Below are 53,166 nucleotides of genomic sequence, written 5' to 3'. Positions count from 1 at the left end.
TTCGACCTCGACAGCCTGCAGGCCGAGTACATCGGCAGCTCGACGGCCATGGAGGTCGCCGTCATCTCCGCGAAGATCTGCGACCGCCTGTACTCGATGAACACGCCGTCGGTCGCGGTGCTCGAGGGGTACGTGACCGCGGGCGGGTTCGAGCTGATGATCTCGTGCGACTTCGCGATCGCCTCCGACGACGCCAAGATCGGCGACTTCCACATGCGCCGCGGTCTCTTCGGCGGCGCGGGCCCGATCTACCGGGTGCCGCGAATGATCGGCATCCGCAAGACCAAGGAGCTGATGCTCACGGGCAAGCTGCTCTCCGGCGTCGAGGCGGCCGACTTCAACCTGATCAACAAGTCCGCTCCCGCGGAGCGGCTCGACGAGACGGTCGACGAGTTCATCGGCCAGCTCACCGACAAGAGCCCGTTCCAGATGCGCATCACCAAGATGACCATCGACCGCAGCCTCGACGCGGACACGCAGTCGCTGATGGTCATGGAGCACCTCGCGGTGGGCGTGACGCTGAACTCCGACGACGCGGCCGAGGGTGTCGCGGCGTTCCTGGAGAAGCGCGAACCCAAGTGGACGGGGCGCTGACCGATGGAACCGACGGGGGTGACCCTGCCCGCCGAGGGCGTGCTGTGGAGCTGGACCGTGCAGCGGTTCGCGCCGAAGTCGCCCCCGTACGTCCCGCCGGCCGCCGGCTTCCGGCCGTTCGCGCTCGGGTACGTCGAGCTGGACGGTGGCCCGCGCGTGGCCGCCGTGCTCGACGTACCCGACCCGGCGGGGGTCCACATCGGAATGCGCTTCCGCGTCGAAGAGACCACCGGCGTGCCGCGTGCCGAGCCGGTCGAGGAGGATTCGTGAGCGACGTCCTGATCTGCGGCGCCGCCCGCACGGCGTTCGGCCGCTCGGAGCGCTCCGGGCGCGCCCACGCCGTCGAAGCGGTGACCGCGGCGCTGGCCGACGCCGGGATCCCGTGGTCGCGGGTCGGCGCGGCGTTCGGCGGCAGCGACGCCGCCGGCCTGGCCGACACCCTGGTCACCGACCTCGGCCGCACCGGCCTGCCGTTCGTCAACGTCAAGAACGGCTGCGCGACCGGCGGGAGCGCGCTGGTCTCGGCGGTCAACGCGATCCGGTCCGGGATGGCGGACGTCGTGCTCGCCGTCGGGTTCGACAAGCACCCGCGCGGCGCGTTCGACCCGCGGCCCGGGGACTGGGGTCTCGACGACGCCTACGGGCGCGACGGGCTGATGGTGACCACCCAGTTCTTCGGCATGAAGATCCGGCGGTACATGCACGACTTCGGGATCACCGAGCGGACCCTGGCGCTGGTCGCGGAAAAGGCGTACCGCAACGGCAGCCTGACGCCGGAAGCGTGGCGGCGCAAGGAGATCAGTGCCGACGAGATCCTCGCGTCCGGCCTGGTCAACGACCCGCTGACCCGCTTCATGTTCTGTTCTCCGGGGGAGGGCGCGGCGGCGCTGGTCCTGTGCTCTCCCTCGGTCCCCACCCGGGACGCCGTCACGCTGCGATCCGCCGTCGTGCGGACCCGCCGGCGCGGCTCGTTCGAGGTCTTCAGCCCGTCGATCGAGGCGGGCGAGCTGACCAGCGTCAGCCGCGACACGGCCGCGGCGGCGTTCGAGCAGGCGGGCCTCGGACCGTCCGATGTGGACGTCGCCCAGCTGCAGGACACCGAGAGCGGCGCCGAGGTCATGCACCTGGCCGAGTGCGGGTTCTGCGCGGACGGCGAGCAGGAGAAGCTGATCGCGTCCGGGGCCATCGAGATCGGCGGCACGCTGCCGGTCAACACCGACGGCGGCTGCATCGCCAACGGCGAGCCGATCGGCGCGTCCGGGCTGCGGCAGGTCTACGAGGTCGTCCAGCAGCTGCGCGGCCGGGCGGGTGCACGGCAGGTGCCGGGCGCGCCGCGGATCGGGTTCACCCACGTCTACGGCGCACCCGGGGTCAGCGCGTGCACGGTGCTGGCCCGATGACCGGCCCGGCGGAGTTCCGCGCCGAGGCCAGGGCCTGGCTGTCCACTGTGGCCGGTCCGCGCACCTCGGCCGGCTGGGGAACCGGTGACGACTCGGTGGCCGTCTTCGAGAACTGGACCGAAGAAGAGGAACGCTCGCACACCGCGCGTGGTCAGGAGTGGGAACGCACCCGGTTCGACGCGGGCTGGGGCGCTCTCGGCCGCGCGCCCGAGTTCGGCGGCCGCGGGCTGCCGGCGTACTACGAGCAGCTCTACCGCACCGAGGAGGCCGCCTTCGACGTCCCCCGGCGGAGCGAGATCTTCCCGGTGACCCAGCACCTCGTGGCCCCCGCGATCGAGATCTGGGGCACCGGCGACCAGAAACGGCGCTGGCTGCGGCCGATGCTGCGGACCGACGAGCTGGCCTGCCAGCTGTTCTCGGAAACCGAAGCAGGCTCCGACCTCGCGGCCGTCCGGACCCGGGCCGTGCGCACCGGCGACGGCTGGGTGCTCGACGGCCACAAGGTGTGGACGTCCGGCGCCCGCGTCGCCACCTGGGGCGTCGCCGTCTGCCGCACCGATCCCGACGTCGCGAAGCACGCCGGCATCACGGTGTTCCTGGTGCGGATGGACGCTCCCGGCGTCACCGTGCGGCCGATCCGGCAGATGACCGGCGGTGCCAGCTTCAACGAGGTCTACCTCGACGGCGTCGTCGTGCCCGACACCGACCGGCTCGGTCCGGTCGGCCAGGGCTGGAAGGTCACGCTCAGCGTTCTGGCCGCCGAACGCCTCGACTCGGGCTCGCTCGGCCTGGACAACGCCGACCGCGCGATCGAGCTGGCGCGGCACAGTGCCCTCACCGACGTCGAGCGGCAGCGGACGGCGGACCTGTTCGTCCGCACGCTCGTCCAGCGGCTCATCGGCCTGCGCGTCACCGCGGCGCTGGCCGCCGGCCGCGAGCCCGGCGCGGAGGCCTCGGTCGGGAAGCTCTACGCGACCGAAACGATGCGGCGGACCAGCGACCTCGTCGTCCAGCTGCTGGGGCCGCGGGTCGTCGCGGACACCGGCGAGTGGGGCACCTTCGCCTGGACCGAGCACCTGCTTGGCGCCCCCGGCTACAGCATCGCCGGCGGCTCCGACGAGATCCAGCGGACCATCCTCGCCGAGCGCGTGCTCGGCCTGCCGAAGGAGCCGTCGCGATGACGCTCGCCGATCAGGTCCGCGACCGCCTCGGCGGCGAGCTGGAAGTGCTGCCCGGCGGCCATTCCGGGCTCACGTACACCGTCAACGGCTCCTACGTCGTCAAGGCCGTCCCGCCGGGGCAGAAACCGGTGGGCCGCAACGACGTCCTGCGGCAGGCGAGGGTCCTGCGCGCGCTGGCCGGATCGGCGGTGCCGGTGCCGCGGGTGATCGCGACGGACGAGACGTGGTTCGCCATGGAGTTCGCCGACGGCGAGGCGATCGAACCCGTCCTCGACGAGCACAGCCTCAGCCCGGACCTCGCTCGCACCCGGATGCTGGAGGCGGCCCGGCTCCTGCGTCTGCTCCACGACGCCGGTCCGGTCCCGGGCGAGCCGCCCGCGTCGGCCGCCGGCGAGCTGGAGCGCTGGACCCGCACGATGCACGCGGTCCCGGCCGAGCTCCGGCCCGGCGCCGAAGACCTGCTGCGGCTCTTGGCCGACGACGTCCCGGCCGACCTGCCGCCGGTGCTCGTGCACGGTGACTTCCGGCTCGGCAACGTCCTGTTCGCCGGGTCCCGGGCCACCGCCGTCGTGGACTGGGAGATCTGGAGCACCGGCGACCCGCGGACCGACCTCGGCTGGTTCCTGCTGTTCGCCGACCACCGCAACTTCCCCGCCCTCGGGACGCCGGTGCCCGGGTTGCCGACCGAGGCCGAACTGCTGGCCGTCTACGGCGGCGCGCTGCCGTCGATGGCGTGGTTCCGGGCGCTGGGCCGGATGAAGATGGCCGCGATCATGGGCCACAACCTGCGCCGGCACCGCGAGGGCAAGCACCACGACCCGGACCAGGAGCGGCTGCCGCCCACGATCGCCGCGATGATCCGGTCCGCCGCCGACATCGTGAGGAGCTGACCATGGATTTCGCGCTTTCCCCGCGGGCCGGAGAACTGCGGGCGCGGGTCGAGTCCTTCATGGACACCCACGTCCTGCCCGCCGAGCCGGTGTACGACCGTCAGCTCGCCGAGGCCGCCGACCCGCACGCCCTGCCGCCGATCATGGTGGAACTCAAGGAGAAGGCCCGCGCCGAAGGGCTGTGGAACCTCTTTCTCACCCACGGCGACCGGGGCGCCGGGCTGACCAACCTCGAATACGCGCCACTGGCCGAGCTGATGGGCCGCTCGATCATCGGCAACGAGGTCTTCAACTGCTCGGCCCCGGACACCGGCAACATGGAGCTGCTCTCGCTGTTCGGCAGCGCCGAGCAGCGGGAACGCTGGCTGGAAGCGCTGCTCGACGCGCGGATCCGCTCGTGCTTCGCGATGACCGAGCCGGACGTCGCGAGTTCCGACGCGCGCAACATCCGCACCCGGATCGTCCGCGACGGCGACCACTACGTCGTCACCGGCCGCAAGTGGTACACCTCCGGCATCCTCGACCCCGACTGCGAGCTCATCATCCTGATGGGTGTCAGCGACCCGGCGGCCCCGGCCTACCGGCAGCAGAGCATGGTCCTGATCCCGCGCCACGCGCCGGGCGTCACCGTGCTGCGCGACCTGCCGATGTTCGGCTACACCGACCGGCTCGGCCACGGCGAGGTCCTGTTCGAAGACGTCCGCGTGCCCGCCGCGAACCTGCTCGGCGGGGAAGGTGAGGGGTTCGCCCTCGCACAGGGGCGGCTCGGCCCGGGCCGCATGCACTACGCGATGCGCGCGGTCGGGTTCGCCGAACGCGCACTCCGGCTGATGTGCGAACGGACGCTCGCCCGCGTCGCGTTCGGCGGTCCGCTCGCCGAGCGTGGCGTGGTGCGCGAGTGGATCGCGCGCAGCCGCATCGAGATCGACCAGCTGCGGCTGCTCGTGCTCAAGTCCGCGTGGCTGATGGACACCGCCGGCAACGCGGGCGCCCGGATGGAGGTCGCGGCCATCAAGGTCGCCGCCCTCGACGTCGCCCACCGCGTCGTCGACCGGGCGGTGCAGGCGCACGGCGCGGCCGGCGTCAGCGACGACACCGTGCTGGCCCGGCTGTTCTCGATCACCCGCGCGCTGAAGATCGCCGACGGCCCCGACGAGGTGCACCTGCGCACCGTCGCGCGGCAGGAACTGGCCAAGTACGAGGAGGCGCGATGAAGGTTCTCGACGGACAGGTCGCCGTGATCACCGGCGGCTCCCGCGGCATCGGGCTCGGGATCGCCAAGGCGTTCCGGGCCGCCGGTGCCGACATCGTGATCGCGGCCCGCAAGGCCGACGGGCTACGGGCCGCCCGCGCCGAGCTGCTCCGCGGGGAAGGGACCGGCGACGTGCTCGACGTCGTCGCCAACGCGGGGGAGCCGGAGCAGGCGGACCGGTGCGTCGCGGACACGATGGTCCACTTCGGACGCGTCGACATCCTGGTCAACAACGCGGCGACCAACCCGTACCTGGGCGACCTCCTGGAGCTGGACCTCCCGCGCGCCGAGAAGACCGTCCGCGTCAACCAGTACGGCATGATCGCGTGGAGCCGGGCGGCCTGGCACGCCTGGATGGCCGAGCACGGCGGCACGATCGTCAACATCGCCTCCGTCGGCGGCCTCATCGTCGACCCGCAGATCGGCTACTACAACGCGACGAAGGCCGCGATGCTGCTGATGACCCGGCAGCTCGCCTACGAGCTCGGCCCGAAGGTCCGCGTCAACGCCATCGCGCCCGGCGTGATCAAGACCGAGCTGGCCAGGGCGGTCTGGGAGGCGCGGGAGCCGATCCTGACCGCGAAGCTGCCGCTGCGCCGGCTCGGGACCCCCGAGGACGTCGCCAACGCGGCCCTGTTCCTGGCGAGCGCGGCGTCGTCGTGGATGACCGGGCAGGCGCTGGTCCTCGACGGCGGTGCGACCGCCCTCCCGATCGCCGTGGACGCGTGATGTTCTCCCTCGAGGGCAAGACGGCGGTCGTGACCGGGGCGTCGTCCGGGCTGGGCGCGCGGTTCGCGACGGTGCTGGCCGCGGCGGGCGCGACGGTGTACGCCGCCGCGCGCCGGGCCGACCGGCTGGCGGCGCTGGGCCCGGACATCCACCCCGTCACCTGCGACGTCTCGGTCGCGGCGGACCGGGTCCGGCTGGCCGAGACCGCCGGCCGCATCGACGTCCTGGTCAACAACGCGGGCGTGCCGGGGGAGCAGCGGGCGGAGAAGGAGAGCGCCGACGACTTCGCCGGCGTGCTCGCGGTGAACCTGGTCGCGCCGTTCCACCTGTCCCGGCTGATGGCCGAAAGCGGCGACGGCGGCAGCATTGTGAATGTCGCCTCGATCCTCGGGCTCGTGTCGGCCGCGCCGCTGGGCGGGGCGGGCTACGCGGCGTCGAAGGCCGGGCTGATCGGGCTGACCCGGGAGCTGGCCGGCCAGTGGGGCGGCGCCGGGGTCCGCGTCAACGCGCTGGCGCCCGGCTGGTTCCGGTCCGAGATGACCGGCGACCTGTTCGACGACGAGCGTTCGCGACGCTGGGTGGAGCGCAACACGATGCTCAACCGCGGCGGCGACCCGGGCGAGCTCGACGGCGCGCTGCTGTTCCTCGCCTCGGACGCGTCGTCGTACTACACGGGCCAAGTCATGGTGGTCGACGGCGGCTGGACCGCTCGATGAGTGGGGACGGCGTCGCCCACGTCCTGCCGACCCGCGGCCGGGCCAACCCGATCGACCCCGCGACGGCGCAGGGCCTCCTGACCGCGCCCCGGCGATGCGGGCCGGGTGTCCGGCCCGCTGTGGTGGTCATCGCGGACGCCCCGCACGACGCACTCCGGATCTGCGCCGGGCTCGACGCTCCGGTGGTCGCCGCCGGCCGGGGTGCTGCCGCGGGGGCCGGGCTCGGGCTCGTCGGACCGCGACCGGCGCTCGACCCGCTGGTGACGAACCGCCGCCTGAGCGCGTCGGAGGACTTGGCCGCGGGCCTGGTCACGAGGATCGCGCCGGCAGCGGCGGGCGAGCCGGCCGCGCAGATCTCGCCATGTTCCCCGGCGAGCGGTTGTGACATGAATTCAAGTGAGGACTACGCTCGGGGCTCGCACGGTGACGCGGACGAGAGGACACGCCATGACGGGGGCGAGGCTGGTGGAGCCGGACGAGGGCCCGCGGTCCAAGCGCGGCGCGATCCTCGCCGCCGCGATCGAGTACTTCGGCGAGACCGGGTACGAGGCCACCAAGTGGTCGGCCGTCGCCGGGCGGGTCGGGATCGGGCAGACCGCGCTGTACCACTACTTCGAGTCGAAGGCCCACTGCCTGCTCACCATCATGCGGCTGGAGCTGCAGCGCTCGCGCGACCAGTTCGTCGAGGCCACGCAGGAGGAGCAGGACCCGGTGGCCGCGCTGCGGGCGGCCGTGCGGGCGGCGTTCGCCGTGTCCGAGAACGAGATCCTCCAGATGCGGATCCTGCAGAACAACATGGTCCTGCTGGCCGGCCCCCGCGCGTCCAAGCGCGAGGAGACCGAGCGCCGCGCGGCGCGCGAGCTGGTGCAGTCCATCGAACGCGACTGGACCCGGCTGCTCACCCAGGGCATGTCCCAGGGCGCGTTCCCGGTCCGCGACGCCCACACCCTGGCGCTCGCCCTGCTGGGCCTGATCATCAGCGTCTGGCGGTGGTACCGCCCGACCGGGTCGACGCCGCTGGCCGAGGTGCGGGAGCTCATCGAGGGCTGCTGCCTGCGCATGGTGACCGAGTAACCCAGCGGTCCACAGAGGACTGCGGTAGCGGTTTTCCCCGCTGCCGCCCGAACCGATAGTTTTCCGCGTCCCTTGTCCACCCTGGGACCGGCAGCTAAAGTCAAACTGAACTGAACTCAGGTTGCTAGGAGCAGTCATGCGCCTCCGCTCGACGCCCGTCAAAGTTGCCAGCGTCGCCGCGACCCTGATTCTCGCCGCCAGTGCCTGTGCGAGCGCGAACTCGGCCGGAGCGAACGACAAAGAGATCACCATCGGGGCCTGGTACCCGCTGTCCGGCGCGGTCAGCGCGTCCGGCGTCCCGCAGCGCGCCGGGGCGGACGCCTACTTCAAGATGATCAACGACCGCGGCGGGATCAACGGCCGCAAGGTGAACTGGATCGTCAAGGACAACGCGTTCGACCCGCAGCAGACCGTCCAGATCGCCCGCGAGCTCATCGGCCAGGACAAGGTCTCCGCCATCGTCGCGGCCAACGGCACGTCGCAGGCCGAAGCCGCGTTCCCGTTCGTGCTGCAGCAGTCCAAGGTGCCCATCCTCAACGAGCTGGGTGGGCTGGACTCCTGGTACACCCCGCCGCGCGCCAACCTCTTCGGCACGCAGACGCTGTACGAAGACCAGGCCGCCGCGCTCGGCGACTGGGTGGCGAAGGACGGCCGGAAGAACGTCGTCGTCGTGCACAGCGACCCCGCCGCGTTCGTCAAGGTCGCCCAGGCCGCGCAGGGTGTCGCGAAGAAGTCCGACCCGGCCATGAACGTGAACCTCTTCCCGGTGAAGTTCCAGTCGACCGACTACAGCCCGGTCGTCAGCCAGGTCAAGGCCAAGGCCCCCGACGCGATCATCCTGATCCTCGCCTCGCCCGAGGCCGCCGCGTTCATGAAGGAGGCCAAGCTGCAGGGCCTCACCGCGCCGGCGTACGGCTACGCGCCGGTCGCGGCGGAATCGACGCTCACCCTGGCCGGCGCCGCCGCCGAGGGCGCCAGGGCCGTGCAGTTCGTCAAGTCCCCGAACGACAGCGATCCCGCCGTCAAGGAGTTCCGGGACGCCATGGCCAAGTACGAGCCGGGCCAGCCCGCGGACTTCATCGCGCTCTGGGGCTGGACCGGCGCGAAGGTCTTCAGCCAGATCGCGCAGACCATCCCGGGCGCGGTCACGTCCGAGTCGCTGGCGAAGGCCTACGAACAGGCGAAGAACATCGACCCGGGCGTCGCTCCCGTGATGAACTTCGGCCCGGACCGGCACATGGGCACGCGTGACGTGCAGAAAGTGGTCGTCAAGAACGGGAAGTGGGTGTCCGAAGGGGACTTCTACACCCCGCCCACCCGCTGAACCACCCGAAGGAGAGTGACCGTGGCGCTGCGAGAGTACCTGTCCGCGATGGACGGCCAGGACCCCGGGAAAGCCCTCGACCTGATGGAACCCGACCTGCGGTTCCTGATCGCCCTGCCCGCGCGGGAGGTGAGCGGGGAGTCCAAAGCGGACTTCGCGGCCTACATCGGCGGACGCAACGCCGTCGACCGCGTCCACGAGGTGCTGCGGTACTGCGCCGACGGCGACACCGAGATGGTCTACGGCGTCGTCACCGAAGCCGGGACGGCCGTCGGCGCGTTCCACTCCGCGGCCGTCGTGTCCCCGCACGGGCTGATCGCGCGGTACCAGTCGTTCTTCAGCACCTCGTTCGCCCTGATCGACTGGCCGGAAGCATGACCGAGACCTTCGACGTCTTCGACACTGTCGTCCTCGGTGCCGGGCTCGCCGGGCTGTCCGCCGGGGTCACCGCCGCCACGGCGGGCGCCCGCACGCTGGTCCTCGAACGCGCGCCGATGATCGGCGGCTCGGCCGCGATCTCCGGCGGCTACGTCTGGGCCATCGAGGACGAGGCCGCGCTGCGGCGCGAGGACCCGGGCCGCCACCAGCGGCACGGCCGGCTGGTCGTCGACGGCTACCACGACGCCATCGCGTGGCTGTCGGGCTTCGCCCCGCCGCTGACCGGCGAAGAGCGGGCACTGGCCGGACGCGGGCACAAGTTCGACCTGCCGCTGGTGCTCGCCCACCTCGCCCGCGCCCTCACCGCGGCCGGCGGCCGGATCGCCGTCGACGCCGTCACCGACGAAGTCACCCGCGACGGCGATGGCTACTCACTCGGCGTGACGACCGCGGAAGGTCCACGCCGGATCACGACCAGGTCGGTGGTCTTCGCGACCGGGGGGCGGCAGGCCGACCCGGCCGTCCGGGCCGGGCTCGTCGGCGGCGGGTTCGTCCCGCCCCTGCGCGGCAACCCCTGGTCGCGTGGCACCGGCGCGGCCCTCGCCACCGCGCTCGGCGCGTCGGTCAACACCGCCAACACCGGGTTCTACGGGCACCTGTTCGCGACCGGCGCCGAGCCGCTCAGCCCGGTCGACTACATCGCGTTCGCGCTCTACCACAGCGAAGCCGGGATCCTGCTCGACCCGGCCGGGCGCCGGTTCGCCGACGAGACCCGCGGTGACCACAACAACGCCATGGCACTGGCCGCCCACGGCGGCCGCGGCCTGCTCCTCTGGTCCGAAGCCGTCCAGCGCGCCGCCGAGGCACCGTTCGTCCCCGGCAGCCCGCACCTCGACCGCTGGGCGTTCACCCGCGACCGCGGCGGCAGCGCCGGCGTCGCGGACGACTTCGCGGCGCTGCCCGGAGGACCGCCCGATCTCGACGCCGACGCCCGCGCCCGCCTGGGCGACGGACGGGTGTACCTCGCCGAGGTCGTCCCGGCGATCACGTTCACGTTCGGTGGCGTCGAAGCCGACGCGACCGGCACCGCCGTGGACGGCGAAGGTCAGCCGATCGAGGGCCTCTACCCGGCCGGCGCCGACCTGTCCGATGTGTATAACGAAGGTTACGGCGGCGGTCTGTGCCTGGCCGTGGTGTCCGGCCGCCGGGCCGGGCGGCTCGCCGCCGCGCACGCCGTCAAGGAGGTCGAACGTGTCTGAGGCACCATTCCTGACGAAGTGGTTCGAGATCATGGACAGCGACACCCCGGCGCGGATCCTGGACCTGATCGACGACGGCTTCACCTTCTCCATCCTCTTCTCGACCGACACCGGCGCGACCGACTTCGCCGGCGGCCGCGAAGCGATGGAGGGCTACCTCGCCCAGCGCGAGAAGAACACGCTCACCCACCACCCGCTGGCCACCGGCGGCACCGGCCGTGACGAGTTCTACCTCGGCGAGGTCCGCCGGGCCGGCGAGGTCGTCGCCAACTTCGTGGCCGCCGGCCAGGTGGGGGCGTCCGGGCGGTTGGAGCGCTTGCTCATCGGCCGCTCGCCCGGCGTCCGGTTCGCGGGAGGTGCCGATGTTTAACCTGGTGCTGCTGGCCGCCAAGCCGCCGGACTGGACCCACGAGCGGTTCATCACCTGGTGGCGGACCGACCACGCCGAGCTCACCTACCGCCTGCCCGGTCTCCGGTCCTGGCGGCACACCGAAGTCGAGGCCCCGCTCGAGCCGCGGTCCGACGGCTGGGACGGCGTGTCGATCCTCGGCTTCGACACCGAGGACGACCTCCGGAAAGCGCTCACCAGCCCCGAGTGGGCCGAGGCGGTCGCCCAGGTCGGTGACATGCGCGGCCGCCGGATCGCGGTCATGGGCACCGAGCGGGAGATGTTCGCCGGATGAGGGAAGCGGTCCAGGACTTCAGGAAACGCGCCGAGCAGGCCGACTTCGTCGCGGTCGTCGACGACGAGGGCGAGCACTCCGCGCGCGAGCTGCTCGCCCGCGCGGAGGCCTTCGCCGAGGTGCTCGGGCACGGGAGCACCGCGCTGGTCCAGGCGGACAACACGTGGCGCACGCTCGTCGCCGCGCTGGCGACCGGCCTGACCGGCGGGGTGCTCGCCGTCGTCAACCGGCACACGACACGAGCCGAGTTCGCCGCGGCGGTCGAGGACATCCGGCCGGACGTGGTCGTGGCCGAGCCGTCCGCGGTGGCCGAATGGGACGTTCCGGCGTCGCGGCCGGCGCTGGACGGGTGGGTCGCTTCGTCCACAGTGGACCGTCGGGATCCGGCGCGGTGGGGCGGCGGCGTGTTCGTCGGCCTCACCTCGGGCTCGACCGGGCGGGCGAAAGGCGTCGTCCAGTCCGAAAGCGCCCTGCGCTACGCGTGCGCACGGACGATCGAGATCAACGGGCTGCGGCCGGGGGAGGCCGTCGCGGCCATCGTCCCGCTCTCGTCGACCGCCGCGTTCTGCTTCGGCGTCTACGCCTCGCTGGTGCTGGGCGGCCCGCTCGTCCTGACCGCGAAGTGGGAGCCCGCCGCGGTGGTCGCGCGGCTCGCGGCGACCGGGGTCCGGTGGACGATGTGCGTGCCGACGATGGTGCTGCAGCTGGCCGCCGCGGCGGAACCCGGCGCGCTTCGGGGCGTCCGGTCGTTCACCGTCGGCGGCGGCCCGATGGACCGCGCCGCGCTCGCCCGGGCCGAACAGACCCTGGGGACGAAGATCCTGCGGGTGTTCGGCATGTCCGAGTGTCTCGGCCACACGTCCCCGCTGCCCGGTGAACCGGAGGAGATCCGGTTGGGCCACGACGGCAGGCCGTTCCCCGGCACGGAGGTCCGCGCCGTCTCGCCCGAGGGCGTCGTGCTCGGGCCGGGCGAGACGGGCCGGGCGCAGGTCCGCGGGCCGTCGCTGTTCCTCGGCTACGCGCGCGACGGCCGGGTCGCGCCGCCGGAGCTGACCACCGACGGGTTCTTCCCGACCGGTGACCTCGTGGTGTCTTCTGTGGACGGCCTGATCACGATCATGGGCCGGGAGAAGGACGTCGTCATCCGCGGTGGCCGCAACATCGACATCGTCGAGATCGAGCGGGCGGTCGCCGGGTACGAGCGCCTCGCCCAGTCCTGCGTGGTGCCGGTCCGCGACGACGTGCTGGGGGAGCGGGTCGCCCTGCTCGTCGTGCCGCGTGACGGCGGCGCGGTGGAGCTCGCGGAGATCACGGCCCACCTCGGCGCCGCGGGGCTGTCCAAGACGAAGTGGCCGGAGTTCGTCTACGTCGTGGCCGACCTGCCCCAGACCAAGGTCGGCAAGCTCGACCGCGTGACCGCGCGCGAGCTCGCCGACGGCCTGCACACCGGAGCCGCCACGTGAGTCTCGACCGCGGGAAGTGGGCGACCGCCGGGCCCGAAACCGTCGCGCCCGGCGTGCACCGCGTCCCGCTGCCGCTGCCCAACGACGGCCTGCGCGCGATCAACGTCTACGTCCTCGAGACGGACGGCGGCCTGGTGCTGATCGACGCGGGCTGGGCGATCCCGGAGTCCCTGGCCGTGCTGGAAGAGGCGCTGCGGGAGCTGGGCCGGCGGCTCGGCGAGATCACCGACGTGTTCGTCACGCACATCCACCGCGACCACTACACGCAGGCGATCGACCTGCGCCGCCGCGTGGGCGCGCGGGTGCACCTCGGCGCGGGGGAGCGGCCGGGGCTGGAGCTGCTCGCGCGGCTGCGCACCGACGTCCCGGTGACGTCGCTGGACGTCCTGCGCCGCGGCGGCGCGGCCGACCTGGCCGACCGGATGGCGTCGGGCTACGGCGAGTTCGACCCGGCCGGCTGGGAGCCGCCCGACCACTGGCTGGAGCCCGGTTTCCTGGCGGACGGCCTGCAGGTCGTGGCCACCCCCGGGCACACCCGCGGGCACGTGGTGTACCTCGACCGGGCCCGCGGGGCGCTGTTCTCCGGCGACCACGTCCTGCCCCACATCACGCCGTCGATCGGCTTCGAGCTGGGCGAGCCGGGCCTGCCGCTCGGCGACTACCTCGACTCGCTCGAGCTGATGACGACGTTCCCGGACACCCGCCTGTTCCCCGCGCACGGCCCGGTCGCGGCCAGCACCCACACGCGCGTCGAGGAACTGCTGGACCACCACGACAAGCGCCTGGCGCAGACGGAGTACGCGCTGGACTCGGGCGCGCGCGAGGGCCACGCGGTGGCGCGGCTGCTGCCGTGGACCAGCCGGTCGATCGCGTTCGACGACCTGAACGACTTCAACCGGATGCTGGCGGTCAACGAGACGGTCGCCCACCTCGACGTCCTGGTCGCCCGCGGCCGGGCCACAGCGTCCGATGTGGACGGTGTGGCCCGGTACCGCCTCGCCCGCTAGCGCGCGGTCCAGCCGCCGTCCACGTAGAGCTCCGAGCCCGTCACGAAGCTCGCGTCCTCGGAGGCCAGGAACGCCACCGCGCCCGCGACCTCGTCGGTGCGGCCGAGGCGGCCCAGCGGGGTTCCGTCGACCATCGCCGCGTGGCGCTTCGTTCCGTGCCACAGCTCGCGCGACAACGGGGTCTCGATGAAGCCGGGGTGCACCGAGTTGACCCGGACGCCGCGCGCGCCCCAGTGCAGGGCGGCGTTCTTGGTCATCAGCCGGACCGCGCCCTTCGCCGCGTGGTAGGAGAAGTGCGTGCCGAACCCGCCGACCGTGCCGAAGATCGACGCGATGTTCACGATCGAACCACCGCCGGCGCGCTCGATCGCCGCCCCGGCGTGCTTCATCCCGAGCCACACCCCGCGCTGGCTGACCGCGATGACCTTGTCCCAGGTCTCCTCGGTCTCGGTCTCCACGGTGCCCGGCTCGCCGATGCCCGCGTTGTTCACCAGCACCGAAAGCCCGTCCAGCCCGGCGACGACCTGCTCCCAGGCGGCCGCGGACGTGACGTCGAGCGCGACGCCGATCGCGTCGGGCAGCTCGGCGGCCAGCGCTTCGCACCGCCGCGCGTCGATGTCGGTGACGACGACGCGAGCGCCTTCCGCCGCCAGCCGCCGGGTGATCGCTTCGCCGATGCCGCCGGTCGCGCCGGTGACCAGCGCGACCTTTCCGGACAGTCGCATGAGTCCTCCCAGGTGAGCAGGTCGAGGCCCAGGACCTCCGTGGCTAATGACTGTTAGCCATAAGAACTCGCCTTCGAAGCACTGTCAAGACAGTGTGGCTAATTTGCGTTAGCCTGACGGTCATGAAGGTGGAGCGACCTCATCAGCCGGCCGGCCCGCCGGCGGCACTGCCCGGCGACCGGGCCGCCGCGATCCGGCTGGCGGCCTTGCGGCTGTTCGCCACCCAGGGCTACCGGACCACCACGATGGCCGACATCGGCGCCGCGGTCGGCATCCGCGGGCCGAGCCTGTACAAGCACGTGTCCGGCAAGCAGGTCCTGCTCGCGGAGATCATGCTGGGCACGATGGACGCCCTGATCGCCCGGCACGCCGAAGCGGTCGGCAGCGCCGCCGACGTCCGCGACCAGCTGCGCCGGGCGGCCGAAGCGCACGTCCGTTACCACGCGCGGCACCAGCTGGAAGCCTTCGTCGGCAACCGCGAGATCGGCAGCCTGGAGCAACCGGACCGCGACCGCGTCCTGCGCCGCCGCGGCACCTACGAGCGCGGCTTCCGCGAGCTCATCGAACGCGGCACGGCCGACGGCGTCTTCGCGCCGGGATCCGCGCGGCTCGCGTCGTACTCGATCTTGGACATGGGCATGGGCGTGTCGAGCTGGTTCCATGACGGCGGCGAGTTCTCCGTCGACCGGCTCGCCTACCACTACGGCGACCTCGCCTTGCGGATCGTCGGGTGCGGCTGAGGCCCGGTACGCTGCCGCAGCCGAGCACACGCACCGACTGGGGACGACGAACCATGGACATCGCTTCCGGCGTGGACCGAGTCCGCGTCCACGAACCCGTGCCGAACCTGCCGTCGGGGGCCGAGCCGCTGTTCGCCGGGTATGTCCGGAAGCTGACCTCGGCGGTCGTCCTGCGGATGGTGCTCAGCGGGGTGATGCTCGCCTACGGCGTCCTGATCGCGCTGAGCGTGCGGGACGGGAGCGCGCTGCCCTACTTCTACTTCGCCGTCTTCGGCGGCACATCGGCGTTGTGGAGCTACGTCCTGAGCCTGTACGCGCGGCTCCGGCGGCTCTTCCCGGAGCCTTACCGCCGGCTGGACATCGCCCCGGACGGCCTGCTCGTCAAGGGATCGCGGGTGTCCGTGCGGCTGCCGGACGGCCGGTGGCTGCGGACCCGGCTCGCCGACGGGCCGCGGGTGCAGCTGGCCGGCGAGCGCCGGTTGTGGGTGCTCGGCGCCGGCCGGCGGGTGTTCGTCCGCCCGCCGGGCGCGATGTGGGTGCGGGCCGGGCGGATCGAGGACACGCCGACGCCGGGGGCGACACCGGCCGAGCCGGTCTCACGCCGTCCGACGCCGCCGCGGCTCGACCCGGTGCTCGCCGCGCACCGCGCGTACCGGGTCCGGCGGACGGTCGTCTCCGGGGTGGTGTTCCTGGCGCTCGGCGCGGCCGGCTTCATCGTCGTGGCGACCGTGCGGTTCGACCCCGGCGGTTTCCTGGGCCCGGCCGCGTTCGGGGGCATCGCCGGCGGCAGCGCGGTGTTCGCGCTGATGGGCCTGCTCGTGGTCGTCGGCGTCCTGCGGGTCCGCCGGCCGATCACCGAGGAGACCTGGGTGGAGCTGCGGGTCGCGCTCGACGCGCCGTTCGAGCCGCGCACCCGCGGGGTGGCCCGGCTGACCGGCTGGGCGCTGCTCCCGGACGGCCGCCAGACGCGGTTCCGGCTCGTCGGCGACGTCTCGCTGGCCGCGAACGTGGCGACGACCGGGCAGCTGTGGCTGCTGGGCCACCCGCTGCCGGGCAAGCAGGCGAAGGCGGGCGTGCCGGGCTACCCCTGCGCCGGCGGCTTCCGCCTGCTCTGAGTCCGGTGTGGTGTGATCGACGGGTGCGTCGCGCCGTGGAGGAGTCCAACCGCCGGATGCTGCGGGCCCGCGACACCATGGACCGGGACTACGCCAAGCCGCTGGACGTGTCCGCCGTGGCCAAGGTCGCGCACGTCTCGCCGACGCACTTCACGCGGACCTTCCGGGCCACGTTCGGCGAGACACCGCACCGCTACCTGCAGCGCCGGCGCGTCGAGCGGGCCATGTTCCTGCTGCGCTCGGGCGACCGGAGCGTCACCGAGATCTGCCTCGAAGTGGGCTTCACGAGCCTCGGGACCTTCAGCCGGACGTTCCGCGACATCGTCGGCGAGTCACCGTCGGCCTACCGGCGGCGCGGGCCGGTCGCCGACGTCCCGACCTGTTTCGCCATGGCTTGGCTGCGGCCGAGGGACTGACCGGCGCGGTCGTTTCGGATAAGCGCCGCCGCGGGTGCGGGCGCTACCGTCGGCCGCATGTTCACCGCACTGACCATTTCCCAGATCTTCGTACTCGACCAGGACGAGGCGCTCGACTTCTACGTCGGCAAGCTCGGCCTGGAGGTCAACACCGACGCCGACCTCGGGTTCATGCGCTGGCTGACGATCAACGTCGCCGGCCACCCCGACCGGGAGATCCTGCTCGAGAAGCCCGGCCCGCCGAGGATGGACGAGTCGACGGCGGACCAGGTCCGGGACCTGCTGACCAAGGGGGCGATGGGCGGGACGCTGTTCTTCACCACCGACGACTGCCGCAAGACCTACGAGACGCTGCTGGCGAAGGACGTCGAGTTCACCGACGAGCCCACCGAGCGTCCGTACGGGATCGACTGCGGCCTTCGCGACCCGTTCGGCAACGCGATCCGGTTCACCCAGCCCCTGTCCGGCGCGTGACGTGATACGTCCGTACCAGCACCGCGGGTGATAGCGTGACGCCGTGGCGGGGAGCCGGATCACGGTGCGGGTCGGCGAGCGGCAGCTGACGCTCTCGAACCTCGAAAAAGTGCTCTACCCCCGTCACGGCTTCACCAAGGGCGAGGTGCTCGACTACTACTCGCGCATCGCGCCGCTGCTGCTGCCGCACATCCGCGACCGGGCCATGACCTTCGTGCGGTTCCCGGACGGCGTCGACGGCGGCTCGTTCTTCGAGAAGGACGTCTCGCGCCACGCGCCCGACTGGGTCCGCACCGCCCGGCTCACCGTCGGCGGGCGCGGCAAGGACCCCGAGGTCATCGCCTACCCGCTGATCAACGACCTGCCCGAGCTGGTCTGGGCGGCCAACCTCGCCGCGCTCGAGCTGCACGTCCACCAGTGGACCGTCGACGCCGACGACGAGCGGAGCACGCCGGACCGGCTGGTGTTCGACCTCGACCCCGGGCCCGGCGCGACCATCGTGGACTGCTGCCGCGTCGCCGAGCGGCTGCACGACGTGCTCACCGCCGACGGGCTCACCCCGGTGGCGAAGACCAGCGGCTCCAAGGGCATGCAGCTCTACGCGGGCGTCGTGACGACCGACGGCGGCGAGACGTCGCAGTACGCGAAGGCCCTCGCCGAGCGGCTCGCCGCCGAGACGCCGGACCTCGTGGTCGCGCGGATGACGAAGACGCTGCGGCCGGGCAAGGTCTTCATCGACTGGAGCCAGAACAACCCGTTCAAGACGACGGTGGCGCCGTACTCGCTGCGCGGGCGCGACGAGCCGACCGTGTCGACCCCGGTCACGTGGGACGAGGTGCGCGCCTGCCGGCACGTCGCGCACCTGCGGTTCACCGCCGGCGAAGTTCTCGAGCGCGTCGATGATCTCGGTGACCTCTTCGCCGGACTGGGCCGGACGCGCGTCCCGATTCCCGCGTTCGGCTGAATTTCGGAATTCGCAATTGCGCGGGGAAACCGCGGCGGTTCCGGAGGTGATGACCGCAGAAATTGCGGAACAAGGGATCGACCAGGCGTTTTCGATCATCCCGTGTGGACTGTTGCACGTGCAGACGGCCGTGTCGGTGCATGACCCGCCGGTCGAGCGTGCTTGCGTTGTGCGGCAAGCTGGACGAACTGGGTACGGTCTACGCGTAAACCACCGTCTTGAGCCGTCGGAGCCGGTCATGAGGATGCAGAAACCGCCGCGGCTTTCGCGGGCCTTCGGCCGTTCTTCGGCGGGTGCGTTGTGCGAGCCGTTCTCGGTCACGACGACGTTCCCCGGTCATCGGAGCACGCTCGTCGCGGTGGTGGGCGACATTGATCTCGCGACCGTCGCCATTCTTGTCGAATGCGCGGAAACCGCGCTGAAGACCGGCGGCCCGGTCGTCGTCGACCTCGGTGAGGTGACGTTCTGCTCCGGGGTCGGGCTTCGCGCCTTGCACCGCGTGCAGAAGCGCGCCGACGACGCGGCCGTCCCGGTCGCGTGGGTGGTGCGCACATCGGCGGTGTGGCGGCTGCTGCAGGGGACCGGCGGTGCCGGCTTCTCCTGCTACCGGGATCGGGCCGACGCGCTGGCGGCGCTCGGCTGATCCGCTTCGACCGGCCGCGCAGGGCGCGCGGCCGGGTTCCGGGAAGAAAGGAAACGGGTGTCCGGCCTGATCGACACCGATCTCGAGTTCTGGTTCCAGCGCGGCCTGCGCGCGTACCTCGGCGAGGTGGCCGAGGCGCTCGGCTTCGGCCTCGAGTCCTGCACCGTGGACGTGGACGTCCCGGTGTCGGCCTACGTCGCGGTGGACTGGCGGCTGCGCCGGTTCCCCGACCGCGACGTGGCGCTGCTGTGGGACGAGGTGCACGGCTGGGCCGCCGCGGTCGAGGCGGCGTGCGGGGAGGAGATGATCGTGCTGGCCTACCTCGGCGGGGCCGACATCCTGCCGCCGACGCGCGCGATCGTGCGGTTCCTGGCCGCGTTGCGGGCCGGCGACCTGGAGCCGGACCGGCCGGGTTCGCCCGTGCTGCGCCGCGCCGGGAGCCACCAGGAGCTCCTGCCGTTGCTGCCGGCGGGGTGACGCGGCCGGGGCCGATCCTCCACACTGGAGCGATGGGGATGGTGCCGGACGCGGTGGCGCCGATGCTGGCCGTCGACGGGTCCCTCCCGGACGACGACCGCCACGGCTACGAGTGGAAGTGGGACGGCTTCCGCGGCTGCGCCCGGGTCGCGGACACCGGCGAGGCCCGGATCACCAGCCGCAGCGGCAGCGACCACACCCACCGCTACCCGGAGCTGCAGGACGTCTTCGCCCCCGCGCTCGGCGGGCACGCGGCGGTGCTCGACGGCGAGGTCGTCGCGCTGAACACGGCCGGCCGCCCGGAGTTCGAGCTGATGCAGCGCCGCGCCATGCACGAGCCGACGGCGAAGCTGCGGGCCGAGGTCCCGGTCGTCTACTTCGCCTTCGACCTGCTGCGGATCGGCTCGGAGTCACTGCTGGACCGGCCGTACGAGCAGCGCCGCGAGCTGCTCGCCGAGCTGGTCCGGCCCGCGGACGGCCGGCTCGTCGTGCCGCCCTGGTACACCCGGGCCGACATCGCGCCGGACCAGCTGCTGGCGACCGCGGCCCAGCACGGCATCGAGGGCGTCGTCGCGAAGCGGCTGGACGCGCCGTACCTGGCCGGTGCCCGGTCGCCGTTGTGGACGAAGCGCGCGCTGACCCAGACGCGCGAAGTGGTCGTCGGCGGCTGGCGGACCGGCGCCGGCCGCCGCGCGGGCACGCTCGGCGCGCTGCTGCTCGGCGGGTACGACGACGACGGCTCGCTGGTTTACATCGGCGACGTCGGCACCGGGTTCACCGACGACGCGCTCGACCACCTGACGGCTGTCCTCGCTCGGCTGGCGCGGGCGGAGTCGCCGTTCGCGACGGAGGTTCCGCGCGACCGCGCCCGCGGCGCGCACTGGGTCGAGCCGGACCTGGTCGGCGAGGTCGTCCACCGCCGCGTCACGCCGGATCTGCGGCTGCGCCACACGTCCTGGCGCGGCCTGCGCCCGGACCGGACGCCCGGCGAGGTGCGGGTGCCGGAGCCGTCATGACTGCGTCCGTGCGCCTGGTCGAGATCACCGGCGAGAACCGCGACGCGGTGCGCGCCCTGCGCGTGCACCCGGGTCAGGAGCGGTTCGTCGCGTCGGTGGCGAAGTCCCTGGAGGACGCCGCGACGACGCCCGAAGCCGAGCCCTGGTACCGGGCCGTGTACCTCGGCGACGAGCCGGTCGGCTTCGTGATGCTCAGCTGGGACGTCCCGCCCGGGCGCCCGGGCATCCTCGGGCCGTACTACCTGTGGCGGCTGCTCGTCGACGGGCGGTACCAGGGCCGCGGGATCGGCCGCGCGGTGCTGGAGGAGATCGTCTCGCTGGTGCGGGCGGACGGCGCGACCGAGCTGCTCACGAGCCACCAGCCGCACGACGACGGTCCGGGCGCGTTCTACCGGAAGTTCGGGTTCGTCCCGACCGGGGAGATCGACGACGGCGAGATCGTGGTGCGGCTCGGACTGTGATCGCGGTCACGGCCGGTCACATCGGTCCGGTGGGCGGAGTCGTGGGGGTGACGGACCCGGAGCCCCGGGGCCCGCGAACCCCGGAGGAGTCCCGATGTCCACCGCCTACCTGATCGTCACCCTCTTCGCCGCCGCCTTCGTCGCCTTCTCGGCCGTTTCGGTCTTCACGCGGGCGAAGTGGGTCGTCGAGCCGATCACCTCCTACGGCGTGCCGGAGGCGTGGTGGCCGTGGCTGGGCGCCGCGAAGGCGGCCGGCGCGCTGGGCCTGGTCGTCGGCCTGTTCGTGCCGCCGATCGGCGTCGCCGCGGCGATCGGGCTGGTGCTGTACTTCCTCGGCGCCGTCGTGACCGTGGCGCGCGCCCGGTCGTACGGGCACCTCGCGTTCCCGGTGCTCTACATGGCACCGGTGGTCGCGTCGCTGGCCTTGCTGTCCTGACCGGCGAGCCAGGTGAGCGCGTCGGCCGCGTGGTCCAGCACGGAGATGTGGCCGTCGCCGGGGGTGAGCCGGAGCTCGGCGCCGGGGATCCGCTTCGCGAGCCACTCGCTGTGGGTCGCGGGGATCATCCGGTCGTCGGTGCCGTGCACCAGCCGGACCGGCGCGGTGATCGCGGCGAGGTCGCAGCCCCAGGGCTTGACGGCGGAGAGGTCGTCGTCGATCAGGCCGACGGCCCCGAGCGCGGGCCGGACGACGTCGTTGAGCCACGACCACGACCCGTTGAGCGCGGCGAAGTCGGCCTCGGTGAAGACGTCGGGATCGAACTCGGCGGTGGCTTCGTACTTTTCCTTGGCAGCACGGCCTTCCACGGCGGCGCGCAGCGAGTCGGCGGTGGCGGCGGCCATGCCGTCGAACCAGCCGTCGGCCCCGAACGGCGCGACCGAGGCGAGCCCGGCGACGGCGACGACACGGCCGGGCAGCAGCGCCGCGGTGGCGAGCGCGTGCGGGCCACCACCGGAGTGCCCCATGACGGCGAAGGTGTCGAGCCCGAGGGCGTCGGCGACCGCGGTGACGCACTCGGCGGCGTTCGCGGTGGTCCGATCCGGGAGGGGCGTGGAGGAGCCGTAGCCGGGCCGGTCGTAGGAAACCCACCGGACCCCGAGCTGTTCGGCGAGCGGAAGCAGGGGCCCGGGCGGCGCCCCGAGGTTGGGCGAGCCGTGGTGCCAGAAAACGGTGAGCCGCGCGGGGCCGCCGGTGTCGTACACGTGCAGGCTGCGCCCGTCCGGCAGGGCGAGATCCGTCTCGGTGACCATGGGCCCGAGCCTAGCCAGGCTTCCGCGGTCGTGAGTGGGAAACAGGGTTAGAACACTGTTTCCCACTCACGACTGGCGGGCCAGCCGCTCGGCCAGCCAGGCCAGCGACAACGGGTACCGGTAGTCGATCGCGGCGTGGCCTGCCTCGAACAGCTCGAAGTGGATCCGGTCCGCCGGCAGCCCCGCCTTGAGGACCTCCGCCCGGAACGCCTCCGCGCCGACGTCGAGGAAGTACTCGTCGCTCGTGCCCGCGTCGATCCAGACCGCTCGCCACGAGCTGACCGCGTCGGTGCGGGCAGGCACCATCCGGACCGGGTCCCAGTCCAGCCAGCGCTGCCACACCTCCGGGCGCAGCACGCCCGTCGCCGGGTCGAACGGCAGCTCCGGTGTTCCGTCCGGGCGGGCCGAGAAACACGCCGACACCCCGAGCAGCTGCAGCAGCGTCGCGTCGACCGCGCTCGAGAACGCCGGGCGGGCGCGGAAGTCCGCCCACCACGCCTGGATGTCCTGGTCGTAGCCGCGCAGGGCGCGGACCGCCTTGCCGAAGTCCGGGACGTAGCACAGCTCGTACAGCGAATCGCCCGCGTGGGTCGCCAGTGCGCCGAACAGGTCCGGGCGCAGCATCGGCGTGATCATCGCGCCGAACCCGCCCGACGACTTGCCCGCGATCGCGCGGGACTCGCGGTCCGGGATCGTCCGGTAGTGCGCGTCGACCCACGGCACGATCTCGTCGCACAGGTACGAGTGGTAGCGGCCCGTTCCCGGCGAGTCGACGAACTGCGAGCCGCCGTACGCGGTCCACGCGTCGACGTACACCACGACGCAGCCCGGCGCGCCGGCGGCGAACACCGCGTCCGCCGTCTCCACGAACGGCTGCCGGAACGGCGTCCGGTTGGCCCACATCGACAGGTGCCCGGTGTAGCCCTGGATCACGTACACGACCGGGTACCGCTCGGTGCCGTCGTCGTAGCCCGGTGGGACGTACACCCACAGGGGTCGCTCGTGCGGGTCGCCGAGCGGGTTGTCCCGCAGCAGCGTGGATTCGACGGTGTGCCGGTCGAGCCGGCCGGCGAGGTCGCCGTCCCAGGGCAGCATGCCGCCAGTCAACCACGGTTCAACCGGTTGCAAGGGCTAAGCGATACCTCTTTTCCCCGGGTAGCGTTGAGCCGTTTCGCCCCGACAATCGTGTTATGGGCACGGTGGTGGGTTAGGGGAATGCGGGGAAGACCATGAGACATCCGGGGCCGTTGTTCACATTGCTCGCGGGCGTGGTGCTCGCCGGCGGGATCGGGGCCGTCACGGCGGCGACGGGGACCGGCGTCGCACCGGTCGCCGGGGCCGCGAACGCGGCGAGCGTGGCGAGTGCGTCGCCGTCCTCGCCACCCCCGACGTCCGCGGCGCCGAAAGCCGAGGCGCCCAAGGCGGACGCGCCCGCACGGGCGGACTACGCGGGGCGCGTCACCGGCGGCGGCGCGTCCGTCGCGGTGTCGGTGCGCGACGGCCACGCGATCGCCTACCTCTGCGACGGCAAGAAGGTCGAAGCCTGGCTGCAGGGCGTGACGGTCGGCGGGAAGCTGGACCTCAAAGGGGCGAAGAACGCCAGCCTCACGGGCAGCTTCGACGCCGCTTCGGTCACCGGGACCGTGACGGCGGCCGGCAAGACCTACCAGTTCAGCGCACCTCCGGCGAAGAAACCCGCCGGGCTCTACCGCGCGGCGCCGAAGGTGAAGGGCCAGCAGGCCAAGGTCGGCTGGATCGTGCAGCCCGACGGCAGCCAGGTCGGCGTCCTCACCACGGGCGAGGACTCGGCGTCGGCTCCCGCGCTCAACTTCGGCACCGGGGCCACGGCGACCGTCGACGGCGCGCCGGTGACGGCCGAGCCGATCAGCGGCCTGGCCGGGAACGGTGACTTCTGATGACCACGGCGGGCAATCGCGCCGGGGCCGCGCTCCTCGTGCCGCTCGCGGTCGGCGCCGTCGTCTCGGTGGTGCTCGGCGTCTACGGCAGCCTGCACACGCCGACCGGCGTCGCGGTGAACGTCGCCGGGTTCTCGAGCCCGATGTCGGTGAAGGCGTGGCTCGCGACGGTCGTCGTCGTGCTGGCCGTCGTCCAGCTGCTCTCGGCGCTGGCGATGTACGGCAAGCTCGGCCGGACGGTACCGGCGTGGGTCGCGCCGGTGCACCGCTGGTCGGGGCGGCTGGCGTTCCTCGTGTCGATCCCGGTGGCGCTGCACTGTCTGTACGCGCTCGGGTTCCAGTCGTTCGACACCCGCGTGCTCCTGCACTCGCTGCTGGGCTGCTTCTTCTACGGCGCGTTCGTCGCGAAGATGCTGCTGCTGCGGAAAGACGGCGCGCCCGGCTGGTCGCTCCCGCTCTTCGGCGGCCTCGTGTTCACCGGCCTCGTCGGGCTGTGGCTGAGCGCGTCGCTGTGGTTCTTCACCCAATCCGGCTTGAAATTCTAGGCGGGGGACGATCGTGCGCAACGACGAACTGGATCCGGCGATCGCCCGCCGGACGGCGCTCGCGGCGGTGGGCGCCGGGCTGGTGGCGGGGTGCAGCACCTACGGCGGCACGACGGGCTCGCCGTCGGCGGCGCCGCAGCAGCCCGCGGCCCCGGGCGGCACAGTGCTGGGCGCGACCGGCGACGTCCCGGTCGGCGGCGGCAAGGTGTTCGCGGACAAGCAGGTCGTGGTGACGCAGCCCGCGGCGGGGACGTTCGCGGCCTTCTCGGCGGTCTGCACGCACCAGGGCTGCACGGTCGACGCCGTGGCGGACGGCACGATCAACTGCCCGTGCCACGGCAGCAAGTTCAAGATCGCCGACGGCTCGGTCGCGAACGGCCCGGCCTCCCAGGCGCTGGAGAAGAAGTCGGTCACCGTCGCGAACGGAAAGATCACGCTGGCCTAGGCGTAGGCCTTCGCGACGGTCTGCCCGTCGATGATCCACAGTGGACCCGACGTGTCCGGCTCGCCGGCGAGGTCGGTGCCGTCGGCGCAGGTGAACCGGGCGCCCGAGGGCGAGTCGTCCGCGACGGCCGTGCACTGCCGGCCGCCCTCCAGGGTGAGGAGGAACGGCTCGGCCGTTCCGCCGGGCTGCGGCGGCGTCGGCAGGGCGCCGGTGTAGGTCAGCAACACCGCCTTCGTCGCCGAGGTCGGGCAGACCACCCGCGTCCCCGTCGTGGCGAAACACGGGTCGTACGTGGTCGTGCCGCTCGTGCAGCGGTAGGCGTCGTGGCGGCCGGACACCGCCGACACCGCGTCGCAGGTGCCGGTCGCGCGGCTCGTCGTGGCGCCGGTCCGCGGCCGGTAGTCGACGGTCTGGGTGAACCGCTGTGCGCGGCTCGTGGTGAGCGCGACGTCGAAGGCGGGGTTCGCCGGCGCCAGCCCGCTCGTCACCGGCCCGATCCCGGCGGTGAGGAACCGGCGCACGACGTCGCCGCCGTCCGGGTGGCACGGTGCGAGCGCGGTCCACGCGGCCACCGCCGCTTCGGCGAATGGCCGGTCCGCGGTCTGGTGCGCGGCGCCGGCGTCCGCGGCGCAGGTCAGCACGCCCGGCGGCGGCTCGGGGGCGCCGGGCATTCCGAACAGCGCGGCCAGGCGGTGCGCGGCCAGCGCCAGCGTCGTGCCGAGACCGGGGCCGGGGTCGGCCTGGCCCTTGAACGTCCCCGGCAGCAGGCCGAAGGGGACGTCGTAGGTGACGCCGGAGCCGGGCCACAGCAGGTCGCGCTGGCGTGGCCGGCCGAACAGCTGCACGGACGACGTCGCCGCCGCGACGGTCCGGGCGGTGGGCTCGGGCCAGCCCGGCGGCGGGACGAGCCGGTAGGGAACGCGCGCGTTCGACGTCAGCGTGACGCCCGCGCGGCCGTCGGCGGCGGTGACGCAGGTGGAGATGAGCGTCGCCGGGTCGGGCCCGCCGAGTCCGACGGTCATGCCGTCGGAGCTGGCCGCCCGCCCGGCGCAGGCCGGTCGCGGCGCCGGAGCCGGGACGACGTCGCGGCCGAGCGCGGTGAAGTCGAACAGCCCGCCCCAGAACGCGCCCGGCTGGGTCAGCTCCGCCACGATGCTGCGGGTCGTGGCGTCGTAGGCCGCCGGGACGAGCCGGGTCGCGGTGATGACGACCGGCGCGAACCCGGCCGGCGGCGCGCTGGGCACGGGGATCCGCACCCGCGGCGCCCGGACGCCGTCGAAAGCGAGGTCGGCCCCACCGCCGAACCGGCGGGTGAAGGACGCCGTGACCGCCGGTTCCGGCGCGGGCCGCACCGAAACGCGCGTCCCGGCGGGCGCGTCGACCTCGATCCCGGCGGCGGCGACCGTCCCCTCCGGACCGGTCGTGAGCCCTTGCCGCACCAGGACTCCGGCACCGCCCAGCAGCAGGACGAGCACGGCAGCCGTCAGGGCGAGCCGGACGGGCCGGTCGTTCGGGGCCATCGGAGCCTCCCAGGACACTTACTCTCCCTAGTCACCGGATCCTTCGTGGTCGTTAGCCGTCGTGGCCCAACCGTGACGGCGGGCGTCCACCCGGGTAATCGGTCGCCGCGGATCGTCCCTTCTGGCACCATCGGACCGGTGAGCCCGGTCGAGATCGCCTGCGACGAGTCGGGCTCGGAGGGCGAAAACCTCGTCGGCGGCGAGACCGACGTCTTCGCCCACGCCGGTGTCGGGCTGACCCCCGAGGCCGCGCGCGGCTGCGTCGAAGAGATCCGTGCCCGCATCGGTTCGCCCGCCGAGGAGTACAAGGCGAACCACCTGCTGCGCGGCAAGCACCGCCCGGTGCTCGAGTGGCTGCTCGACCCCGCGGGCCCGCTCGACGGCCGCGGGCACGTCCACCTGACCGACAAGACGTTCTTCGCCGTACGGGCCGCGGTCACGCTGCTGGCCGAGCACGGCACCGACGCCATGGCGCGCACCCTCCACCGCACCGGCCCGGCCGCGTTCGGCGCCGCCCGCTGGGCGTACTTCCTCGCCGCGTTCACCAGCGTCCTGCGCCTCAACCCCCGGCGCGGCGTCACGACGTCGCCGGCGGAGTTCTTCGCGCTGGCCGGCGAACTCGCGGCGGTCCCCGGCGAAGCCGGCGAGATCATGGCCCGGCTGAGCGGTGGCGCCGACCGCGTGGCCGGCTACCGCGCCCGGCTGGCGAGCGATCCCGGCCTGGTCCCGGTGCTGGACCCGTTGGTGCCCGCGGTGATCCACACCGTCCGGCACTTCAGCGCCGGCGGCACCCCGGTCGCCCTGGTCCACGACGAACAGCTCGCCCTGACCGCCGAGCGCGTGCTGCAGCTCAAGGCGACGCTCGGGCACCGGCTGGCCGGCGTCCGGTTCGTCGACTCGCGGTCCGACGCCCGCGTGCAGGTCGCCGACTTCCTCGCCGGCGTCGCCCGCCGGATCGCCTCCGACGCGCTGAACGGGCGCGGCGACACCGTGCTGACCGGACTGCTGAGGTCCTTTGTGGACGCCGACTCCGTCTGGAACGGGCTCAGCAGCTGACGACCTGCGTGGGCGACGTCGTGTTGTCGAGCCGCTTGACGTACGCGCTGCCGCTGCGCCGCGCGCACGCGGACTCCTTGGCGGCGAACGGCCCGTCGTAGACGGCGTACACGTCGGCGCCGTCGACCTGCTGCCGCAGCGAGCCGCAGCCGGTGCTCGGCGTGTGCAGGTACCGCGCGCCCGGGTGGGCGTCGAGGATCCGCTGGACGTCGGCGCGGTAACGGGCCGGGGTGATCGCGGAGCCGAGGACGACGACGTACGAGCCGTCGCACGCCGGCGTGCTCATCGCGGTCGCCAGGCCGAGGTCGGCGCCGCTCGCGACGGTGGTGGCGACGGTCGTCCGGACGCTCACCTGCGTGGTCGTGACCGGCGCGGGGGTCGTCGGCGGCGCGCTGGACGAGGCGGACGTCGTCGCGGGCGGCGTCGAGCCGGGTGTCGTCCCGGCCTGGAACGAGGGCTTGAGGACGGCGAACCACCCGACGACGGCCACGAGCGCGAGCAGAGCCACGCCGGCGACCAGCCACGGCGCCTTCGACGGCCGCCGCCGGACTTCGGCCGGGGCCGGAGCCGTGGCCGGCGCGACGCGGGTGGCCTGCCGGGTCGGGGGAGCGGCGGCGGTGACCGGGACCGTGCCGCCGAGCGCGGCCCGGGCGGCGGCCGCCAGCTCCGTGACGCTGCCGAAGCGCGCCTCGGGGTCCTTCGCCATGCCGCGCGCGATCACGGCGTCGAAGGCGGCGGGCAGTCCGGACCGCACCGCGCTCGGCAGGGGTGGCGGCTGGTGCAGGTGCGCGCCGATCAGCGACGCGGCCGTCGTCGCCGTGAACGGCTTGCTGCCGGTCAGGCACTGGTGCAGCACGCAGGCCAGCGAATAGACGTCGACGCGGTGGTCGGCCGGCGCGTCCGTGAAGCGTTCGGGCGCCATGTAGTCGAGCGTTCCGACGGCGCCGCCGGTGATGGTCAGCTCGGTGCTGGGGCCGGCCGCGCGGGCGATGCCGAAGTCCACGAGGTAGGCGAACCCGGTCGCGCCGACCAGCACGTTCGACGGCTTGACGTCCCGGTGCACCAGGCCTTCGGCGTGCGCGGCGGCCAGTGCCTGGGCGACCTGCCCGACGACGTCGACCGCCTCGGCCGGAGCGAGCGCCCCGCCCGCGGTCAGCCGGGTGCCGAGGTCGTCGCCGTCGACCAGGCGCATGTCGAGGTAGAGGCGCCCGTCGATCTCGCCGTAGGCGTGGATCGGGATCACGTGCGGCTCGCGCAGCCGCGCCACCGCGTGGGCTTCGCGCCGGAAGCGTTCCTGGAAGTCGTGGTCGGCGGCGAAGTCCGTCGACAGCAGCTTGAGGGCCACGACGCGGTCGTGGCGGCTGTCGTAGGCGCGGTGGACCTCGCCCATGCCCCCGCGGGCGATGAGCGACTCCACGCGGTACGGCCCGAACTGCCAGCTCACGCGCTTCCCTCCGCAGACGCGGAGAATTCTGCCCTACCGCGGAATCTCTGACTATAGTCAGGTAATGGACTCCGACCTCGTCGACGGCGTCCGGCGGTTCAACCGGACGGTCACCCAGCGGATCGGCGCGCTCGACGACGCCTTCCTCGCCCGTGCCCGGCCGCTGGGCGAGGCGCGGGTGCTGTGGGAGATCGGCGCCGCCGGGCGCGACGTCCGTGAGCTGCGGGAACGCCTCGACCTCGACTCCGGCTACCTGAGCCGACTGCTGCGCGGCCTGGAGCGCGACGGCCTGGTGCGCGTCGAGCCGAGCGCCGCCGACGGCCGCGTCCGCACCGCGCGGCTCACCGAGGCCGGGCAGGTCGAACGCGCCGCGCTCGACCGGCTCTCCGACGACGCGGCCACCGCGCTCCTCGCTCCGTTGTCCGGCCGGCAGCGCACCCGGCTCGTCACGGCGATGGCCGAGGTCGAGCGGCTCCTGACGGCGTCGGCGGTCGACGTCGCCCCGTGCCCGCCCGGGCACGCGAACGCCCGGTTCTGCCTGCGCGCCTACTTCGCGGAGCTGGCGGGCCGGTTCGACGACGGCTTCGACCCCGGCCGCAGCATTTCCGCGGCCGACGCCGAGATGACCCCACCGGCCGGCGTCCTGCTGGTGGCCACCCTGCACGGCGAGCCGATCGGCTGCGGAGCGCTGAAGCTCCACGGCGACGCACCCGCCGAGGTCAAGCGGATGTGGGTAGCGCCGTCGGCACGCGGTCTCGGGCTGGGCCGCCGGCTGCTGACCGAGCTGGAGACCCACGCGGCGAGCCTCGGCGTCCGCGCGCTCCGGCTGCAGACGAACCGCGCGCTCGACGAAGCGATCGGCCTGTACCGCGCGGCGGGGTACCGCGAGGTCGCACCGTTCAACGACGAGCACTACGCCGACCACTGGTTCGAGAAGCGGCTCGCCTAGGGGACCGGCGCGAGCGGCGTCAGCACGGCGGTGCGGGCTCATGTGCGTACCCTGGATCCGGTGCGGACCCGCCCCACCCTGACCTGGACGTCCCCGGACGCGCCGCTGCCCCGGACCGCGAGCCTCGACGAGCTCGCCGGCGTCGTCGCGCGCGGGCGCGTCGCCGTGCTCAGCGGGGCCGGGCTGTCCACCGAGTCCGGGATCCCCGACTACCGCGGCGAAACCGGCAGCCTGCGGCGGCACACGCCGATGACCTACGACGAGTTCGTCACCAGCGCCGAGGGCCGGCAGCGGTACTGGGCGCGCAGCCACCTCGGGTGGCGCACCATCGCCCGCGCCGACCCGAACGACGGCCACCGCGCGGTCGCGGCCCTGCGCGACGGCGGGTTCTTCGGCGGCGTCATCACGCAGAACGTCGACGGGCTGCACCAGGCGGCCGGCACCGAGGACGCCGTCGAGCTGCACGGCAGCCTGGACCGCGTGATCTGCCTGGACTGCCGCCGCACCAGCCCGCGCGCCGAGCTGGACCGGCGCCTGCGGGCCGCCAACCCGGACTTCGACGGCGCCGCCACCCGGATCAACCCGGACGGCGACGTCGAGCTGCCCGAGGCCGTCGTGCGCCGGTTCACCCCGGTGCCCTGCGCTTCGTGCGACGGCAAGCTCAAGCCGGACGTCGTGTTCTTCGGCGAGAACGTGCCGAGGTCTCGCGTCGAGCAGTGCTACCGCCTGGTCGACGAGGCCGACGCGCTGCTGGTGCTGGGGTCGTCCCTGACCGTGATGTCGGGCCTGCGCTTCGTCCGCCACGCGGCGGCCGCGGCCAAGCCGGTCGTGATCGTCAACCACGGCGAGACCCGCGGCGACCGCTACGCCTCGGTGCGCGTCGACCGGCCGCTGGGGCAGGCGCTGACCGAGCTGGCCGGCCGGCTGGGCTGCGACCTCAGCGAGGATCGCGGCCGAAGCGCGTGAGCACCCGGTCCTGCCTGGACGTCGTCGGGACGCCCGGCGGCGGATCGGCGAAGACCCGCGAGTTCAGCGCCAGCCCCGCGAAGATGTCGTCGTGGCTCTCGTCGATCCACGCGACGAGTCCCGGGTCGAGGGTGTCGTCGGCGCCGAGAGCGCGGGCGAGGTCCCAGGTGTGGACGGTGCTGTCGGTCGCGCGGACGGCCAGCGCGCGCCGTCCGGTCAACGCGCCCAGCGGGTAGTCGACGACCCGGTCCAGCGCGCCTTCTTCCGCGAAGGCCGCCGCGCACGCCCGGACCGAGGCGGTGAACGCCGTCACCGGGTCGTCGCCGAGCGCGTCGGCGTCGCGGGCGGCCAGGAACTCGTCGCGGGTGGCGCCGCGCAGGAGCCCGACGTAGTTGAGGTTGCCGCGGGTCATGTGGTTCACCAGCGCCCGCACGTCCCATGCGGCGCACGGCGTCGGGGCGGTCCAGCCGTCGGGCGGCACCGCGCGGAGGTGGTGCTCGAAACCCTTGCTCGCGAGCAGGAAGCGGTCGAGGGACATGGCGTCCACTCTGGCCCGGCCGCCGGCGGCGACGCTCGCGGGAATCGGACGTAGTGGGCGAGCCGGTCCGGGCGGGTTGGGGGGAAACGCGCTCGGACCGGCTCTGCGACGGACCTCCACAGCCGGTCGTTGTTCACAAGACGCGGCGGACCCGCCGAGCGTTACACCGGCTGCAACCCGTCCCACGACCAGTGCGGCATCGCGAGCCCCGCGGGCACGTCGCCGGCCGGGCCCGGGTAGGTCAGCACCTCGGCGACCGCCCATTCCATGTAGGACCGCAGCGCGGCCCGGAACTCCGGATCGGCGGGCAGGCCGGCGTCGTCCGCGGCTCGCACGAAGCATTCGACGAACCGGCGGCCGAGGTCGCTCATGTCGCCGTTGCCGGCGTGCATCCGCAGCATCGCGGAGTGGTCGCTGCACTCTTCGGAGAACCGCGGCGGGCCGCCCAGGACCTCGGCCCAGTAGCGGGCCAGCCGGTCGACGTGCTGCGGGTGCTGCCCCGGGTGCGAGAACGGGTGGTTCAGCTCGGGGTCGGCCAGGCAGCGCTCGTGGTGGGCGGCGGCCAGCGCGCGGAACGCGGGGTCGCCGCCGGCGAAGTCGTACAGGGTCGGACGCACCGGCCGAGCCTGGCACGGCCGGGCACCGAACGCCAGGACGTCGGCGCGCCAGGACCCAGGACGTCAGCGCGCCCGGACGGCGGCGCGTTCGGCTTCGGGGGTGAAGCCGCCGAACGCGTCGACCGCCCGCCGGACGTCCTCGGTCACGAGGTCGTGGTTCAGCGCGCCGCCGGCGGCCGCGCCCTGGGCGGCGGCGATGATCACGGTCGCCCGCGCGTCGACGACGTTCCCGGCGGCCCAGACACCCGGCACGTTCGTCTTGCCCATCGCGTCCGTCTCCTCGTAGCCGAGCCGGCGGATGAGCTCGTCGTGCGGGACGGTGTGCGTCCGGACGAACAGCTCCGCGCGCGGCACGAACTGCGCGCCGAGCTCGAGCCCGGTGAGGTGGCCGTTTTCCCGCCGGACGGCGGAGACGAGCCCGTCGACGACCTCGATGCCTCGCGCGCCGAGCCGTTCGCGGTCCTCTTCGGACGGTGGTGCGGTGTGGGCGAAGTAGACGACATCGGGCGACCACTGGCGCACCAGCAGCGCGTGCTCGACGCTCGCGGGTTCGGTGCCGAGGACGCCGAGCGGCTGGTCGCGGACCTCGTAGCCGTGGCAGTACGGGCAGGTCACGGCGTCGGTACCCCAGCTTTCGCGCAGACCGGGGATGGGCGGCAGGTCGTCGTGGACGCCGGTCGCGACCAGCACGCGCCGGGCGGTCAGCTCCCGGCCGCTGCTCGCGAGCCGCGCGGTGAAGCCGGGTTCGAGCGCGCTGACCTGGTCTTGGAGGATCTCGACGCCGTAGCCGGCGAGCTCCTCACGGCCGATCTTGAGCAGTTCGGACGGCGGCAGGCCGTCGCGGGAGAGGAAGCCGTGCATGTGCTCGGCGGGCGCGTTGCGGGGCGAGCCGCCGTCGACGACCACGACGCGTCGCCGCGCGCGGCCGAGCATCAGGGCGGCGCTCAGGCCCGCGGCCCCGCCACCCACCACCAGGACGTCATAGTTGTTTTCGGTCATGCCGCCACCTTGAGCCCGCCTTCGCGATTCCGACAACAAATGTTGCCGTTTCCGGGACGAGCGCGTTTCCTGGAGGGATGACGGACGCCATCACCCACGCACTGGCCGAGGTCGGCCCCCGGCTCAAGAGGGTCCGCACCCAGCGCCGGGTCACGCTGGCCGACCTGTCGACGGCGACGGGCATCTCGAAGAGCACGCTGTCGCGGCTGGAGTCCGGCCAGCGCAAGCCGAGCCTCGAGCTGCTGCTGCCGATCGCCCAGGCCCACCAGGTGCCCCTGGACGAGCTGGTCGGCGCGCCCGAGGTCGGCGACCCCCGCGTCCGCCTGACGGCCCGCCGCTTCCCCCGCGCCAACGGCGCGACGATGACGGTCCTGCCCCTGACCCGCCAGCCGGGCGCGCCCCAGGCGTTCAAGATGATCCTCGAGCCGGAGACGGGCGAGCCGGACCCCCAGGTCCACGAGGGGTACGAGTGGCTGTACGTCCTGTCGGGACGGTTGAGGCTGATCCTGGCCGACCGGGACATGACGCTGGGCCCGGGCGAGGCGGCGGAGTTCGACACGAGGCTGCCCCACTGGTTCGGCGCGGTGGGCCGGCCCGCGGAGATCCTCAGCCTGTTCGGGAAACAGGGGGAGCGGCTCCACCTGAGGGCGAAGTCCCGCTAGAGCCATCGCGGGCACCGGCGAAGATCCGGTTCAGGCGCACGGTGGCCAGCGCGTCCACCAGCCAGCCCAGGCCGAACGCGGTGATCACGGGCCAGCCGGGCGATCGGGTGACCCACAGGAAGATCCCGGTGACCAGGGCTCCGACGACCGCCAGCGCGGCGACGCCCACGAAGGCGAGCCGGGTCGGGTGCACGGCGTTCCAGCCGGTCGAGGTGAACCACCGCCGAGGGGCCGTCACCCGGTCCAGCTCGCGGTCACGCCAGGCTTCCCACTGGAGGTTCCCGGACAACCGCTCGCTCAAGGAGTCCCGGACGTACCGGTGGATCAGCTTGAGGTGGAAGTCGTGCAGGATATAGCGGGCGCCGAGCATGTACGACGTGAGCGGGACCACGAGGAGCAGCGCGGAGTTCGTCGCCGACGCGATCGCCAGGCTGATGATCGCGCCGGCCGAGGCGACCTGCAGGGCGAAGACGTTCCACTGGATCGTCGAGCGGCGCTCCGTTTCGCTTCGGAGCGCCGCGTACTCGGCGAGGAGGGCCGCGGTGGGGTCGTCCACCGGCTCATCTTCGCGCCGCGCGACCTCCGGCGCCACACCCGTTAGAAGCCGATCGCCTCCCTCAGCAGCAACACGGTCGCCCGCCCCGGACGGGGCTCGCCGTTCATGACCAACAGGCGGTTGACCGCACTGGGCCACCCATGCACCTCCTGCGTCCGCACGCTCTCCAGCGGCAGGCAATGCTCCTCGACCCGACGCAGCGCCGTCTCCAGATCCGGCACCACCTTCTGCGCCCCGACCACCCAGATCGCCCGACCGGCGCCGCCCGAATACGCGGGCAGCTGACTCCCGCTGCCCGACGCCGCCACCAATGACCCGGTTTCGGTCACCGCCGCGACGCTGCCCACCACGACGTCCGGGCTCGCGAGCAACCGGCGGATCTCGTCCGCCCCCGTCGCGCGGTCGATCGCCATCGCCAGCGGCTTGACCGCCTGGTAGCGCGACCCGGCGTTGATGTCCGCGTCGATGCCCGACAGGCGCAGCGTCTCGCTCGCCCCGGTGAACACGCTGGCCCCCTCGGAGATGAGCGAGGCGACGCGGGCCCGCGCGGCCGCCGCGTCGTCGAGGATCTCCGTGGCGAACCCGTGGGCGGTCAGCGCGGCGGCCGCCCGCTCCAGACTCCGGGCGGACGCCGCGTCCGCGAAAGGGGTGGTCGGCGACTGGGTGGTCATGGTGGCTCCTGGCGTGGTCGAATCGGTTTCCCGGGTACGACCGCGCAGCCACCCGAAACGTCAGGCCTCACATTCCGCACGGCTGCGCCGTCATAAGAGGGTGGACGTGTTCACGAGCGAGCGGCGCCGGCTGATCAACCTCGCCTACCGGCTCCTGGGCTCCCTGGCCGAGGCCGAGGACGCCGTCCAGGAGGCCTACACCCGGTGGTACGCCCTGACGAAGCCGCAGCAGGACGCCATCGCGTCGCCGGGCGCCTGGCTGACGACCGTCACCGGTCGCATCTGCCTCACCCTGCTCGGCTCGGCGCGGGTCCGTCGCGAAACCTACGTCGGCGAGTGGATCCCCGAGCCGGTGCCCGAAAACCGCGAGGACGACCCGGCCGACCGCGTCACGCTGGACGAGTCGGTCAGCATGGCCTTCCTGGTCGTGCTCGAGTCGATGACCCCGGCCGAGCGCGTCGCGTTCATCCTGCACGACGTCTTCTGCCACTCCTTCGCGGAAGTCGCCGAGATCGTCGGCCGCACGCCGGCCGCGTGCCGCCAGCTGGCCTCCTCGGCCCGGCGCCGGATCCGCGCGTCGCACGATCCCGCGACGCCGCCGGCCCGGCAGGCGGGGATCGTCCGGGAGTTCAAACGCGCGTGGGAAGCCAAGGACATCGACGCCCTGATCGGCCTGCTCGACCCCGGCGCCACCGCGACCGCCGACGGCGGCGGCCTCGCCATCGCCTTCCCGCACCCCATCGAGGGCGGCGAGCGGATCGCGCACGCCTGGATCGAGCTGGCCGGCCGCAAGCCCGCCACGATGGCTTTCGTGGAACGCACGGTCAACGGCCGGCCCGGGCTGGTCGCCCGGCAGGACGGCGTGATCGTGACGGTGTTCGCGTTCGACGTCGCCGGCGACCGGATCAAGCACATCTGGGTCGTCCGCAACCCCGAGAAGCTCCGTCGCTGGACGGACTAGGGGAGCTCCGCCGGCAGGCCGAAGCCCGCGTACATCGCCGGGTCGAGAAAACCGATGATCTCCACGATCCGGTCGCCGCGCAGCGTCAGGACGTTCACGCAGCCGATGCGGAACACGCCGTCGGGGTGACGCTGGTAGCACGCGAACGCGAGCTGACCGCCCGCCCGGATCGGCACCAGCCGCCACGGCGTGGCGAACACGCTGCCGGCCAGGAAGCGGCCGACGTCGTCGCGGCCGTCGAACCACGCGGGCAGCGGCGGCATCGTGAAGCGCGCGTCCTCGGCGAGCAGGTCGAGCAGCGCCGGGACGTCGGCGCGTTCCCAGGCCGCGACGAAGTCCGCCACCAGCGCGCGTTCCGCGTCCTCGCCGAGGCTGCGCAACGTCGCCTGCTGGCTCCGCGACGGCGTCCGCTGCTCGAGGGTCTTGCGGGCCCGTTGCAGCGCGCTGTTCACCGAGGCGACGGACGTGTCGAGCGCTTCGGCGACTTCGGCGGCCGAGAACGCGAGCACGTCTCGCAGGATCAGCACGGCCCGCTGGGTGCCGGGCAGGTGCTGCAACGCGGCAACGAAGGCGAGCTCGACGCTCTCGCGCAGCTCGAAGCGGCGCTGCGGGTCCCAGTCGTCCTCGGGGTAGGGCTCGACGAACGCCTCGCCGTCGACCGGGCCGTCGAGCGCGTCGCCGGGGTTCGCCGCCGGGTGGTGGTCACGCGGCATCAGCCGTCGGGGCCGCTGCTTGATCAGCCGGAGGCAGGCGTTCGTGGCGATCCGGTAGAGCCACGCGCGCACCGAGCTGCGTCCCTCGAACCCGGCCAGCCCGCGCCACGCGCCGAGCAGCGCCTCCTGCAGCGCGTCTTCCGCGTCGTGCAGGGCACCGAGCAGCCGGTAGCAGTGGGCGCGCAGCTCGCTCTGGTAGGGCCGCACGAGCCGGTCGAACGCGCCGCGGTCGTCGCGCCGGGCCGCTTCGAGGAGGTCGGCTTCGGTGTCCATGACCGTATCCTGCCCGACGCCTCAGCCGAGCCCGGGTTGAATCAGAAGAGTGTCGAACCACCGGCCGTGCTTGAACCCAACGTGCCGCAGCCCCCAGCGTCGGTGAACCTGGCCGCGCGGTGCACCTTTGCGACGCGGGGCTGCCGGAGACGACGATGGCGATTGTCTGCCGGGCACCCACGGCGGCGCACCGCTCGAGCAGCTCGTCCAGCAGACTCCGACGGTGATGGTGCTGTCCCGCATCGCCGACAGTCTGGAGTGGTCGTTGTCGTACCTGCTGGCCGGCATGGGAGCGGACGAGGTGATCGTCCGGCGCGCGGAGAGGCACGACCACGTCGCCACGGCGGGCGGCTGGCACCGCACGGCACTGACGCCCGTCATGGTGGGGTCAACCTCGAGTGGATTGGGACGACTTTGCCTGCTCGCTGTGACGCCGGTGATTTCCCGCGCACGCGGCGGGTTCACACGAGTTCGCCGCGGTGGAGCCGGGCACGCTGTGGCTGGCCGGCAGTTCGGCTGAGTACATTCGGGCGGCGTGTGACTCGACCCACTTTAGCTCTGACGCAACGTATTTGTACGCGAACCGCGCCGACGAGCCGTGCGAGTACCGCATGGCGGCGCTCGTGATGCGGCCGCGAGCCGGCCGTATTCAGTAGCCCCGCGGCCGGCTCAGAACGGCGCCGAGTGTCGTTTGGGGGGAGATCCCGCAGGCGTAGTCGACCGAGAGCCGCATGAGGGGGTTGCCCGCGTCCCGGACGTGCAGGTCCAAGCCGACCTGGATGACGGCTTCGGCCCGGTCTTGAGTCGACATCCGCAGGTAATCTTCGCATGTCGATTCTGCTGTGATCGGTGCCGCCAGAATCTGGACGACGAAGAACACCCCGATGGCCAGGCCGATGACCAGCAGCCCGGCACCGAGCCGGATGACCGTGCGATCGGTATCGCGCTCCGGAGCTGGCGTGTAGCGGTGGGTCCAGGCGATCGGAGCGGTGTCCCGCATCGGAACGCTGGCGGCCGGGGCGTCGGCGGCCGGAACCTCGGCGGGTTCGCTCCGGCCGAGTGCCTTGCCGAGCGCCGGGGCGAGGCGCTCATCGTCGTCGAGCGTCCGCGTCAGCAATGCCGCCGCGTGGCGGCGGACGTCGCTATTGCCCGGATTCCGCCGCAGGTCCCCAATGACGGGCGTGTCGATACCGCAAGCCGACCTGACCACCGCGACGATCTCTGCCACCGTCCGCGATGCGTGCTCCGAAAACAGCACTCCTGAGCGGGCCGCGCAGAAATGGTCGGCGATGGCGACGACGGTCGCCTCGGCGAGTTCCCTATGGTCCATGACGTCGCTCCAAATCGGCCCGGTGACAGCGCCCAGAGTCGGCACCGGCGACGCCGCTGTTACGGCGCCCGCGTAAACCGGGTGACACCACGACCTTCCTCGTGACACCCTCCGGATCATGTTCCCCGTGTCCGATAGCGCGACGCTCGCAGGCTCGTCCCTGCCGAGCGCCCTTTCGGCACGGCCGCTTTCGGCCCGGTCCAGCGGCGCTCGAAGCTGACCCTTCCCCGATTCCCCTGACACAGGCGCGGAACCGCCGGGGGAGGGTCGACGCGCTCACCCGGTTTCGCGCGCATTCCTTTCTCAGTACAGGGAAATCCCATGAGCAAGCAGCAGTACGTACGCACCAAGCCGCACCTCAACATCGGCACGATGGGCCACGTCGACCACGGCAAGACCACCCTCACCGCCGCCATCACCAAGGTGCTGGCCGAGCGCGGCGGCGCCAACCAGTACGTCGCCTTCGACCGCATCGACCGTGCGCCGGAGGAGATCGAGCGCGGCATCACCATCAACATCGCGCACGTCGAGTACGAGACGCCGACCCGGCACTACGCGCACGTCGACATGCCGGGCCACGCCGACTACGTCAAGAACATGATCACCGGTGCGGCCCAGCTGGACGGCGCGGTGCTCGTGGTCTCGGCGCAGGACGGCGCGATGCCGCAGACGCGCGAGCACGTCGTGCTGGCGCGCCGGATCGGCGTCGAGCACCTCGTGGTCGCGCTCAACAAGGCCGACCTGGCCGACGACGAGGACCTGCTCGACCTGGTCGAGCTCGAGGTCCGCGAGCTGCTGACCCGGTACGGGTTCGACGGCGACGCCGTGCCGGTCGTCCGCGTGTCGGGACTGCGCGCGCTCGACGGCGACCCGCTGTGGACGCAGCGGATCCTCGACCTCCTCGAGGCCGTCGACGAGCACGTGCCGATCCCGCCGCGGCGGCTCGACCTGCCGTTCCTCATGCCGATCGAGAACGTCCTGACCATCACCGGCCGCGGCACCGTCGTGACCGGCGCGGTGGAGCAGGGCGTCCTCGGCGTCGGTGACGCAGTCGAGGTGATCGGGCTCGGCCCGGCCGTCGCGAGCGTGGCCACCGGGCTCGAGACGTTCGGCAAGCCGATGGAGCGCGCCGAGGCGGGTGACAACGCCGCGGTGCTGCTGCGCGGGGTGAAGCGCGGCGAGGTCCGGCGCGGGCAGGTCGTCTGCCTGCCGGGCAGCGTCCGGCCGCACACGCGGTTCCGCGCGGACGTCCACGTGCTGTCGGCCGCCGAGGGTGGCAGGCGGACGCCGTTCGCGGCGAACTACCGGCCGCAGTTCCACTTCCGCACCAGCGACGTCGTCGGGGTGGTCGCCCTCGCCGGGGGCGTCACGGCGGTCCGGCCGGGTGAGGCGGCTTCGCTGACGGTGGAGCTCGGCCAGCCGGTCGCGATGAGCCCGGGTCTCGGGTTCGCGATGCGCGAAGGCCGGCTGACGGTGGCCGCGGGCACCGTCACCGAGGTGCTGGACTGAAGGGCGCGGCCCCTGCTTCGGCGGGGGCCGCGCTTGACTCATCCGATCATTTGCTCCTAGCCTGAACTCGCGCATTCCCGATCCGCCGTCGGAAACACCGCGTGGTGTTTTCGTCGTTGCTAGGAAAGGGAGCTTTCGTGGGTGAAGCGTTCAGCCGTCGTCGTGCGGTCACCTGGGGAGCGGCGGCCGGCGCCGCACTGCCATTCATCGGATCTCCGGCCGGCGCGGCGGAGGACGGTACGCCGGGCCGGTTCTTCGACGTCACGAAGTTCGGCGCGAAGGGCGACGGGCGCGCGATCGACACCGCCGCGATCAACCGCGCGATCGACGCGGCCGCGGCCCGCGGCGGGACGGTGTACTTCCCGGCGGGGACGTACGCGAGCTATTCGATCCACCTCAAGAGCAACGTGGCGCTGTACCTGGCGGCGAACGCGACGATCCTCGCGGCCGCGCCGGCGGGCGGCAAGGGCTACGACCCGGCCGAGCCGGGCGCGGGCAACCCGTACCAGGACTTCGGGCACAGCCACTGGCACAACAGCCTGATCTGGGGCGAGAACCTGGAGAACGTCACCATCGAGGGGCCGGGCAAGATCGACGGCAAGGGTCTCGTCGCCGGCGGCAGCGCCGAGTCCGCGCCGCTCAACGGCAACAAGGCGATCGCGCTGAAGCTGTGCCGCAACGTCGCGATCCGCGACATCACGATCGTCAACGGCGGGCACTTCGGCATCCTGCCGACCGGCGTCGACAACTTCCGCATCGACGGACTGGTGATCGACACCAACCGCGACGGCATCAACATCGACTGCTGCAAGAACGTCCGGATCGCGAACACGACGGTGAACTCGCCGAACGACGACGCGATCGTGCTGAAGAGCTCGTACGCGCTGAACCAGGTGCGGGACACGGAAAACGTGACGATCGACAACTGTTTCGTCAGCGGTTACGACCTCGGCACCCTGGTCGACGGCACGTACAAGACGTCGTCGTACGGGCGCACCGGCCGGGTCAAGTTCGGCACGGAGGCCAACGGCGGGTTCCGCAACATCGCGATCTCCAACGTGGTGTTCGAGTACTGCCGCGGCCTGGCCCTGGAGACGGTCGACGGCGGGTGGCTGGAGGACGTGACGATCAGCAACCTGACGATGCGCAAAGTCCAGATGCCCCTGTTCTTGAGGCTGGGCGCGCGCATGCGCGGCCCGGCGGGCAGTGCGGTCGGGTTCCTGCGCCGGGTGAGCATCAGCGACGTGACGACGTTCGACGCGGATCCGCGCTACCCGTCGTGCATCGCGGGCATCCCGGGCCACCCGATCGAGGACGTGAAGGTGAGCAACGTCCGCCACCACCTGGCCGGCGGCCTGACCCCGGGCGATGCGGTCCAGAATCCACCGGAGCTGGAAACCGCTTACCCCGAGCCCTCGATGTTCGGAACACTGCCGGCGTACGGGTTCTTCATCCGCCACGCGCGGGGGATCAGTCTGGACAATGTGGACGTCCGATTCGGAGTATCCGACACGCGCCCGGCGTTCGTGGTACGTGACGTAGCAGATCTCGACGTCCACCATTGCCGCGCGGACAAGGTGGCGGGAACCCCGACGTTCGTCCTGGACGGCGTGGACGACTTCCGGCTGAGCGACGGCCGCCCGCTGGAGGCGGCCCGGGTGGAGCACGCGGACCACCAGGAGCTGTAGAGCCGGCCGGCCGGGCCCCGCCGCCGCCGCGGGGCCCGGCCGGTTTTGTCGTATCGCGCGCTACAACCGCTGCTAGCGTCCGGCCGGTGAGGATGTGGTGGTGCGGCCTGGTCGTGAGCGCGGGCGGCGGATCGGGGAGTGGGCGGGTGGTTCAGCCACGACCGTCCACGACGGACTTTCCGGCCACGACGGAATCCCCGTGCGATCACGACGACCCAGGCGACCACGCGGACGAGGGCCCACCCACCGACGACGACGGCGAAGAAGCCGACGACCCGCCACACGACCACCCGCCGACGCCCGCGCTGACGTCGGCTGGCTCCCACATTGCGATCCGGCGACAGTGGTGCGATCGCTGTAACCATCGCCGCGTGCTCGCCGACTGAACGACGGTCCGGGCTCCGAGTCGTCGAAGGCCTGCCGATGAAGACGTGGTTGTGCGGAGTGGCGCTGGCTGCCGGCGCGGCGACGGCGGCGTGTGGCGCTTCGCCGTCGCCAGCGCGTGCCCCGGCTCAGCCCATCACCACCGAAACGGTGCTCACCATCGAGCCGACGCCCGTCGTGACCGTCACCCTGCTGCCGACCTCCAGCGTGACAACGCCCGCTCCCGCTCCTGCCGCCACCAAGAAGTCGTCAGTTCGCAAGACGCCGACCCGGAAGCCGCCCCAGTTCGGCTACCAGTGCCGGGACGGCGACGAAGCGAAGTACGACGTGTGCGCCGGACACAAGGCCTGGGTCGACGGGCAACGGGAGTTCACGGACTGCCTGGACAGCGGCGGAGCCTGGGACATCGAGAACCAGCGCTGCAAACACCCCTGACCTCAGCGGCCGCGGAGTCCAGGGCGGGCCAGCCCCACCGTCGCCAGGACGATCAACGCCACCGCCGCCACCGCGGCGATCACCGACAGCACCGGGGCCGGCGCGTCCGTTCTCGCCAGCGTCAGGATGCTCGACAGCAGCAGGACCGCCCCCACCCCCAGGTTCAGCCAGCACAGCGGGGCCGTGCTCGGGATGACGTGCCAACGCCGCTCGGTCATCGGACCTCCTCCGTCGGGATCTCTCCACGGATCTGCCCCGAACGCGTGTCGATCAAACCGGCGGGAATCCGACGTGACCCCGAGCTGTCGCGATCCTGCCGGCGCTCGCCCGCCGCCGTCGGTCTACTTGACCTTCCTGAGCACCAAAGGTGCCGTCGCCGCGCTGACCGTCGGGGTCTCCGACGGCACCGCCGCTGGACCATGACCGTCCCCGGCATCGTCGCCGCCGCGCCGGTCGTCACCGTGGTCACCGGGCAGCTCGCCGGCTGGCGGACGGCCTTCGTCCTGCTCGGCCTGCTGAGCCTCGCGACCGCCGCCGCCCTCTGGTTCGCCACCCCGCCTTTGCCGGCAACGGAAGTCACGCGGCTGACCGTCCTCAAGGGGGTGCTGGCCAATCAAGAGTCCGAAGTGGACTGACTGTCACCTTCCTGGCCGGCGCGCGCCGCTCACCTTCGTGCCCGCGGCACTCCTGATCGCCGCCGCCACGATCCTCCTGCCGCACGTCGGCCCGATCGGCGCGCTCGCCCTGCGACGTTCCACTGACCGGAACGCGAGACTGTCCGGGGAACGAGCCGCGGTGCGACCGTCGGAGACATGGCTCCCGTGAAGGCGGCGATCGTCGGCCCCGGCAACATCGGCACCGATCTGCTGGCGAAGCTGCGACACAGCGAAAACATCGAAGTCGGTTACGTGGTCGGCGTGGTCGAGTCCGACGGGCTCGAACGCGCCCGCGCGCAGGGGATCGCGGCGTCCGCCGAGGGCGTCGACTGGCTGTTGCGCCAGGATCCCCTGCCGGACCTCGTGTTCGAGGCGACGTCGGCCAAGGCGCACGCGGCCAACGCTCCGCTCTACGAGGCCGCCGGCATCCAGGCGATCGACCTGACCCCCGCGCACCTCGGCCCGATGGTGTGCCCGCCGGTGAACCTCGGCGCGCACCTCGACGCGCCGAACGTCTCCATGATCACCTGCGGCGGTCAGGCCACGATCCCCATGGTGCACGCGGTTTCCCGCGTGACGCCGGTGCCGTACGCGGAGATCGTCGCGTCGGTCGCGTCGCGCGGCGCGGGCCCGGGCACGCGCGCCAACATCGACGAGTTCACGCGCACGACGTCGCAGGCGGTCGCCGAGATCGGCGGCGCCGGGCGCGGCAAGGCGATCATCATCCTGAACCCGGTCGAGCCGCCGATGATCATGCGGGACACCGTCTTCTGCGCGATCGGGCTCGACGCCGACCGCGACGCGATCGCCGAGTCGGTCCACGAGATGGTCGACGAGGTCCGCAAGTACGTCCCCGGATACTCGCTGCGGGCCGATCCGCAGTTCGACGACGCGCGCGAGGAGTGGGACGGCCACGCGCGGGTCGGGATCTTCCTCGAGGTCCGCGGCAACGGCGACTACCTGCCGGAGTACGCCGGGAACCTCGACATCATGACCGCCGCGGCCGCCCGCGTCGGCGAGCTCATGGCCCGCGCGAAGCAGGAGGTGACGGCATGAGCCGTCCTGAACTGAAGCACGACGTCCGGATCGTCGACACGACGCTGCGCGACGGCAGTCACGCGATGGCCCACCGCTTCACCGAGCAGCAGGTGCGCGACACCGTGCGCGCGCTCGACCGCGCCGGCGTCGAGGTGATCGAAGTGACCCACGGCGACGGTCTCGGCGGCTCGTCGTTCACCTACGGCTTTTCCGCCGTCGACGAGCTCAAGCTGATCGCCGCGGCCCGCGAAGAGGCGAAGCAGGCGAAGATCGCCGTGCTGCTCGTGCCGGGCATCGGCACCGCGGAAGACCTCCAGCGCGCCTTCGACGCGGGCGCGGAGATGGTGCGGGTGGCGACGCACTGCACCGAGGCCGACGTCTCGCCGCAGCACTTCGGGCTGGCGCGCGAACTCGGCATGGAGACCGCCGGGTTCCTCATGATGGCGCACCGGACGCCGCCGGATGACCTCGCGAAACAGGCGCGGATCATGGTCGACGCGGGCTGCCAGGCGGCGTACGTGACGGACTCGGCCGGCGCGCTGCTGATGCACGAAGCCCGTGACCGGTTCGAGGCGCTGGTCGCCGAGGTCGGCGACACGGCGTGGGTCGGCTACCACGGCCACCAGAACCTGAGCCTCGGCGTCGCGAACTCCGTCCTGGCGTACGAAGCCGGGGTGCGCTACATCGACGGGTCGCTCTGCGCGCTCGGCGCGGGCGCCGGCAACTCGCCGACGGAGGTCCTCGCGGCGGTGTTCGACCGCCTGGGCATCGACACCGGCCTCGACGTCGGCGCCCTGCTCGACGGCGCGGAGGAGGTCGTCCGCCCGTACCTGAACCGCTGGCCGAAGATGGACCGCAACGCGATCGTGCAGGGCTGGGCCGGGGTGTACTCGAGCTTCCTGCTGCACGCCGAGCGCGCGGCGGAGCGCTACGGCGTCCCGGCGCAGGCGATCCTGCGCCGCTGCGGCGAACTCGCGCTGGTCGGCGGCCAGGAGGACATGATCATCGACGTCGCGGTGACGCTGGCGGCGGAGGGCTAACCCGCGAACCGGTCCAGCGCCGCGAGCTTCCAGTCGCGCTTGACGGCGCTGGACCGGTGCCCGGCATGGTCGTCGACGAGCAGTTCGGCGCCCGGCCAGGCCTCGGCCAGCTCGTACGCGGTCGTCACCGGGCAGCTGAGGTCGAGGCGGCCGTGGATCAGCACGCCCGGGATGCCGGCGAGCCGCCCCGCATCCCGGATCACGGCGCCTTCCTCCAGCCAGCCGGCGTTCGCGTAGTAGTGCGTAGTGAGCGTGACGAACGCGAGCGTCGCGTCGTCCACCGGCTCGTCGCGGACCGGGGGAGCGCAGGGCTCGAGCGACAGCACCACGTTCTCCCACCGCCACCACGCGGCCGCCGCCCGGTCGCGGACCGCCGGGTCGGGGTCGGCCATCAGCCGCGCGTACGCGGCGACGTCGTCGTCGGTGCCGAGGGTGAAGCGCGCCCACTCTTCCGGGAAGAACCGGCTCACCCCGCGGTAGAGCCAGTCGATCTCCGAACGGCGCGTGGTGCTGATCGCGCTCACCACGAGTTCCGTCACTCGTTCGGGGAAACGTTCGGCGTACACGAGCGCCAGGGTCGTGCCCCACGAGCCGCCGGTCACCATCCAGCGCTCGATGCCGAGGTGCTCGCGCAGCTTCTCCAGGTCGGCCACCAGGTGGTCGGTGGTGTTGTCGCGCACCGACGTCGTCGCGTGCGGCACGCTCCGGCCGCAGCCGCGCTGGTCGAGCAGCACCACCCGGTAGCGGGCGGGGTCGAACATCCGCCGCATGCCCGGCGCGCTGCCCTGACCCGGCCCGCCGTGCAGCACGACCGCGGGCTTGCCGGCCGGATTTCCGCTGGTCTCCCAGAAGATCCGGTGCCCGTCGCCGACGTCGAGCAGGCCGTGGGCGTCGGGCTCGGTCAACGGGAACATCTCGGGCATCGCGCGTGTCCACCTTCGGTCAATGTCCGGAACAGACCGGTCCGGCCGCGCCGGAAGCCCGCCAGACTCGGTCCAGGCCGGTGATCATGCCGGACCGCACCCACAACTTCCGAGGGGATTTCGATGAAACGCAGGATCTTCGCCGCCGTGGCCTGCGCGGCGACGTTCGCGGGGCTGCTCGGCACCGCCGGGGCGGCGCAGGCGGCGACGTCGGTGACGTTCACCCCGCGCACGGTGACCTCGCCGCACGAGACCCAGTACGTCGCGGCGCTCGGCTCGGTCCAGCTGTCCATGACCGCGACCCAGACCGCGTACGTCTACTCGACGCTGCGGGCGAACAACGCGTCGAACACGACGCTGATCGACAACGAGGTCCGCTGCTCGAGCACGAGCGGCTGGACGAAGAACGAGGTGCTCGGCCAGAACGTCCTGATCGCGAGCGCCGACGCCCCGGCGTCGTTGCGGGACATCGGCGTCACGACCCGGTTCCTCGTGCACCCCGGCGCGGCCGGCACGGTCACCTGCACGACGTACCTGCGCAGCGCGAACCTCGGCCTGGGCACCTCGACCGTGCGGCTGGCGAGCGGCGAGCTGAAGTTCGCGGACACCAGCGTCGCGAACACGACGGCCGGCACGCCGCCGCAGGCCGACGACGGCGACACGCCGACCGGGCGCGTCATCGCGCTGAACTCCACGGACAAGACAGTGCGCGAGCCCGGGACCGAGATCTTCGAGACGGCGCCGGTGGCCGGGCTCAGCGTGTTCGGCGACCAGGAGCTCATGGCCTGCTACCCGGAACCGGCGAACTACGACTGCCCGGTGAACAGCATGACGGCGCGCGTGACGCTGTACGTCAACCAGTGGAAGGCCGACGGCACGCTCTGCAAGACGGACTCGTCCGCGAGCGTGACGGCGGTAGTCCGCCGCGACGTCCACCACATGGTGGTCCCGCTCAACACGCACTTCGCCGCGGCGACGGGCAACGGCTGCGTGCCGAAGTTCAACTTCTACGTGAAGACGGACTGGCTGAGCGGGTCGACGGGCGCCGTGCAGATGGCGGCGAGCGGCTTGCCGGACGCGGCCGGCTCGACTTCGACGCACAACGACGCGATGAGCCACGCCTTCGCGGTCGCTTACTGACGCGAAGGGGGGCGCGCCGGAAACCCGGCGCGCCCCTCTTAGTCAGGCGGGTTCGCCGAACCACCGGCGCAGCGCGGCGTCCAGTCCGGTCGTCGCGCCGTCGTCACCGGCCCAGGCGATGTGCCCGTCCGGCCGGATCAGTACGCCGGTCAGCGACGGCTCGCTGTCGCACTTGGCGGTCAGCGTGGTGACGCGGCCGGCCCAGCCGCTCGCCGTTTCGCGCAGTCCGGCGTCGTCGGCGAGGTCGAGCAGGAGCGCCCGGCCGTCCTGCAGGTGCTCGCCGAGCCGGGTGCCGTCGGCGAACGCGAAGTCGGGCGCGCCGCGGCCGGTGAGGTCGTGCTCGCCCTCGATCGGGTACCGGTGCAGGACGCCGGAGAGCTTCTTGGCCAGGTACGTCGCGCCGTCGTCGGTGAGCAGCAGATCGGTGACGACCTGGCGCAGCGCCTTGGTCCGGACGTCACTGCGCATCAGCGCGACCTGCGCCCGCGTCCACTCGAGGACCCACTCGCCGATCGGGTGGCGTTCGGTTGTGTAGGTGTCGAGGAGGCCGTCGGGCGCCCAGCCGCGGATGGTCGCGGCGAGCTTCCAGCCGAGGTTGACGGCGTCGCCGATGCCGAGGTTGAGTCCCTGCCCGCCGAAGGGGGAGTGGACGTGCGCGGCGTCGCCCGCCAGGAGCACGCGGCCCTGGCGGTAGGTGGTCGCCTGCCGCGCGTTGTCGGTGAAGCGCGTCGCGCTGTGGACCGCGGTGATCCGGACGTCGGCGCCGGAGACGCGCCGGAAGCTGTCTTCCAGCTCCTGCGCGGTGACCGGGGTGTCGCGGTCCGCGGGCGGCCCGTCGAACTCGACGGTGAGGATCCGGCCGGGCATCGGGCCGTGGACGTAGAGCCCGCCGTTGCCGTGCTGCCAGCCGCCGGGCAGGGTTTCGGTCCCGGTGATCTCGGTGAGGGCCTGCCGTCCGGTGACGGCGGGATCGGTGCCGGGGAACGCGAACCCGGCGTGCTTCCGGACGAAGCTGCGGCCGCCGTCCGCCCCGACGAGCCAGCTCCCGCGTACCTCGGTCTGGTCGCTGAGCCGCACGGTGACGCCGTCGTCGTCGGCGTCGAACCCGGTCACCTCGACGCCCCGCCGGACCTCGACCCCCAGCTCGGCGGCGCGTTCGGCGAGGATGGCCTCGACGGCCTGCTGCTGGATGACGACGACGTTCGCCGCGGGCCCGACGTCCCGGAAAGCGGGGTCGTCGAAGTGGACGCCGTGGGAGGCGACCATGATCCCGGCGAAGTGCCCGACGGGGATCGCCGGCTTCGGCCCGCCCCCGCCCCGCGATTTCAGGAACTCCTGGATCTTGGCGAAGTTCTGCTGCACCACCGCTTCCACCGCGGGCAGCAGGCCACGGCGGTAGAAAGCTTCGCCGGTCGTCAGGTTGACCGACCCGGCCTTGATCGTCTGATCCGGCTCGGCGAGCCGCTCGACGACGAGCACGTCCACGTTCTTGAGCCGGAGTTCGCAGGCCAGCATCAATCCGACCGGTCCGCCCCCGGAGATCACCACATCCCAGTTCATGTCACCGATGATGCCGGGAAACTTTTACCGAGTCAAACTTTGTGTCCGGTCTATACTCTCGGCTCATGGCGGATCACGGACTGCGCGAGCGGAAGAAGCGGGCCACGCGCCAGCTGATTTCGAACGTGGCCTCGGGCCTGTTCATCCAGCGCGGCTTCGACGAGGTGACGGTGGCGGAGATCGCCGAGGCGGCGGGCGTGTCGAAGATGACGGTGTTCAACTACTTCCCGCGCAAGGAGGATCTCTTCCTGGACCGGCACGCGGATCGCCTGGCGGAGCTGACTTCGGTGGTCCGCGACCGGCCGGAGGGGGTGTCGGCGTGCGCTGCCCTGCGCGCGTACCAGCACTCGCTGCTCGCGGCCGGCCATCCGCTGTCCGGGGCCATCGCCGGAGGCCCCGGGTTCTGGTGGGTGCTGACGTCGAGCCCGGCGCTGACGGCCCGCTGGTACGAGCAGGAGCGGGAGATCGCGGACGCGTTCGCGGAGGTGTTCGTCTCGGAGACGGGGGACGCGTTCCGCTCCCGGATGGTGGCGGGGTTGCTGACCACGGCGGTCACGACGGTGTTTTCGTACGCCATGGGCCGGATCGTGGCCGGCGACGACGCCGACGTCGTCCGGCGCGAGCAGGTCGAGGTGATCGACCGGGCGTTCGACCTGGTGGAACACGGCGTGGGCGACTTCCCGGGCTGACCCCGGCCGGGCTCACCCTGGGTTCACCCCGCGCGAACGGGTTCCGGCGCTGGTCGCTTGTCCGAATCGGGGACCGAGAGCGGCTGGACGTTCTCGCTGCGATGATCGGTGTACCGGGCTAGCGCCAGCACGCCACCGATGGCGAGGAGTGCGCAGAGCAGCCCGGAAGCGGCGACCCATCCGCTGATCGAGCTCGCTTCGCCGAGCAGCCCGACCCCGATCGCCAAGGCGACGATCGGGTCCACCACGGTGATGCATGCCATGACCGTGTGTGGTGGTGCGCTGGCATAGGCCTGCTGCACCAGCCAGGCGCCGAGGAGCAGGGCGAGCAGGATGGCGATCGCGGAAACGATCAGGGTGGAGAGCGGACCGCCGTGCTGAGCCTGCTGCAGCACCGCCCTGGTCAGCACCGAGACCAGCCCGTAGGCCGTGGCCGCGGCGGTGGCGAACGCGAGGCCGCGCGCCCGGCCCTTCGTCGTCATGGCGAGCAGGGTCATGCCGACCACGCCGGCGGCGACGAGTTTGCCGGCTTGGAGGCCGGCGGAACCGCTCACCTCGGTCGGTGTGGTGTTGTTCGCCGCGATCGCCACGAAACCGGCCACACCTGCCGCGATCGCACCAACCGCCAGCCAGCCGCGTCCGGTGAGCTTCGGCCCGCCGGCCCTGGCAGCGAACAGCGCGGTCGCACCGACCGCGAGCACACCGACCGGCTGCACCACGATGACCGGCGCGAGGCCGAGCGCCACCGCGTGCAGGGTCCCGCCGACGATCATCACGAGCAGGCCGAGCAGCCAGCCGGACTGGCACAGCAACCGGCTGAACGAACGAAGTCGGAGCGTCGGCCCATCGTCGGCGTCCCGCATCGTCGTGTGCACCGCCCGGTGCTGCATGTGCGCGGCCAGCGCGGCGAACACGGCGCCTGCCATGGCAAACGCGATCCCGATGATGTTCATCCGGAACCCTCCGATACGCGCCGCAACCGGTCACCGTCCCTGGGGCGGGGTGGAAAGTCGGTCATCTGGGCCAAGTCTGTCCGGCTGTCGCGCCGCACACGATGTGGGTGGCACCCCAACCGGTCCTGGAGACGACCTCACCGTGCGGGTGGAGTTTTCCCTACCCGGAGGCACTCGGAACAGGCAGGGCGAGGTTCGGGATTCCGTTGCTGGTCAGCTGGTTGCCGTCGCCGGTGTTGTCACCATGGGTGCTGGGGTGGTTACCCACGTTGGCCGCGTTGGGGTTGTCGTGGTGAGCGGACAAGTCCGGCAACGCTTTGCCGATGACTGTCAACGGCTCCAGCCCCATCACCTGAACCTAAGCCGCGCTCAAGTGCGTCTACATGGCGATCATGAGCCTGGACCCGACCGGCACCGGACACGAACGCTGGACCATGCCCGGAAACCCGCGTTGAACGCGTTCGAGATCGCCTTCGACGGCCGCCTGGCGGCCGGACGCAAGCAGTTCCCCTCGCCCCGAGGAACCGCTCGTTTGGCAAACCCGTTCGGAACTGGGCGCTGTCTCACAGTGCGTTGTGTACGCGCAGTTCACGCAGCGTCCAGTCGGTGGCCGCCTGGGACGACGCCGGGTTCTGGCCGGTGAGCAGGTTGGCGTCCACCACGACGTGCGGCTCCCACGGCGCGCCCGTCTTGAAGTCCGCGCCCCGCTCCCGCAGCCGGTCCTCCAGCAGCCACGGCGCGCGGTCGGCCAGGCCGGCCAGGCGCTCCTCCTCGTTGGTGTACCCCGTCATTCGCCTGCCCTCGAACAGCCAGTCGCCGTTGCGCCGGTTGGCCGGGAGCAGTGCCGCCGGACCGTGGCAGACCGCCGTGACGACGCGGCCCGTGTCGAAGAACTGGACGAGGAGCTCGCCGAGCGGCTGGAAGCCGGCCAGATCCTCCATCGGCCCGTGCCCGCCGGGGATGTAGATGGCGTCGTAGTCGGCGACGTGCCCGATCGCGTGCTGCAGCACCATCGGCTGGGCCAGTTCGGTGGCGATCGCGTCGAGGTAGTCGCGGAACGCGGTGGCTTTCCTCTCGCCGCCCGCCATCTCCGGGTCCAGGCTCCTCCGGTCCACCGTCGGCGCCACCCCGCCCGGGGTGGCGACGACCACCTCGTCACCCTGGGTGCGGAACCCGTTGTGCGGCACGACGAACTCCTCGGCCCAGTAACCGGTAGGGAGCCGGGTACCGTCCGCGAGCGTCCAGTGGTCGCTGCCGGAGAGCACCACCAGGATTCGGGTCATCGGTCAGCCACCGGTGATCTTGATCTTGTTGGGCTTGGCGGCGTCCACCTTCGGGACGCGTACGGTGAGCACGCCGCTGGTTCTCACGACGACCGAGCCGGTCACGGACCTGGTCCGCCTGCGACGGCTGGGACCGCTGCGCGTCGAACTGCGCGGCATCCCGAAGGCCCGGGAGCAAGCAGCGCGCTACCCGAAGCCGACCTGGTCTTCTACCGCGACGACGGCCGGGGGCGCTGACCCAACAGCAGACAAGCGACGGCAGGACCGGCCGATTTCGGCAACTCTTCTCGCCCGCCGGCTCGATCACGCCATATGTCCCTTTCGGACACACCGGCGCCATGGGCCGATCCGTAGGCAGCTCAGCGCCCAGGTGTTGGTGGTGCTGGTGGGTGTGGTGTGGCGCCGCGGCGGGTGGTGGCCGGCCGCGGCGCCAAGAGGGTGGGGTTTTAGTCGGTGATGGGGTGGTTGTCGGCGACGGTCCAGGTGCCGTTTTGGCCGTCGTTGCCGAGGTAGTTGTGGACGAGGTAGCCGTCCATGGAGCGGGCGTAGACCTCGATGGAGTGGCGGGAGGGGTGGTAGACGGCGGTGGGGGTGTTGCTGATGGTCCAGGTGCCGACGGTGCTCCAGGTGCCGTGGTTGCCGTCGGGCAGCAGGTAGTTGTGGATCAGGAACTTGTCGGTGGCGCGGGCGTAGATTTCGACCGCCCGGGAGTTGGGGTTGTAGGCCGCGGCGGGGTTTTCGGTGATTTTCCAGTCTCCGACGACCGACCAGGTGCCGTTCTGGCCGTCGGTGCCGAGGTAGTTGTGGAGCAGGTAGCCGTCGGTGGCGCGGGCGTAGACCTCGATCGAGCGGCGGGCGTCGTTGAACACCGCGGCCGGGGCTCCGGCGATCTTCCAGTCCCCGACGGTGGTCCAGGTGCCGTGGTTGCCGTCGGGTAGCAGGTAGTTGTGGATCAGGAAGTCGTCGGTGGCGCGGGCGTAGATTTCGACCGAGCGGGAGTTGGGGTTGTAGACCGCGGTGGGGGTGTCGGCGATCTTCCAGTTCCCGACCGTCGACCAGGTGCCGTTCTGGCCGTCGCTGCCGAGGTAGTTGTGGAGCAGGTAGCCGTCGGTGGCCTGGGCGTAGACCTCCACTGCCCGGGAGTTGGGGTTGTAGACCGCTGCCGGTGAACCGGCGATCTTCCAGTCTCCGACCCGGGTCCAGGGCCCGTATTTGCCGTCGGTCCCGATGTAGGAGTGGATCAGGTAGCCGAGGGTGTCCCGGGCGTAGATTTCCACCGAGCCCGAGTTCGGGTTGAACACCGACACCGGCCGGCCCGTGATCTGCCACGGCCCGTTCACGCTCCAGGCTCCGGATTTCCCGTCCGGTCCCAGGTAGGTGTGTCCCAGCAGCCCGTCGGTTCCGCGGGCGAACATCTCCACCGAGGAGGTCAGCGCGTTGAACGTGCCTTCACCACCCGGCACCGGAGCCACCACCGA

At 72.3% G+C, this 53,166-nt stretch carries 62 protein-coding genes and 1 pseudogene (1 of these 63 only partly in view); 44 read left to right on the top strand and 19 right to left on the bottom strand.

Annotation, left to right across the window (positions count from 1 at the left end):
* From ACZ7PG_RS00315 to ACZ7PG_RS00240, 16 genes are all read left to right on the top strand, one after another.
* Positions 1–594, top strand: partial view of an enoyl-CoA hydratase/isomerase family protein gene (locus ACZ7PG_RS00315; RefSeq protein WP_470236901.1) — the 3' portion only. 195 nt of this gene lie to the left of the window's left edge; only the last 594 of its 789 coding nucleotides appear in the window; its start codon lies off the left edge, out of view; the stop codon is at positions 592–594.
* Between the two features lie 3 nt (positions 595–597).
* Positions 598–864 carry a Zn-ribbon domain-containing OB-fold protein gene (locus ACZ7PG_RS00310; protein WP_470236900.1) on the top strand — a complete coding sequence of 89 codons (267 nt, stop codon included), beginning with the start codon at positions 598–600 and terminating at the stop codon, positions 862–864.
* Positions 861–1,994 carry a thiolase family protein gene (locus tag ACZ7PG_RS00305; protein WP_470236899.1) on the top strand — a complete coding sequence of 378 codons (1,134 nt, stop codon included), beginning with the start codon at positions 861–863 and terminating at the stop codon, positions 1,992–1,994. Before ACZ7PG_RS00310 ends, ACZ7PG_RS00305 begins: the two co-directional genes overlap by 4 nt.
* Positions 1,991–3,175: an acyl-CoA dehydrogenase family protein gene (locus ACZ7PG_RS00300; protein ID WP_470236898.1), complete on the top strand. Its 1,185-nt coding sequence runs from the start codon at positions 1,991–1,993 to the stop codon at positions 3,173–3,175. Before ACZ7PG_RS00305 ends, ACZ7PG_RS00300 begins: the two co-directional genes overlap by 4 nt.
* Positions 3,172–4,065, top strand: a complete 894-nt coding sequence (locus tag ACZ7PG_RS00295) for a phosphotransferase family protein (protein ID WP_470236897.1) — start codon at positions 3,172–3,174, stop codon at positions 4,063–4,065. Before ACZ7PG_RS00300 ends, ACZ7PG_RS00295 begins: the two co-directional genes overlap by 4 nt.
* A 2-nt stretch (positions 4,066–4,067) precedes the next feature.
* Positions 4,068–5,279, top strand: a complete 1,212-nt coding sequence (locus ACZ7PG_RS00290) for an acyl-CoA dehydrogenase family protein (protein WP_470236896.1) — start codon at positions 4,068–4,070, stop codon at positions 5,277–5,279.
* Positions 5,276–6,046 (top strand): SDR family oxidoreductase, encoded by a 771-nt coding sequence (locus tag ACZ7PG_RS00285; RefSeq protein WP_470236895.1) that lies wholly within the window; start codon positions 5,276–5,278, stop codon positions 6,044–6,046. Before ACZ7PG_RS00290 ends, ACZ7PG_RS00285 begins: the two co-directional genes overlap by 4 nt.
* Positions 6,046–6,762 (top strand): SDR family NAD(P)-dependent oxidoreductase, encoded by a 717-nt coding sequence (locus tag ACZ7PG_RS00280; protein ID WP_470236894.1) that lies wholly within the window; start codon positions 6,046–6,048, stop codon positions 6,760–6,762. Before ACZ7PG_RS00285 ends, ACZ7PG_RS00280 begins: the two co-directional genes overlap by 1 nt.
* Positions 6,763–7,209: 447 nt before the next feature.
* On the top strand, positions 7,210–7,836 hold the full coding sequence (locus ACZ7PG_RS00275) for a TetR/AcrR family transcriptional regulator (RefSeq protein ID WP_470236893.1): 627 nt from the start codon (positions 7,210–7,212) through the stop codon (positions 7,834–7,836).
* Between the two features lie 136 nt (positions 7,837–7,972).
* Positions 7,973–9,160, top strand: a complete 1,188-nt coding sequence (locus ACZ7PG_RS00270; protein WP_470236892.1) for an ABC transporter substrate-binding protein — start codon at positions 7,973–7,975, stop codon at positions 9,158–9,160.
* Between the two features lie 21 nt (positions 9,161–9,181).
* Complete coding sequence (locus ACZ7PG_RS00265) at positions 9,182–9,538, top strand: nuclear transport factor 2-like protein (protein WP_470236891.1); 357 nt, start codon at positions 9,182–9,184, stop codon at positions 9,536–9,538.
* Positions 9,535–10,797 (top strand): FAD-binding protein, encoded by a 1,263-nt coding sequence (locus ACZ7PG_RS00260; RefSeq protein ID WP_470236890.1) that lies wholly within the window; start codon positions 9,535–9,537, stop codon positions 10,795–10,797. The genes ACZ7PG_RS00265 and ACZ7PG_RS00260 overlap by 4 nt, the downstream gene beginning before the upstream one ends.
* Positions 10,790–11,167, top strand: a complete 378-nt coding sequence (locus ACZ7PG_RS00255) for a nuclear transport factor 2 family protein (RefSeq protein WP_470236889.1) — start codon at positions 10,790–10,792, stop codon at positions 11,165–11,167. Before ACZ7PG_RS00260 ends, ACZ7PG_RS00255 begins: the two co-directional genes overlap by 8 nt.
* Positions 11,160–11,480, top strand: coding sequence for an EthD family reductase (locus ACZ7PG_RS00250; protein ID WP_470236888.1), 321 nt, complete (start codon positions 11,160–11,162; stop codon positions 11,478–11,480). Before ACZ7PG_RS00255 ends, ACZ7PG_RS00250 begins: the two co-directional genes overlap by 8 nt.
* Positions 11,477–12,943, top strand: coding sequence for a class I adenylate-forming enzyme family protein (locus ACZ7PG_RS00245; RefSeq protein WP_470236887.1), 1,467 nt, complete (start codon positions 11,477–11,479; stop codon positions 12,941–12,943). Before ACZ7PG_RS00250 ends, ACZ7PG_RS00245 begins: the two co-directional genes overlap by 4 nt.
* The gene (locus tag ACZ7PG_RS00240; protein WP_470236886.1) at positions 12,940–13,950 is read left to right on the top strand and encodes an MBL fold metallo-hydrolase; all 1,011 of its coding nucleotides are present in this window, start codon (positions 12,940–12,942) and stop codon (positions 13,948–13,950) included. Before ACZ7PG_RS00245 ends, ACZ7PG_RS00240 begins: the two co-directional genes overlap by 4 nt.
* Here ACZ7PG_RS00240 and ACZ7PG_RS00235 read toward each other — a convergent pair.
* Positions 13,947–14,675 carry an SDR family NAD(P)-dependent oxidoreductase gene (locus ACZ7PG_RS00235; protein ID WP_470236885.1) on the bottom strand — a complete coding sequence of 243 codons (729 nt, stop codon included), beginning with the start codon at positions 14,673–14,675 and terminating at the stop codon, positions 13,947–13,949. The two genes, ACZ7PG_RS00240 and ACZ7PG_RS00235, sit on opposite strands and share 4 nt — an antisense overlap.
* 122 nt (positions 14,676–14,797) lie before the next feature.
* Between ACZ7PG_RS00235 and ACZ7PG_RS00230 the strand changes: the two genes are divergently transcribed.
* The 10 genes from ACZ7PG_RS00230 to ACZ7PG_RS00185 all read left to right on the top strand — a co-directional run bounded on the left by ACZ7PG_RS00230 (position 14,798) and on the right by ACZ7PG_RS00185 (position 21,417).
* Positions 14,798–15,415: a TetR/AcrR family transcriptional regulator gene (locus ACZ7PG_RS00230; RefSeq protein ID WP_470236884.1), complete on the top strand. Its 618-nt coding sequence runs from the start codon at positions 14,798–14,800 to the stop codon at positions 15,413–15,415.
* 53 nt (positions 15,416–15,468) lie between these two features.
* A complete protein-coding gene (locus ACZ7PG_RS00225; protein ID WP_470236883.1) occupies positions 15,469–16,530 on the top strand; it encodes a hypothetical protein in 1,062 nt (353 codons plus the stop codon).
* 56 nt (positions 16,531–16,586) lie between these two features.
* Complete coding sequence (locus ACZ7PG_RS00220; RefSeq protein WP_470238970.1) at positions 16,587–16,946, top strand: helix-turn-helix domain-containing protein; 360 nt, start codon at positions 16,587–16,589, stop codon at positions 16,944–16,946.
* A gap of 57 nt (positions 16,947–17,003) precedes the next feature.
* Positions 17,004–17,420 carry a VOC family protein gene (locus ACZ7PG_RS00215; RefSeq protein ID WP_470236882.1) on the top strand — a complete coding sequence of 139 codons (417 nt, stop codon included), beginning with the start codon at positions 17,004–17,006 and terminating at the stop codon, positions 17,418–17,420.
* 43 nt (positions 17,421–17,463) lie between these two features.
* Positions 17,464–18,384 (top strand): non-homologous end-joining DNA ligase, encoded by a 921-nt coding sequence (gene ligD / locus ACZ7PG_RS00210; RefSeq protein ID WP_470236881.1) that lies wholly within the window; start codon positions 17,464–17,466, stop codon positions 18,382–18,384.
* Positions 18,385–18,622: 238 nt separating this feature from the next.
* Positions 18,623–19,027: an STAS domain-containing protein gene (locus tag ACZ7PG_RS00205; RefSeq protein ID WP_470236880.1), complete on the top strand. Its 405-nt coding sequence runs from the start codon at positions 18,623–18,625 to the stop codon at positions 19,025–19,027.
* Between the two features lie 57 nt (positions 19,028–19,084).
* Positions 19,085–19,504: a DUF6292 family protein gene (locus ACZ7PG_RS00200; protein ID WP_470236879.1), complete on the top strand. Its 420-nt coding sequence runs from the start codon at positions 19,085–19,087 to the stop codon at positions 19,502–19,504.
* A 32-nt stretch (positions 19,505–19,536) separates the two neighbouring features.
* Entirely contained in the window at positions 19,537–20,520 is a 984-nt protein-coding gene (gene ligD / locus ACZ7PG_RS00195) for a non-homologous end-joining DNA ligase (RefSeq protein ID WP_470236878.1), read from the top strand.
* A complete protein-coding gene (locus ACZ7PG_RS00190; RefSeq protein ID WP_470236877.1) occupies positions 20,517–20,981 on the top strand; it encodes a GNAT family N-acetyltransferase in 465 nt (154 codons plus the stop codon). Before ligD (ACZ7PG_RS00195) ends, ACZ7PG_RS00190 begins: the two co-directional genes overlap by 4 nt.
* Positions 20,982–21,075: 94 nt before the next feature.
* On the top strand, positions 21,076–21,417 hold the full coding sequence (locus ACZ7PG_RS00185; RefSeq protein WP_470236876.1) for a DoxX family protein: 342 nt from the start codon (positions 21,076–21,078) through the stop codon (positions 21,415–21,417).
* Here ACZ7PG_RS00185 and ACZ7PG_RS00180 read toward each other — a convergent pair.
* Complete coding sequence (locus ACZ7PG_RS00180) at positions 21,375–22,229, bottom strand: alpha/beta fold hydrolase (protein WP_470236875.1); 855 nt, start codon at positions 22,227–22,229, stop codon at positions 21,375–21,377. The genes ACZ7PG_RS00185 and ACZ7PG_RS00180 overlap by 43 nt on opposite strands.
* Positions 22,230–22,295: 66 nt before the next feature.
* Positions 22,296–23,324: an alpha/beta hydrolase gene (locus ACZ7PG_RS00175; protein ID WP_470236874.1), complete on the bottom strand. Its 1,029-nt coding sequence runs from the start codon at positions 23,322–23,324 to the stop codon at positions 22,296–22,298.
* A gap of 134 nt (positions 23,325–23,458) precedes the next feature.
* Here ACZ7PG_RS00175 and ACZ7PG_RS00170 point away from each other — a divergent pair, with 134 nt between their 5' ends.
* From ACZ7PG_RS00170 to ACZ7PG_RS00160, 3 genes are read left to right on the top strand one after another with little or no spacing between them, the layout of a single operon-like run.
* Positions 23,459–24,145 (top strand): hypothetical protein, encoded by a 687-nt coding sequence (locus ACZ7PG_RS00170; RefSeq protein WP_470236873.1) that lies wholly within the window; start codon positions 23,459–23,461, stop codon positions 24,143–24,145.
* Positions 24,145–24,690, top strand: coding sequence for a DUF6529 family protein (locus ACZ7PG_RS00165; protein ID WP_470236872.1), 546 nt, complete (start codon positions 24,145–24,147; stop codon positions 24,688–24,690). Before ACZ7PG_RS00170 ends, ACZ7PG_RS00165 begins: the two co-directional genes overlap by 1 nt.
* 13 nt (positions 24,691–24,703) lie before the next feature.
* Positions 24,704–25,135 carry a Rieske (2Fe-2S) protein gene (locus ACZ7PG_RS00160; RefSeq protein WP_470236871.1) on the top strand — a complete coding sequence of 144 codons (432 nt, stop codon included), beginning with the start codon at positions 24,704–24,706 and terminating at the stop codon, positions 25,133–25,135.
* Here the strand turns inward: ACZ7PG_RS00160 and ACZ7PG_RS00155 are convergent.
* Positions 25,132–26,655 (bottom strand): hypothetical protein, encoded by a 1,524-nt coding sequence (locus ACZ7PG_RS00155; RefSeq protein ID WP_470236870.1) that lies wholly within the window; start codon positions 26,653–26,655, stop codon positions 25,132–25,134. The two genes, ACZ7PG_RS00160 and ACZ7PG_RS00155, sit on opposite strands and share 4 nt — an antisense overlap.
* 138 nt (positions 26,656–26,793) lie before the next feature.
* Here ACZ7PG_RS00155 and ACZ7PG_RS00150 point away from each other — a divergent pair, with 138 nt between their 5' ends.
* Positions 26,794–27,711, top strand: a complete 918-nt coding sequence (locus ACZ7PG_RS00150; RefSeq protein ID WP_470236869.1) for a DUF3800 domain-containing protein — start codon at positions 26,794–26,796, stop codon at positions 27,709–27,711.
* Here the strand turns inward: ACZ7PG_RS00150 and ACZ7PG_RS00145 are convergent.
* Complete coding sequence (locus ACZ7PG_RS00145) at positions 27,701–29,155, bottom strand: serine/threonine-protein kinase (protein ID WP_470236868.1); 1,455 nt, start codon at positions 29,153–29,155, stop codon at positions 27,701–27,703. The genes ACZ7PG_RS00150 and ACZ7PG_RS00145 overlap by 11 nt on opposite strands.
* 64 nt (positions 29,156–29,219) lie before the next feature.
* Between ACZ7PG_RS00145 and ACZ7PG_RS00140 the strand changes: the two genes are divergently transcribed.
* Together ACZ7PG_RS00140 and ACZ7PG_RS00135 are read left to right on the top strand one after the other, a co-directional pair.
* Positions 29,220–30,104: a bifunctional helix-turn-helix transcriptional regulator/GNAT family N-acetyltransferase gene (locus tag ACZ7PG_RS00140; RefSeq protein WP_470236867.1), complete on the top strand. Its 885-nt coding sequence runs from the start codon at positions 29,220–29,222 to the stop codon at positions 30,102–30,104.
* A 60-nt stretch (positions 30,105–30,164) separates the two neighbouring features.
* Positions 30,165–31,070 (top strand): NAD-dependent protein deacetylase, encoded by a 906-nt coding sequence (locus ACZ7PG_RS00135; RefSeq protein WP_470236866.1) that lies wholly within the window; start codon positions 30,165–30,167, stop codon positions 31,068–31,070.
* Here ACZ7PG_RS00135 and ACZ7PG_RS00130 read toward each other — a convergent pair.
* The 3 genes from ACZ7PG_RS00130 to ACZ7PG_RS00120 form a co-directional block, all read right to left on the bottom strand.
* Positions 31,042–31,608 carry a TIGR03086 family metal-binding protein gene (locus ACZ7PG_RS00130; protein WP_470236865.1) on the bottom strand — a complete coding sequence of 189 codons (567 nt, stop codon included), beginning with the start codon at positions 31,606–31,608 and terminating at the stop codon, positions 31,042–31,044. The two genes, ACZ7PG_RS00135 and ACZ7PG_RS00130, sit on opposite strands and share 29 nt — an antisense overlap.
* Positions 31,609–31,769: 161 nt before the next feature.
* Positions 31,770–32,225: a group II truncated hemoglobin gene (locus tag ACZ7PG_RS00125; protein ID WP_470236864.1), complete on the bottom strand. Its 456-nt coding sequence runs from the start codon at positions 32,223–32,225 to the stop codon at positions 31,770–31,772.
* A 63-nt stretch (positions 32,226–32,288) separates the two neighbouring features.
* Positions 32,289–33,224, bottom strand: a complete 936-nt coding sequence (locus tag ACZ7PG_RS00120) for an NAD(P)/FAD-dependent oxidoreductase (protein WP_470236863.1) — start codon at positions 33,222–33,224, stop codon at positions 32,289–32,291.
* Positions 33,225–33,301: 77 nt separating this feature from the next.
* Here ACZ7PG_RS00120 and ACZ7PG_RS00115 point away from each other — a divergent pair, with 77 nt between their 5' ends.
* A complete protein-coding gene (locus ACZ7PG_RS00115) occupies positions 33,302–33,886 on the top strand; it encodes a helix-turn-helix domain-containing protein (protein WP_470236862.1) in 585 nt (194 codons plus the stop codon).
* Here the strand turns inward: ACZ7PG_RS00115 and ACZ7PG_RS00110 are convergent.
* Together ACZ7PG_RS00110 and ACZ7PG_RS00105 are read right to left on the bottom strand one after the other, a co-directional pair.
* Complete coding sequence (locus ACZ7PG_RS00110; protein WP_470236861.1) at positions 33,831–34,442, bottom strand: hypothetical protein; 612 nt, start codon at positions 34,440–34,442, stop codon at positions 33,831–33,833. The two genes, ACZ7PG_RS00115 and ACZ7PG_RS00110, sit on opposite strands and share 56 nt — an antisense overlap.
* 41 nt (positions 34,443–34,483) lie before the next feature.
* Complete coding sequence (locus tag ACZ7PG_RS00105) at positions 34,484–35,113, bottom strand: LUD domain-containing protein (protein ID WP_470236860.1); 630 nt, start codon at positions 35,111–35,113, stop codon at positions 34,484–34,486.
* A gap of 100 nt (positions 35,114–35,213) precedes the next feature.
* Here ACZ7PG_RS00105 and sigJ point away from each other — a divergent pair, with 100 nt between their 5' ends.
* Positions 35,214–36,074, top strand: coding sequence for an RNA polymerase sigma factor SigJ (sigJ, locus tag ACZ7PG_RS00100; RefSeq protein ID WP_470236859.1), 861 nt, complete (start codon positions 35,214–35,216; stop codon positions 36,072–36,074).
* Here sigJ and ACZ7PG_RS00095 read toward each other — a convergent pair.
* A complete protein-coding gene (locus tag ACZ7PG_RS00095) occupies positions 36,071–37,060 on the bottom strand; it encodes a sigma-70 family RNA polymerase sigma factor (protein ID WP_470236858.1) in 990 nt (329 codons plus the stop codon). The genes sigJ and ACZ7PG_RS00095 overlap by 4 nt on opposite strands.
* A gap of 223 nt (positions 37,061–37,283) precedes the next feature.
* On the opposite strand from ACZ7PG_RS00095, the gene ACZ7PG_RS00090 reads away from it, so the two are divergent.
* Positions 37,284–37,580 (top strand): hypothetical protein, encoded by a 297-nt coding sequence (locus ACZ7PG_RS00090; RefSeq protein WP_470236857.1) that lies wholly within the window; start codon positions 37,284–37,286, stop codon positions 37,578–37,580.
* A gap of 129 nt (positions 37,581–37,709) precedes the next feature.
* Here ACZ7PG_RS00090 and ACZ7PG_RS00085 read toward each other — a convergent pair whose 3' ends face one another.
* Positions 37,710–38,390, bottom strand: coding sequence for a hypothetical protein (locus ACZ7PG_RS00085; RefSeq protein WP_470236856.1), 681 nt, complete (start codon positions 38,388–38,390; stop codon positions 37,710–37,712).
* Positions 38,391–38,711: 321 nt separating this feature from the next.
* On the opposite strand from ACZ7PG_RS00085, the gene tuf reads away from it, so the two are divergent.
* From tuf to ACZ7PG_RS00070, 3 genes are all read left to right on the top strand, one after another.
* Positions 38,712–39,899: an elongation factor Tu gene (tuf, locus tag ACZ7PG_RS00080; RefSeq protein ID WP_470236855.1), complete on the top strand. Its 1,188-nt coding sequence runs from the start codon at positions 38,712–38,714 to the stop codon at positions 39,897–39,899.
* 197 nt (positions 39,900–40,096) lie between these two features.
* The gene (locus tag ACZ7PG_RS00075) at positions 40,097–41,587 is read left to right on the top strand and encodes a rhamnogalacturonidase (RefSeq protein WP_470238969.1); all 1,491 of its coding nucleotides are present in this window, start codon (positions 40,097–40,099) and stop codon (positions 41,585–41,587) included.
* A 423-nt stretch (positions 41,588–42,010) separates the two neighbouring features.
* Entirely contained in the window at positions 42,011–42,406 is a 396-nt protein-coding gene (locus tag ACZ7PG_RS00070) for a hypothetical protein (RefSeq protein WP_470236854.1), read from the top strand.
* 2 nt (positions 42,407–42,408) lie between these two features.
* Here the strand turns inward: ACZ7PG_RS00070 and ACZ7PG_RS00065 are convergent, their stop codons facing one another.
* Positions 42,409–42,624, bottom strand: a complete 216-nt coding sequence (locus ACZ7PG_RS00065) for a hypothetical protein (protein WP_470236853.1) — start codon at positions 42,622–42,624, stop codon at positions 42,409–42,411.
* Between the two features lie 201 nt (positions 42,625–42,825).
* Between ACZ7PG_RS00065 and ACZ7PG_RS00060 the strand changes: the two genes are divergently transcribed.
* The 3 genes from ACZ7PG_RS00060 to dmpG all read left to right on the top strand — a co-directional run bounded on the left by ACZ7PG_RS00060 (position 42,826) and on the right by dmpG (position 45,140).
* On the top strand, positions 42,826–43,041 hold the full coding sequence (locus tag ACZ7PG_RS00060) for a hypothetical protein (RefSeq protein ID WP_470236852.1): 216 nt from the start codon (positions 42,826–42,828) through the stop codon (positions 43,039–43,041).
* A gap of 177 nt (positions 43,042–43,218) precedes the next feature.
* Complete coding sequence (locus ACZ7PG_RS00055; protein WP_470236851.1) at positions 43,219–44,118, top strand: acetaldehyde dehydrogenase (acetylating); 900 nt, start codon at positions 43,219–43,221, stop codon at positions 44,116–44,118.
* Entirely contained in the window at positions 44,115–45,140 is a 1,026-nt protein-coding gene (gene dmpG / locus ACZ7PG_RS00050; protein ID WP_470236850.1) for a 4-hydroxy-2-oxovalerate aldolase, read from the top strand. The genes ACZ7PG_RS00055 and dmpG overlap by 4 nt, the downstream gene beginning before the upstream one ends.
* On the opposite strand, the gene pip is transcribed toward dmpG, so the two are convergent.
* Positions 45,137–46,063, bottom strand: coding sequence for a prolyl aminopeptidase (gene pip, locus ACZ7PG_RS00045; protein ID WP_470236849.1), 927 nt, complete (start codon positions 46,061–46,063; stop codon positions 45,137–45,139). The genes dmpG and pip overlap by 4 nt on opposite strands.
* A gap of 123 nt (positions 46,064–46,186) precedes the next feature.
* Between pip and ACZ7PG_RS00040 the strand changes: the two genes are divergently transcribed.
* A complete protein-coding gene (locus tag ACZ7PG_RS00040) occupies positions 46,187–47,203 on the top strand; it encodes a hypothetical protein (protein ID WP_470236848.1) in 1,017 nt (338 codons plus the stop codon).
* Positions 47,204–47,245: 42 nt separating this feature from the next.
* On the opposite strand, the gene ACZ7PG_RS00035 is transcribed toward ACZ7PG_RS00040, so the two are convergent.
* A complete protein-coding gene (locus ACZ7PG_RS00035; RefSeq protein ID WP_470236847.1) occupies positions 47,246–48,763 on the bottom strand; it encodes an FAD-dependent monooxygenase in 1,518 nt (505 codons plus the stop codon).
* Between the two features lie 65 nt (positions 48,764–48,828).
* Between ACZ7PG_RS00035 and ACZ7PG_RS00030 the strand changes: the two genes are divergently transcribed.
* On the top strand, positions 48,829–49,452 hold the full coding sequence (locus ACZ7PG_RS00030) for a TetR/AcrR family transcriptional regulator (protein WP_470236846.1): 624 nt from the start codon (positions 48,829–48,831) through the stop codon (positions 49,450–49,452).
* Between the two features lie 23 nt (positions 49,453–49,475).
* Here the strand turns inward: ACZ7PG_RS00030 and ACZ7PG_RS00025 are convergent, their stop codons facing one another.
* Positions 49,476–50,405: a DMT family transporter gene (locus ACZ7PG_RS00025; RefSeq protein ID WP_470236845.1), complete on the bottom strand. Its 930-nt coding sequence runs from the start codon at positions 50,403–50,405 to the stop codon at positions 49,476–49,478.
* A gap of 160 nt (positions 50,406–50,565) precedes the next feature.
* Positions 50,566–50,754 carry a hypothetical protein gene (locus ACZ7PG_RS00020; protein WP_470236844.1) on the bottom strand — a complete coding sequence of 63 codons (189 nt, stop codon included), beginning with the start codon at positions 50,752–50,754 and terminating at the stop codon, positions 50,566–50,568.
* A gap of 13 nt (positions 50,755–50,767) precedes the next feature.
* On the opposite strand from ACZ7PG_RS00020, the pseudogene ACZ7PG_RS00015 reads away from it, so the two are divergent.
* Positions 50,768–50,904: pseudogene (locus ACZ7PG_RS00015) on the top strand (IS256 family transposase); the annotation flags it as partial.
* Between the two features lie 64 nt (positions 50,905–50,968).
* Here the strand turns inward: ACZ7PG_RS00015 and ACZ7PG_RS00010 are convergent.
* Positions 50,969–51,688, bottom strand: a complete 720-nt coding sequence (locus tag ACZ7PG_RS00010; RefSeq protein ID WP_470236843.1) for a type 1 glutamine amidotransferase domain-containing protein — start codon at positions 51,686–51,688, stop codon at positions 50,969–50,971.
* Positions 51,689–52,134: 446 nt separating this feature from the next.
* The coding region (locus tag ACZ7PG_RS00005) for a DUF8189 domain-containing protein (protein ID WP_470236842.1) at positions 52,135–53,166 on the bottom strand (1,032 nt) is incomplete at its 5' end.

It is taken from the genome of Amycolatopsis sp. NPDC114504, assembly GCF_055633595.1.
The sequence above is the reverse complement of the archived record's forward strand: the minus strand, read 5'-3'. Positions and strand labels throughout refer to the sequence as shown.

What these genes read in the sequence shown, in the direction of transcription:
- ACZ7PG_RS00285 (WP_470236895.1), top strand. Translation starts at nt 5,276, where the DNA reads ATGAAGGTTCTCGACGGACAGGTCGCCGTGATCACCGGCGGCTCCCGC.
- ACZ7PG_RS00230 (WP_470236884.1), top strand. Translation starts at nt 14,798, where the DNA reads ATGAAGGTGGAGCGACCTCATCAGCCGGCCGGCCCGCCGGCGGCACTG.
- ACZ7PG_RS00185 (WP_470236876.1), top strand. Translation starts at nt 21,076, where the DNA reads ATGTCCACCGCCTACCTGATCGTCACCCTCTTCGCCGCCGCCTTCGTC.
- ACZ7PG_RS00190 (WP_470236877.1), top strand. Translation starts at nt 20,517, where the DNA reads ATGACTGCGTCCGTGCGCCTGGTCGAGATCACCGGCGAGAACCGCGAC.
- ACZ7PG_RS00215 (WP_470236882.1), top strand. Translation starts at nt 17,004, where the DNA reads ATGTTCACCGCACTGACCATTTCCCAGATCTTCGTACTCGACCAGGAC.
- ACZ7PG_RS00300 (WP_470236898.1), top strand. Translation starts at nt 1,991, where the DNA reads ATGACCGGCCCGGCGGAGTTCCGCGCCGAGGCCAGGGCCTGGCTGTCC.
- dmpG (WP_470236850.1), top strand. Translation starts at nt 44,115, where the DNA reads ATGAGCCGTCCTGAACTGAAGCACGACGTCCGGATCGTCGACACGACG.
- ACZ7PG_RS00275 (WP_470236893.1), top strand. Translation starts at nt 7,210, where the DNA reads ATGACGGGGGCGAGGCTGGTGGAGCCGGACGAGGGCCCGCGGTCCAAG.
- ACZ7PG_RS00235 (WP_470236885.1), bottom strand. Translation starts at nt 14,675, where the DNA reads ATGCGACTGTCCGGAAAGGTCGCGCTGGTCACCGGCGCGACCGGCGGC.
- ACZ7PG_RS00245 (WP_470236887.1), top strand. Translation starts at nt 11,477, where the DNA reads ATGAGGGAAGCGGTCCAGGACTTCAGGAAACGCGCCGAGCAGGCCGAC.
- ACZ7PG_RS00175 (WP_470236874.1), bottom strand. Translation starts at nt 23,324, where the DNA reads ATGCTGCCCTGGGACGGCGACCTCGCCGGCCGGCTCGACCGGCACACC.
- ACZ7PG_RS00220 (WP_470238970.1), top strand. Translation starts at nt 16,587, where the DNA reads ATGCTGCGGGCCCGCGACACCATGGACCGGGACTACGCCAAGCCGCTG.
- ACZ7PG_RS00155 (WP_470236870.1), bottom strand. Translation starts at nt 26,655, where the DNA reads ATGGCCCCGAACGACCGGCCCGTCCGGCTCGCCCTGACGGCTGCCGTG.
- ACZ7PG_RS00250 (WP_470236888.1), top strand. Translation starts at nt 11,160, where the DNA reads ATGTTTAACCTGGTGCTGCTGGCCGCCAAGCCGCCGGACTGGACCCAC.
- ACZ7PG_RS00270 (WP_470236892.1), top strand. Translation starts at nt 7,973, where the DNA reads ATGCGCCTCCGCTCGACGCCCGTCAAAGTTGCCAGCGTCGCCGCGACC.
- ligD (WP_470236878.1), top strand. Translation starts at nt 19,537, where the DNA reads ATGGGGATGGTGCCGGACGCGGTGGCGCCGATGCTGGCCGTCGACGGG.
- ACZ7PG_RS00180 (WP_470236875.1), bottom strand. Translation starts at nt 22,229, where the DNA reads ATGGTCACCGAGACGGATCTCGCCCTGCCGGACGGGCGCAGCCTGCAC.
- ACZ7PG_RS00165 (WP_470236872.1), top strand. Translation starts at nt 24,145, where the DNA reads ATGACCACGGCGGGCAATCGCGCCGGGGCCGCGCTCCTCGTGCCGCTC.
- ACZ7PG_RS00295 (WP_470236897.1), top strand. Translation starts at nt 3,172, where the DNA reads ATGACGCTCGCCGATCAGGTCCGCGACCGCCTCGGCGGCGAGCTGGAA.
- ACZ7PG_RS00020 (WP_470236844.1), bottom strand. Translation starts at nt 50,754, where the DNA reads ATGGGGCTGGAGCCGTTGACAGTCATCGGCAAAGCGTTGCCGGACTTG.
- ACZ7PG_RS00115 (WP_470236862.1), top strand. Translation starts at nt 33,302, where the DNA reads ATGACGGACGCCATCACCCACGCACTGGCCGAGGTCGGCCCCCGGCTC.
- ACZ7PG_RS00055 (WP_470236851.1), top strand. Translation starts at nt 43,219, where the DNA reads ATGGCTCCCGTGAAGGCGGCGATCGTCGGCCCCGGCAACATCGGCACC.
- ACZ7PG_RS00085 (WP_470236856.1), bottom strand. Translation starts at nt 38,390, where the DNA reads ATGGACCATAGGGAACTCGCCGAGGCGACCGTCGTCGCCATCGCCGAC.
- ACZ7PG_RS00205 (WP_470236880.1), top strand. Translation starts at nt 18,623, where the DNA reads ATGAGGATGCAGAAACCGCCGCGGCTTTCGCGGGCCTTCGGCCGTTCT.
- ACZ7PG_RS00040 (WP_470236848.1), top strand. Translation starts at nt 46,187, where the DNA reads ATGAAACGCAGGATCTTCGCCGCCGTGGCCTGCGCGGCGACGTTCGCG.
- ACZ7PG_RS00030 (WP_470236846.1), top strand. Translation starts at nt 48,829, where the DNA reads ATGGCGGATCACGGACTGCGCGAGCGGAAGAAGCGGGCCACGCGCCAG.
- ACZ7PG_RS00310 (WP_470236900.1), top strand. Translation starts at nt 598, where the DNA reads ATGGAACCGACGGGGGTGACCCTGCCCGCCGAGGGCGTGCTGTGGAGC.
- ACZ7PG_RS00065 (WP_470236853.1), bottom strand. Translation starts at nt 42,624, where the DNA reads ATGACCGAGCGGCGTTGGCACGTCATCCCGAGCACGGCCCCGCTGTGC.
- ACZ7PG_RS00010 (WP_470236843.1), bottom strand. Translation starts at nt 51,688, where the DNA reads ATGACCCGAATCCTGGTGGTGCTCTCCGGCAGCGACCACTGGACGCTC.
- ACZ7PG_RS00025 (WP_470236845.1), bottom strand. Translation starts at nt 50,405, where the DNA reads ATGAACATCATCGGGATCGCGTTTGCCATGGCAGGCGCCGTGTTCGCC.
- ACZ7PG_RS00120 (WP_470236863.1), bottom strand. Translation starts at nt 33,224, where the DNA reads ATGACCGAAAACAACTATGACGTCCTGGTGGTGGGTGGCGGGGCCGCG.
- ACZ7PG_RS00170 (WP_470236873.1), top strand. Translation starts at nt 23,459, where the DNA reads ATGAGACATCCGGGGCCGTTGTTCACATTGCTCGCGGGCGTGGTGCTC.
- ACZ7PG_RS00225 (WP_470236883.1), top strand. Translation starts at nt 15,469, where the DNA reads ATGGACATCGCTTCCGGCGTGGACCGAGTCCGCGTCCACGAACCCGTG.
- ACZ7PG_RS00260 (WP_470236890.1), top strand. Translation starts at nt 9,535, where the DNA reads ATGACCGAGACCTTCGACGTCTTCGACACTGTCGTCCTCGGTGCCGGG.
- ACZ7PG_RS00095 (WP_470236858.1), bottom strand. Translation starts at nt 37,060, where the DNA reads ATGGACACCGAAGCCGACCTCCTCGAAGCGGCCCGGCGCGACGACCGC.
- tuf (WP_470236855.1), top strand. Translation starts at nt 38,712, where the DNA reads ATGAGCAAGCAGCAGTACGTACGCACCAAGCCGCACCTCAACATCGGC.
- ACZ7PG_RS00140 (WP_470236867.1), top strand. Translation starts at nt 29,220, where the DNA reads ATGGACTCCGACCTCGTCGACGGCGTCCGGCGGTTCAACCGGACGGTC.
- ACZ7PG_RS00060 (WP_470236852.1), top strand. Translation starts at nt 42,826, where the DNA reads ATGACCGTCCCCGGCATCGTCGCCGCCGCGCCGGTCGTCACCGTGGTC.
- ACZ7PG_RS00035 (WP_470236847.1), bottom strand. Translation starts at nt 48,763, where the DNA reads ATGAACTGGGATGTGGTGATCTCCGGGGGCGGACCGGTCGGATTGATG.
- pip (WP_470236849.1), bottom strand. Translation starts at nt 46,063, where the DNA reads ATGCCCGAGATGTTCCCGTTGACCGAGCCCGACGCCCACGGCCTGCTC.
- ACZ7PG_RS00070 (WP_470236854.1), top strand. Translation starts at nt 42,011, where the DNA reads ATGAAGACGTGGTTGTGCGGAGTGGCGCTGGCTGCCGGCGCGGCGACG.
- ACZ7PG_RS00280 (WP_470236894.1), top strand. Translation starts at nt 6,046, where the DNA reads ATGTTCTCCCTCGAGGGCAAGACGGCGGTCGTGACCGGGGCGTCGTCC.
- ACZ7PG_RS00130 (WP_470236865.1), bottom strand. Translation starts at nt 31,608, where the DNA reads ATGTCCCTCGACCGCTTCCTGCTCGCGAGCAAGGGTTTCGAGCACCAC.
- ACZ7PG_RS00105 (WP_470236860.1), bottom strand. Translation starts at nt 35,113, where the DNA reads ATGACCACCCAGTCGCCGACCACCCCTTTCGCGGACGCGGCGTCCGCC.
- ACZ7PG_RS00290 (WP_470236896.1), top strand. Translation starts at nt 4,068, where the DNA reads ATGGATTTCGCGCTTTCCCCGCGGGCCGGAGAACTGCGGGCGCGGGTC.